This window comes from Streptomyces sp. NPDC090032 (genome assembly GCF_044748025.1).
GTDB lineage: Bacteria > Actinomycetota > Actinomycetes > Streptomycetales > Streptomycetaceae > Streptomyces.
The window spans coordinates 322,512-379,836 of record NZ_JBIVFF010000002.1; the positions used below are offsets into that span (position 1 = coordinate 322,512).

Here is a 57,325-nt window from a genome sequence, read left to right on the forward strand (position 1 = left end):
GCGGGGCCGGGGTGGGGGCCCCCCGCCCGCCACACCCCCCCTTGCCGGGGGGGGCCCCCCCCCCCCCGCGCGCCCGGGGGCCCCGCGGGGCCTGGCCCCCCACGACCTATGCACCCCGCAGCCCCGCGACCCGGGCGAGCCCGCGGTAGGAGTCCAGCAGGCCCTCGCGGTCGTACGAGCTGGTCGTGACCAGGACCTCCCGCGCGCCGCTCTCCTTGATCAGGGTCTCCAGCTCGTCCGCGACCTGGTCCTCCGTACCGGCGATGTGGCCGCGCAGCCCGGATTCGTAGAAGTCCTGCTCCTTCGCCGTCATCGTCAGGGCCACCACCCGATCGGCGGGCGCCAGTGGCGGGAACGTGCCGTGGGTGCGGGAGTACGCCATCGACCAGGCCTCCGGGATCAGCAGGCGGTGGGCCGCCTCCGGGGTTCCGGCGACCGCGACCGTCCCGGAGACGACGACGTACGGCTCGCTCGCCCACGCGGACGGGCGGAACGCCGCACGGTACTGGTCGATGCCGCGCAGCATCTTCTCGCGGTTCCTGAGGTCGCCGATCACCATCGGGAGTCCGGCCTCGGCGGCGATCGTGGCACCTTCCCCCATGGCCAGGACGAACGGCGGCACCGTCAGGCCGTCCGAGGGGCGGGCGCGCACCCCGGTCGCGGACGTGCCGCGGAAGAAGGCGAGCAGTTCGGCGAGCTGCCCCGCGAAGTCCTCGGCGTCGGCGGCGTCCTTGTCCCGGCCGAGCGCCTTGCGCACCCCTCCGGTGAAGCCCACCGAACGGCCGAGACCCATGTCGATCCGCCCGGGAAACAGCGACTCCAGGACCCCGAACTGCTCGGCCACCACGAGGGGTTGATGGTTGGGCAGCATCACGCCGCCCGTGCCGACCCGGATCGTGCGGGTGGCGGCCGCGACCGCAGCGGCGAGCACGGTCGGCGCGGAGCCCGCGACGCCCGGCACCCCGTGGTGCTCCGCCACCCAGACGCGGTGGTAGCCGAGCGCCTCGAGTTCGCGCGCGAAGCGTACGGTGTCGCGCAGCGCCTCGGGCCCGTCGTGCCCCTCACGGGTGCGCGAACGGTCCAGGACGGAGAACTTGGTCGATGCGATCACTGAGCTCACACACCGTTCAACGTCTGTGCCGCGCCAGGATTCCCTACCCTTGGCGTGTGATCGACAACAGCAGACCCCTCGCCGTGTTCGACCTCGACAACACCCTCGCCGACACGGCCCACCGGCAGCGTTTCCTGGAGCGCACCCCGCGTGACTGGCCGGCCTTCTTCGCGGCCGCCCCTGACGATCCGCCGCTCGCGCGCGGCGTCGAGCTCGCGCTGGAGAGCGCCCGCGAGTGCGAGGTCGTCTACCTCACGGGCAGGCCGGAGCGGTGCCGCGCCGACACCGTGGCCTGGCTCGCCGAACAGGGCCTGCCCGAAGGGCGCGTCTGGATGCGCCGCGACGACGACCGCAGGCCCGCGCGCCGCACCAAACTGGAGACGCTGCGCACGCTGTCCCGTGACCGGGAGGTGCGCATGCTGGTCGACGACGACGAGCTCGTGTGCGACGAGGCCGAACGGGCGGGCTTCACCGTCGTACGCGCCCGCTGGGCGAGCGGTTCCGAGGCGCTGAAGGACGCCCAGGAGCGCGAGGGGCGGACCTGAGCGGACCGGGCGAGCGGGTTCAGAGCCGGACCTGGGTGGCCCCGGCGCGCACGCTCAGGCTTCGTCCTCCAGCCGGAAGCCGACCTTCAGGCCGACCTGGTAGTGCTCGATCTGCCCGTTCTCGATGTGGCCGCGTACCTGGCACACCTCGAACCAGTCCAGGCCGCGCAGCGTCTGCGAGGCGCGGGTGATGCCGTTGCGGATGGCCTGGTCGACTCCCTCGTGGGAGGTGCCGACGATCTCTGTGACCCGGTACGTGTGATCGGACATGAAGGCCTCCTCGGCCCGTGCGGTGGACGTCCCTCCACGGTGCCTCAGGTCACCGCGGACCGCGAGCGAGAGGGCACCTGTTCGACTTACCGGCCGTCACCCCCTTGACCGTTCGATTGGTCCATACCAAAATCCAGCCACACCCGTGCGAGCGTCAGCTCATCCCCCACGTCGGGCCGCCCCTCCCTGTCCGCAGGCAGAAAGTGACCCCCGTGACGCACCGCCGCACCGCCGCGTCCCTCATCCCCCTCGCCCTCCTGTCCGCCTCGCTGCTCACGGGCTGCGGCTATCTGCCGGGCGCGGGCGAGGAGCAGCGCACGGTGACCGTCTGGCTGATGAAGGACAGCGCGTCGGACGCGTTCCTGAAGCGGTTCACGAAGAGCTTCGAGGACGAGAACCCCGGCCTGCGCCTGGACATCCGCATCCAGGAGTGGACCGGCATCGGCGAGAAGGTGAGTGCGGCCCTCACCCAGGACAAGGGCGCCACGGCCAGTGGCGACGCGGCGGACGGACCGGCCCCCGACGTCATCGAGGTCGGTAACACCCAGGTGCCCCAGTACGTCGACGAGGGCGGACTGCTCGACCTCAGCCTGGAGTCCGCGCGCGACTTCGGCATGGACGACTGGCTGCCCGGACTCGCCGAGCCCGGTATGTTCCACTCCCGCCAGTACGGCATCCCCTGGTACGCGGCCAACCGAGTGGTGATCTACAACAAGGACCTGTTCGCCAAGGCGGGCATCAAACGGCCACCCCGCACCCGCGGCGAGTGGCTCGACGACACGCGGCGCATCAACACGCATGGTGATCAGGGCATCTACCTCGCCGGCCAGGACTGGTACACGCTCGCCGGATTCATCTGGGACGAGGGCGGCGACCTCGCGACGGAGGACGGCGGCACCTGGGAGGGCAGCCTCCAGTCGCCGGCGGCGCTGCGCGGCATGGAGTTCTACCGGCAGCTCCAGGCGCTCGGCCAGGGGCCCAAGGACGCAGACGAGGAACACCCGCCGCAGTCGGGCGAGTTCGCGAAGGGCGACGTCGGCCAGATCGTCGCGGTGCCCGGCGTCGCCCAGGCCGTCGAGGAACAGAACCCCGAACTCGAGGGAAAGCTGGGCTACTTCCCGATCCCGGGCAAGACGGCCGCCAAGCCGGGCTCCGTCTTCACCGGCGGCTCCGACCTGGTCGTGCCCGAGAACACCGACGACCGCGACGGGGCCGTCGCGGTCGTCAAGGCCCTGGCCGGCGAGAAGTGGCAGAAGGACCTGGCCAGAACCATGAACTACGTGCCCAACAAGACGACGCTCAGCGATGCCGTCGCCGCGGAGCCGGGGGTGGCCGCGATGGCGGTGGGCGCCGCACGCGGCCGGGCCACGCCCGTGTCCCCGCTGTGGGCGAGGGTCGAGGCGGACAACCCGATCAAGGCGTACATGGCGCAGGTGCTCGCCGGGGCCGACCCGGCCGAGGAGGCCGGGAAGGCTTCCCGCCGGATCACCAAGGAGCTGGACGCCAGCGGGCCGTGACCCGACCGCCGCCGGCGCCGCCCGTCACTCCACCCGGCTGAGCGAGAGCGCGAAGCGGTTCTGCGCGTCCGTCCACCAGTGCGTCATGCGCAGCCCCGCGCCCGCCAGTTCGGCCCGCACGCCGTCCTCGCGGAACTTCGCCGAGATCTCCGTGCGGATCTCCTCCCCGTCCTCGAAGTCGACCGCGAGGCCGAGCGCCGGGATCTTGACGGTCTGCGCGGCCGTGGAGCGCAGCCGCATCTCGATCCACTCGTTCTCCGCGTCCCACAGGGCGACGTGCTCGAAGGAGCCGGGGTCGAAGTCGGCTCCCAGGTCCCGGTTGATGACGCTGAGCACGTTCTTGTTGAAGGCGGCCGTCACGCCCGCCGCGTCGTCGTACGCCGCGACGAGGACCGACTCGTCCTTCACCAGGTCCGTCCCGAGCAGCAGCATGTCGCCGGGCCGCAGCAGGGCGCGTACGGAGGCCAGGAACGCCGCGCGTTCGGCCGGCAGGAGGTTGCCGATGGTGCCGCCGAGGAACGCGGCCAGGCGCGGCCCCGGAGTGTCCGGCAGGGTGAGACCGAGCGTGAAGTCGGCGATCAGCCCATGGATGTTCAGGCCGGGCCGCTCGGCGCCGAGCGCATCGGCGGCGCCCCGCAGCGCGCTCTCGCTGACGTCCACGGGGACGTACGTCTCCAGGTCCGGCAGGTCGTCGAGCAGGTGGCGGGTCTTGTCCGACGAGCCGGAGCCCAGCTCGACCAGGGTGCGGGCGCCGGTGGCTTCGGCGATCTCCTGGGACCGGGCCAGCAGGATCTCCCGCTCGGCGCGTGTCGGGTAGTACTCGGGCAGGGTCGTGATCTCGTCGAACAGCTCGCTGCCGCGCGCGTCGTAGAACCACTTCGGCGGCAGCGTCTTCGGCGTGCCGGTCAGGCCGCTGAGGACGTCGGCGCGCAGGGCGGCGCCGGTGGCGTCCTCGGGCAGGGTGCGGGTCAGCTGGTACGGGCTCACGCGGTGGGCTCCTTGAGCGGGGTCAGCAGGACGTCGGTGCGGCTCGCGGCGAGCAGGGTGCGGTCGGGCACCTCGCGCCAGTGCGGGTCGTCGTCGTAGGGCTCGGAGGCGACGACGGTGCGGCGGCCGGGTTCGGTGAGATACCAGAGGCTGTCGCCCCAGGCGGTCGCGGTGATCGTCTCGCCGTCGGTGAGCAGGAGGTTGAGCCGGGATCCCGGGGCCGCCTCGGCGACCTCCAGGACGGTGTCGGCCAGGGCCTGCCCCTGGTCGTCGCCCGAGCGCAGCCGGTGCAGCAGCAGCGCCCATACGAACGCCGAGTCGCAGCGGGCCTCCATGGAGAGCAGGTCGACGGGCGGCAGGGACGTGGTGAGCGGTGCCAGGGAGCGCGGCCAGCCCTTCACCGCGCCGTTGTGGGAGAACAGCCACGGACCGGAGGCGAACGGCGCCGCCGCGGCCTCGCCGTCCGCGCCGCCGAGCGTGGCGTCGCGGACCGCGGCGAGCACGGCCCCCGAGCGCACGACCCGCGCGAGGTCGGCGAACGACTGGTCGCCCCAGATCGGCCCGGCCCTGCGGTAGCGGGCGGGCACCGGGTCCCCGTCCGCGTACCAGCCCACGCCGAACCCGTCGGCGTTCACGGTCCCGTGCCGCTGGCGGCGCGGTTCCCAGGACTGGCGCAGCAGGCTGTGCGGCGGCGCCACGAGCACGTCGCCGAGAGGCGCCGCGGGGCCCAGGAAGGCCAGGTGCCGGCACATCAGGCATCCTCCCCGTCGCGCGCCGTGCGGAAGCCGGCGAAGATCTGCCGGCGCACCGGATAGTCCCAGTTGCGGAACGTGCCGCGGCACGCCACCGTGCCCACGGCGAACGAGCCGCCGCGCAGCACCTTGTGGTCCGGTCCGAAGAACACCTCCGAGTACTCCCGGTACGGGAAGGCCACGAACCCCGGGTACGGCAGGAAGTCGCTCGACGTCCACTCCCACACGTCACCGATCAGCTGCCGTACGCCCAGCGGTGATTCACCCGCCGGATAGCTGCCCGCCGGGGCGGGGCGCAGATGGCGCTGGCCGAGATTGGCGCGCTCCGGCGTCGGGTCCGCGTCGCCCCACGGGAAGCGCATCGACCGCCCGGACGCCGGATCGAAGCGGGCCGCCTTCTCCCACTCGGCCTCGCTGGGCAGGCGCCGCCCCGCCCAGCGCGCGTACGCGTCGGCCTCGTACCAGCTGACGTGCACGACGGGCTCGTCCGGAGGGACCACCTCGGTCACCCCGAAGCGGCGCCGCAGCCACTGTCCGTCCTCACGCCGCCAGAACAGCGGTGACCGCAGGCCGTTCTCCCGCACCAGGGCCCAGCCCTCGGGTGTCCACCAGCGGGAGCTGTCGTAGCCGCCGTCCTCCATGAACGCCAGATACGCACCGTTCGTCACCGGCGCGGTGTCGATGTGGAACGGCGGGACGAGACGCGCGTGCGCGGGGCGCTCGTTGTCCAGCGCCCACGGCTCGGCCGTCGTCCCCATCGTGAACGGGCCGCCGGGCACCAGGACTTCGGACGGTCCGCGGAACGCCGGAGAGACGGGGTCGGGATCGGGGGCGGTGAGCGCCGGTGCGCCCGACCGGAGCTGATGGGTGATCAGCATCGTCTCGTCGTGCTGCTGTTCGTGCTGGGCGATCATCCCGAAGGCGAACCCCGCCTCGGTCAGCCGGGTGCCGTGGAAGGGCGTGATCTCCAGGACGTCGAGCGCGCGGCCCCGCACCTCGGCCGCGTAACCGCGCGCCTCCTTCGGGGCGAGCAGCGGCAGCTTGGGGCGCTCGGAGCGCGGGTGCTCGAAAGCGTCGTACAGCGGGTCGATCTCCGGGCGCATCGCCTCACGGCCCGCGACCGCGCGCAGGAGCCACTGCTCCTCCTGATTGCCGATGTGCGCCAGGTCCCACACCAGCGGCGACATCAACGGCGAGTGCTGCGCGGTCAGTTCGGGCCCCTCGACGCAGCTCGTGAGGAGCGTCGTGCGGTCCCGCGCGGTGAGCAGCGCGGTCCGCGCGCGCTCCCGCAGCGCCGCGGGGTCCGGGGCGGTGTCTTCGCTCTGTGCGGTCATGAGGTGACGGTCCTCCCGGGGGCGGGGGCATCGATGTGGTCGAGCACGTCGTCGGCGGGGCACCGGCCCCGCACGACATAGCGGTCCATGAAGGCGGAGACGGCGGCGAGCACCCTGGGTGACGCGCCGAGCCTCGGCAGCGCGTCGAGCGCCGCCGCGAAGCACGTGACGGCCGCCTCGGCGAGCTCGGGGTCCGAGGGCCCGTGCCGCGCCGCGTTCCGCCACAGCTGATTGTGCGGCGCGGGCAGCGGGCCCGCTCGTTCGGACAGTGGCTTCACGGTGCGGTACGCGGTCTCGGCAGCCTCCGGGTCGTCGAAGAGCGCGGTGGTCACGGCGAGCGGCACGATCCAGCCGTCGTCGCCCGGCTGCGCGTCGATCATGCGCAGTTCGAGGTGGCCGCGCGGGCGCACCGGAGGGAACAGGGTGGACAGGTGGTATTCGACGTCACCGCGCGTGGCGGGCCGCGGCCCACCGGTACGCAGCCACGTCCGCAGGGACATGCCGTCCGGCACGTCCCACGGCCCGCTGTCCTTGCGGACGCACATCACCGGCGCGTCCAGGACGTGCCGGACCCAGGCCTCGCGCGGCTCCACGTCGAGGGGCGGCGCCCCCGACCTGCCGGGGTCGATCTCCTCCCACACCGCCTGGCGGGTGGAGCGCCAGCCGGTGGGCCGCCCGCGCAGCATCGGTGAGTTGGCGAACGCGGAGACCAGGACGGCGCCGAGCAGATGCGAGAGCCGCCAGCGCCTGCCGTGGCCGAGCGGCCCCGGCTCCTCGTACCCGGCGTCGAGGCAGACCTGCACCGACGCCGACGAGCACATCATGGAACGGCCCGCGGGACCGGTCCGGTCGAGCCAGGTCTCCATGGCGTCGTAGCGCGGCGCGTGGAGCAGCCGCCGCGGTGGACGCCAGGGGTCCGTGCCGAGGCCGGTCAGCACGAAGCCACGGGCGGCGAGTGCGGTGCGGACCGCCGTCAGATCGGCCGAGACGGCCGAGACGCAGTCCATGAGCGATGAGGCGGGCAGGGAGCTGAGCTCCAGCTGGCCGCCGGGTTCCACGGTGAGCGCCGAGCTGAGGGGCAGGGCGCCCAGTGCGGCGTACGCCGCGTCGAGCCGTTCGGGTGGCAGGGGGAGCCGCGGTCTGTGTGGCTCGTGGACGAGCCATTCCACCTCGACACCCACGGTGCGAGGCGGCCCGGTCTTGAAGCAGATCCCGCGGACCAGCGCCTCGACCTCGGGCTCGGTGACGAGGACCGTCGTGCCGAGCTCCGTACAGTCTCCTTCGGGCATGTTCAGGACCCTCCTGATCTGTTCGCCTTCATCGTCCCCGGTAGGGGCCGTGCCGTCGACTCGACGGGGATGAGCCGGGCCGGGGCAGTGCTCGTACCACCCAAAACCCTCACGGCGAATCGCACAAGAGTGCCCCTCGGACGATGAAAATCTGTTGCTCGTGGTGTCGCCCGGCGCACATCATGCGTTCATGAGGACGACCACGGGGGAGCGGGCGTGAGCGCCCGGCTGCGGGGGATCGCGCAGCAGACGGAGGAGATCGTCGCGGCGGGGCGGTACACGGCGCCGGGCGGCGCGGTCGTGCCGATCGCGGATGCGGTGGCGGCGGCGCAGGCCGCCACACGGACGTACGGACCGGCTCCGGTCGACGTGCCCGAGCCGGGACTGCCCGCGGACACGGCCGTCGAAGTCACGGGGGAGTCCAGCCTGGAGGCCGCGCGCCGCCTGGTCACCGCCGGTCAGGACCCGGTCGCGGTCCTGAACTTCGCCTCGGCCCGCAACCCCGGCGGCGGCTTTCTCAACGGCGCCCAGGCCCAGGAGGAAGCCGTATGCAGGGCCTCGGCCCTGTACACGTGCCTGCTGCGGGCCCGCGACTTCTACGACCACCACCGCGAGAGCCGCGACCCGTTCTACACGGACCGCGTGATCCATTCACCCGGGGTCCCCGTCTTCCGCGACGACCGCGGACGGCTGCTCGACGAGCCGTATTCCGTCGGCTTCCTCACCTCACCCGCGCCGAACGCCGGCGTCATACGCCGCCGCACCCCGGAGCGGGCGGGCGAGATCGCGGGGGCCCTCGCGTCGCGGGCCGAGCGGGTCCTGGAGACGGCCGCGGCCCACGGCTACCGGCGCCTCGTGCTCGGCGCCTGGGGCTGCGGGGTGTTCCAGAACGATCCGGCACAGGTCGCCGACGCGTTCCGGGCGCCCCTCGACGGGGGCGGCCGGTTCGCTGGCCGCTTCGACCACATCGTCTTCGGCGTCCTGGACCGCACGCCGGACGCACGGACCAGGACGGCCTTCGAGCGGGCCTTCGCGGGCCCGCCGGCGGTCAGCGCCAGCCGTACCGCTCCCTGAGGCGCAGCACCACGAGGTTGAAGCGCATGCGGTCCAGGGCGCACGCCTCGCGCCGCATGCCCCGCTCGTGGACCCGTAGGACCCGGTCGATCGCCACCCACGAGTCGCGGCCCGCGGCGTCCCACGGCCCGCTGCCGATCGGCACCCAGTCCCTGTCGTGAGCATGCTGCTTGCTGGACAGCTGTACGGCGAGCAGCGTGCCGGCGGTCTCCCTGGCGACGACGAGCACGGGGCGGTCCTTGCCGCGGCCGTCGTTCTCCTCGAACGGCACCCACGTCCAGACGATCTCGCCGGGATCGGGGTCGCCGTCGTGGGCGGGCGCGTACTCGGTGCGCACCCGGCCCACCTCGCGCGGCGCGGCCTCGACCGTGGCGGTGGCGCCGGAACGGCCGGGGTGTTCGTGGGCATGCGGGTCATCGATGAAAGCAGTCACGCGGGTCACGGTAGGCCCTGACCTGCCCAACCCGCAGAGCGGGCCCGGCCGGTGGGACACAGGCCCGGCGCATGAAGACACCCATTTCCGCCCGAGCCGTACGACGTGTACGCCGCATACGTCCGCCCCGTGTCGGTCCTCGCGCTCAAGGGTGCCGCAGTCCTCGCGCCGGCGCGCGCCCTACGGATTCGGCCCAGCCCCCTGTAGGTCGTCGGGCCACTTCTCGAACCACCGCTGATCCGCCTCCAGTCGGGCAGCGAGCGAGATGAGCCGCGGCTCGCTGTGCGCAGGGCCGAGCAGCTGCGCGCCGACGGGCAGCCCGTCGCCGGTGAAGCCCGCGGGTACGTTCACGCCGGGCCAGCCCAGGACGTTCCACGGCCACGCGTACGGGCACGCCGCGATCATCGCCCGGTCGGTGCGCCAGCCGTTGAGCGACGCCATCGCGCCGATGCGGGGCGGGGCAGTGGCCGTGGTCGGCGCGAGGACCACGTCGTACCGGTCGAAGACCGCTCCGACCCGGCGCTGGAGGGAGGCCTCGGCGCGCCGGGCGAGTCGCAGCGGAGCACCGCCGAGGACCCGCCCCATCCGGGCGGACTCGCGCGTCCGCGGGTCGAGCAGCGCGGGGTCGGGAACGTCACGCAGCCGGTCCGCGACGCCCGCGGTGGCGCGCGGCACGAACGCGAGGCCGATCTGCCCGTAGCGCGGGTCGGCCTCCTCCACCTCGTGCCCGAGCGCGGCGAGCCGGTCCGCGAGCGCGACCACCCGGGTCCGCACAACGGGCTCCAGGCGCTTGGGCGTTGCGGTGAACGGCATGCGCAGGGAGAGCGCGATACGCAGCTTTCCCGGCTCGTCGCGCGCCGCCTGCGCCGCCCCGATCCGCGGCGGACGGTGCAGGTCGCCGTCGTGCGAACCGCTCGCCGCGTCCAGGAGCAGCGCGGCGTCCTCCACGGTCCTGCCGAGCGTGCCGTTCACGGTGATGCCGTGGAACGCCTCCGCCCAGGGCCACGTGGAGATCCGGCCGCGCTGCGGCTTGATGCCGACGAGGTGCGTCCACGCGGCGGGGATACGGATGCTGCCCGCCCCGTCCGAGCCGAGCGCGGCCGGGACGATGCCCGCGGCGACGGCTGCCGCCGAGCCGCCGGACGAACCGCCGGGCGTGTGCCCGTGATTCCACGGGTTGCGGGTGTCGCCGAACGCGGGCCCCTCGGTGAAGGGCCACTGCCCCAGCTCGCACGTGTTCGTCTTGCCGATCACGATGGCGCCCGCCGCGCGCAGCCGGCGTACGGCCTCCGCGTCCTTCGTTTTCGGCGGGAAGTCGCCGGGGCAGCCGAACGCGGTCGGCTCGCCCGCCACGTCCATGTCGTCCTTCACGGCCAGCGGCACGCCGAGCAGCGGCCGGCTGCCTCCTGACGTGCCTTCGCCCGCCGCGCGTTCGCGGTCCGCGGCGTCCGCCTCGGCGAGAGCCGCCTCCCCGCGGACGGTGCGGAACGCGTTCAGGGCGGGCTGTGTCGCCTCGATGCGCGCCAGGGCCTCCTCGACTAGGACGCGTGACGACACGTCCCCGTCGGCGAGCGCGCGGGCGGTCGCGGCGAGCCCGGCGGCACGGTCGGACACCATGCGGCCACCTCCTCGTACGGAACTTCGGGACTTCGGAAACTTCGGAAACCTCCGGGCTTCCGGAGTTCGGAACTACGGGACATCGAAAGGCTTGAGTGCACGCACGCTAGCGGTCGCTGGCCGGAACCGGTATGCCCGGCCCGGAGCCCGGCCGCACCCGTCTGGAAAGATGCGGGGCGTCATGGTGCAGATACCGAAGCCGCAGTCCGCCCGCACATCACGGGAGTCCGCCGCGCCGAGCCCGGCGCCGACGAGCGCCGACGTCGCCCGCCACGCCGGGGTCTCGCGCGCCACCGTCAGCTACGTCCTGAACAACACCAGTGCCGTCAGAATCAGCGAACCCACCCGGCGCCGTGTCCACGAGGCCGCGAAGGAACTCGGCTACGTGCCGCACGCGGCGGCCCGCAGCCTGCGCGCCGGACACACCCGCATCGTCCTGATGCCCGCACCGAGCGTCCCCGTCGGACCGCTCTACAACGCGTTCTTCAACGACCTCCAGTGGGCGCTGGGCGGCCTCGACTACACGGTCGTTCAGTACGGCAGCGTGAGTCTGCGCGGCGACGACGCGGCGCGCGCCTGGGCGGAGCTGCGCCCGGTCGCCGTGCTCACACCCCCCGACCTGGGTGTTCAGGGCGTCGAGGTGCTCCGGCGCTCCGGCGCCAGGGCCGTCATCACGCTCGGCCCGGAGCGCGCGGAGGGTGCGCACGCGCTGCTCATGGACCATCGGGAGGTCGGCCGCAGCGCGGGCGCCCACCTCGTCGAACGCGGCCGGCGCCGCATCGGCGTCGTGCTGCCGACGGAGCCGGGCCTCGACCACTTCGCGCGGCCGCGCCTCGAAGGCGTACGGAACGCGGTCCTCGGCACCGGCGCCGAGGTCTTCGCGCTGCCCCTCACCTACGACGAGGAGTCGGCGTCCCAACTGGTGCCGAAAATCCGGGAGTCGGAGCTCGACGCCGTCTTCGCGTACAACGACGAGTACGCGATGCTCCTGATGCGGGCGCTCCAGGACGCGGGCGTCGGCATCCCGGAGGAGACTGCTGTCATGGGCGCGGACGACCTGATGCTCGGGAGGCTGCTGCGGCCCCGGCTGAGCACGGTCCGTATCGAGCTGCCGTCCGGGCAGGAGCTCGCCGCGCTCGTCGACCGTCTGGTACGCGACCCTGGCGCCGTGACCGAGTCGCACGACATGCTCCGGGCCCGCGTCGTGGCCCGGCAGTCGACCTGACGGCCGGGGCCCGCATGTCCCACGCAACTAGGATGTTGCGTGCTCAACAACATGGGTCGGTGCGCCGCCCAGCGCGCCGCCCCGGAGATCAGTGACCGATCGGAGATCCGGCATGTCCCTGCTCGACCCGAAGACCTGGCAGGCCCGCCCGCTGTCGGGCGAGGAGCACGCGGTCACGGAGCCCGCCACGGGCGAGCGCCTCGCCACCGTCACGCTCGCCTCCCCGGACGACGTCCGCACCGCCGCGAAGGCCGCCGCCGCGGCCCAGGGCGACTGGGCCCGGCAGCCCCACTTCGCGCGCGCCGCCGTCCTGCGCCGCGCAGGCGACCTGTTCACCGAGCACGCGGACGAGCTGCGCGCCTGGCTCGTGCGCGAGTCGGGATCCATCCCTGGCAAGGCCGACTTCGAGCTGCACGTCGCCGCCCAGGAGTGCTACGAGGCCGCCGCCCTCGCGTCCCGCCCCATCGGCCAGGTCCTGCCCACCGAGGCGCCCCGCCTCTCGTACACGCGCCGCGTCCCGGCCGGTGTCGTCGGCGTCATCGCCCCGTTCAACGCCCCGCTCATCCTCTCCATCCGCTCCGTCGCCCCGGCCCTCGCCCTCGGCAACGCCGTCGTCCTCAAGCCGGACCCGCGCACGGCGGTCTGCGGCGGGCTCGCCCTGGCCGCCGTTCTCACCGCCGCGGGGCTGCCCCAGGACGTCCTCCACGTGCTGCCCGGCGGGGCGGACGCGGGCCAGGCGCTCGTCGCCGACCCGGACGTCCCCGTCATCTCCTTCACCGGCTCCACCGGCGCGGGCCGGGCCGTCGGCGAGGCCGCGGGGCGCCACCTCAAGCGCGCGCACCTGGAACTCGGCGGCAACTCCGCCCTGATCGTCCTGGCGGACGCCGACCTCGACGCCGCCATTTCCACCGCGGCCTGGGGCTCCTTCTTCCACCAGGGCCAGATCTGCATGACGACCGGCCGCCACCTCGTCCACGCCTCGCTCTACGAGGAGTACGTCGAACGTCTCGCCGCGAAGGCCGACTCCCTCGCCGTCGGCGACCCGCACCGCGAACCGGTCCACCTCGGCCCCGTCATCGACGCGGCCCAACTCGCCAAGATCCACGGCCTGGTTCAGGCCAGCGCCGCCGCGGGGGCGAAGCTCGCCGCGGGCGGCACGCACCGCGACCTCTTCTACCGGCCGACGGTCCTCGCGGGCGTGGACGACGGCACCCCCGCGTACGCCGAGGAGGTCTTCGGCCCCGTCGCACCCGTCCGGTCCTTCGCCGACGCCGACGAGGCGGCAGCGCTGGCCGCCGCGAGCCCGTACGGCCTCTCCCTCGGCATCCTCACCCGCGACCCGGCGCGCGGCCTCGACCTCGCCGAACGCATCCCGACCGGCATCGTCCACATCAACGACCAGACGGTGAACGACGAGGCGGTCGCCCCGTTCGGCGGGGTCGCGGCGTCCGGCACGGGCGCCCGCTTCGGCGGCGAGGCGAACATCGAGGCGTTCACCGAGACCCGGTGGACGACGGTGCGCGGCGACGTGGCGGGCTATCCGTTCTGATCCGGCGCACGCGAGTGTCTGCCCCCCGGCGCACGTGCGTGTGAAACGGCCGCCGGGCCCGTACGGAAGTACGGGCCCGGCGGCCGTCGGTATGGGGGTGTCGGTAGGGGTCGGTAATGGGGGGTGTCGTCAGGCCGGCGTGCCGTCCGCGCCGCCCGCGCCGTCCTCGCCCGCCTTGGCCTGCTGCTCGGCGATCGACTTGCGCACCTCGTCCATGTCCAGCTTCCTGGCCTGGCCGATCACGTCGTCCAGGGCCTCCTGCGGAAGCGCCCCGGGCTGGGCGAACACGGCGACCTGGTCGCGGACGATCATCAGCGTCGGGATCGACTGGATACCGAACGCCGACGCGAGCTCCGGCTGCGCCTCCGTGTCGATCTTGCCGAAGACCAGGTCCGGGTTGGCCTCCGCCGTCTTCTCGTAGACGGGCGCGAACTGCTTGCACGGCCCGCACCACGATGCCCAGAAGTCGATCAGCACGAACCCGTTGTCCGTGACCGTCTGGTCGAAGTTCTCCTTGGTGAGCTCCACGGTGGTGCTGCTCATGATGTGCCCTCTTCCTGCTTCCTGGTTGCGGTGCTGAAGCCGTTGTTCACAACGGTCCCGGTATCGGACGTATTCCGCGCACGTACCCGTGTGGCCACGGCGCACACCTACGACCAGACTGGGGCCCATGACGGATGAGAACACGTACGACGTGGTGGTTCTGGGCGCCGGGCCGGTCGGGGAGAACGTCGCGGACCGGGCACGCGCGGCGGGCCTCAGTGCCGCGGTGGTGGAGAGCGAACTGGTCGGCGGCGAGTGCTCCTACTGGGCGTGCATGCCGAGCAAGGCCCTGCTGCGCCCGGTCATCGCCCAGGCCGACGCGAGGCGCCTGCCCGGCCTGCGGGAATCCGTGCAGGGTCCGCTGGACGTGCCCCCGGTCCTCGCCCGACGTGACGAGTACACCTCACACTGGAAGGACGACGGCCAGGTGGGCTGGCTGGAGTCCATCGGCGCCGACCTCTACCGGGGCAAGGGCCGCCTTGCGGGACCCCGCCGGGTCACCGTCACCGGGCCCGACGGCACCGGGCACGTCCTCACGGCCCGGCACGCCGTCGCGGTCTGCACGGGCACGAGCGCCGCGCTCCCCGACCTCCCCGGTCTGGCCGACGTCGAGCCGTGGACGAGCCGCGAGGCCACCAGCGCCCAGAAGGTGCCCGGCCGCCTCGTCGTGGTCGGCGGCGGAGTCGTCGCCGCGGAGATGGCCACAGCCTGGCGGGCGCTCGGCTCGCAGGTCACGATGCTCGTACGGGGCACGGGGCTGCTGCCCCGGATGGAACCCTTCGCCGGCGAGCTGGTCACCCAGGCCCTCGTCGAGGTCGGCGCGGAGGTGCGCACCGGAGTCTCCGTGAAGGGGGTCACCCGGGAGGACGGCACCGTCGTCACCACCCTGGACGACGGCTCGACCCTGGAGTCCGACGAGATCCTCTTCGCCACGGGCCGCGCGCCCCGTACGGAGGACATCGGCCTGGAGACCGTCGGCCTCGAACCCGGCTCGTGGCTCCCCGTCGACGACAGCCTCCGCGTCGAGGGCAGCACCTGGCTGTACGCGGTCGGGGACGTGAACCATCGCGCGCTCCTCACCCACCAGGGCAAGTACCAGGCCCGTATCGCGGGCGCGGCCATCGCGGCCCGCGCCCAGGGCGTCCCGCTCCTGGAGACGGACCCGTGGGGCGCCCACGCGGCGACCGCCGACCACTCGGCCGTCCCGCAGGTCGTCTTCACCGACCCCGAGGCAGGCTCGGCGGGCCTCACCCTCGCGGAGGCCGAGGCGGCGGGCCACCGCGTGCGCGCCGTCGACTACGACATCGCCTCGGTGGCGGGCGCCGGCCTGTACGGCGACGGCTACCGCGGCCGGGCCCGCATGATCGTCGACCTCGACCGCGAGATCCTCCTGGGCGTGACCTTCGTCGGCCCGGGTGTCGGCGAACTCGTCCACTCGGCGACGGTCGCGGTCGCGGGCGAGGTCCCCATCGACCGCCTGTGGCACGCGGTCCCGTCCTATCCGACGGTGAGCGAGGTGTGGCTGCGGCTGCTGGAGACGTACCGCGGCTGAGGGATGACCCTCTGTGCGTGGCTGTCCGGGCGGGACACGATGCCCACCGCCCGGACAGTCTCACCCCGGGATCAGGACGCGGAGAGTTCCCCGCGGACCGTACGGGCCGCCGCGACCAGGTTCTCCAGGGAGGCACGGGTCTCGGGCCAGCCGCGCGTCTTCAGCCCGCAGTCGGGGTTGACCCACAGCCGCTCGGCGGGGATCGCCTCAAGTCCCTTGCGCAGCAGGGCCGCCGCCTCGTCGACGCCGGGTACGCGCGGCGAGTGGATGTCGTACACGCCGGGCCCGGCCTCGCGCGGGTAGCCATGGGCGGCCAGCTCGCGCGCGACCTGCATGTGCGACCGGGCCGCCTCCAGGCTGATGACGTCGGCGTCGAGGTCGTCGATCGCCTGCACGATGTCCCCGAACTCGGCGTAGCACATGTGGGTGTGCACCTGGGTGTCCGGCCGGACCCCGCTCGTGGTGAGCCGGAACGCCTCGGTCGCCCACGCGAGGTAGGCCGGGCGGTCGGCCGCCCGGAGCGGCAGGGTCTCGCGCAGGGCCGGCTCATCGACCTGGATCACCGAAGTCCCGGCCGCCTCGAGGTCGTTCACCTCGTCCCGCAGGGCCAGGGCCACCTGGCGCGCGGTGTCGGCGAGCGGCTGGTCGTCGCGTACGAAGGACCACGCGAGCATGGTGACGGGACCGGTGAGCATGCCCTTGACCGGGCGGCCCGTGAGCGACTGGGCGTACGTCGTCCAGCGCACCGTCATCGGTTCGGGGCGCGAGATGTCACCGGCGAGGATCGGCGGACGGACGTAGCGCGTGCCGTACGACTGCACCCAGCCGTGCTGCGTGGCCAGATAGCCGGTGAGCTGCTCGGCGAAGTGCTGCACCATGTCGTTGCGTTCGGGTTCGCCGTGCACCAGGACGTCGATGCCGGCCTTCTCCTGGAAGGAGATCACCTCCTGGATCTCGGCCCTGACCCGCTCCTCGTACGCGGCGGCGTCGATCCGTCCGGCGCGCAGCCCGGCCCGTGCGGTGCGCAGCGCCGCCGTCTGCGGGAACGAGCCGATGGTCGTCGTCGGCAGCAGCGGGAGGCCGAGGCTGCCGCGCTGGGCCGCCGCCCGTTCCGCGTACGGCTGCGCGCGTCGGGCGTCGGCCTCCTTGACCGCCGCGGCGCGAGCCCGCACGTGCGGGTCGTGGGTGAGGGCGGAGGTGGTCCGGGAGGCCAGGTCGGCGCGGTTGGCGGCGAGTTGGGCCGAGATCGTGTCGGTGCCCTGCGTCAGAGCGCGTGCGAGGGTGGCGATCTCGGCGGTCTTCTGGCGCGCGAAGGCGAGCCAGCGCAGGATCTGCGGATCGATGTCGCGTTCGAGAGCCGCGTCGACGGGGACGTGCAGGAGGGAGCAGGAGGCGGCCACGTCGACCCGGTCGGCCAGGCCGAGCAGGGTCCCGAGTGTGGCCAGCGACTTCTCCAGGTCGTCGACCCAGATGTTGCGGCCGTTGACGACGCCTGCGACCAGGCGCTTGCCGGGCAGTCCGCCGATGGCGGCCAGGGCGTCGAGGTTGGCGGCGGCCGCTTCGGTGAAGTCGAGGGCGAGCCCCTCGACCGGCGCCCCGGCCAGGACGGGCAGCGCGTCGCCGAGCCGGTCGAAGTACGAGGCGAGCAGCATCTTGGGCCGGTCGGTGAGCGCGCCGAGGTCGCGGTAGGCGCGCCTGGCGGCGTTCAGTTCGGCCGGCGTGCGGTCCTGGACGAGCGCGGGCTCGTCGAGCTGTACCCATTCGGCGCCCGCCTCGCGCAGATCGGCGAGGACTTCGGCGTAGACCGGCAGCAGACGGTCGAGCAGGGTCAGCGGCTCGAAGCCGGCGGCCACCCCGGGCGCGGGCTTGGCGAGCAGCAGATAGGTGACCGGGCCGACGAGGACGGGCCGGGCGGGCAGACCCAGGGCGAGGGCTTCCTCGAGTTCGGCGACCTGCTTGGTGGAGTCGGCCGTGAACACCGTCCCGGGGCCCAACTCCGGTACGAGATAGTGGTAGTTGGTGTCGAACCACTTCGTCATCTCCAGCGGCGCCACGTCCTGCGTGCCGCGCGCCATGGCGAAGTAGCCGTCCAGCGCGTCGGCCTCGACGGCCGGGCGGTGCCGCTCGGGGATGGCGCCGACCATGACGGTGGCGTCCAGGACGTGGTCGTAGAACGAGAAGTCGCCGGTGGGGACTTCGCCGATGCCCGCGTCGGCGAGTTCGTGCCAGTTCGCACGGCGCAGGCCGGCGGCGGTGGCGCGGAGGGTGTCGGCGTCGACGTGGCCCTTCCAGTAGCCCTCGATCGCCTTCTTGAGTTCGCGGGCGGGGCCCTGGCGGGGGTAGCCGTACACGGTGGCCCGTGCTGCCGCGGCTGCGGACTTGGTGGTCACGGAGATCTCCTTCGCGAGATGAATCCCTGAGATCCCGGCGACGGGACGCGAGCGCGAAGAGTGACACGGACCGGACGGCGCGGTCGCGTACGGCAGGGCACGCGCGCCCGTTCGATGTGTACGCCGACCCGCCCACGAGGTCACCGGGATATCCGCGCGCGAATGGTTCACGCGCGGGCAACGGGCAGGTCTTCGGACTCGCGGGCACGTCCCCCCGATGTCGGGCGGACACCTACTGGCCGTCGCTTCCCAGCCCGATCCATCGGGCCAGTGCGTGTGACGGCGGTCGTTCCAGCTCACCGCTGCGGGGCAGTCCCGGATTCCCACCGGGTTCCCTCTTACGACGCTCCCGCCTGGCGGACGGGGCGAACCAGCTGCACCGGTCACCCTACGCACGCGGGACGGTCCCGCGCGAACCCGTCCCGTACCGCGGCGCCCCTCGGAGAAGGGGCCGCGGTCTGTTTTGGGACGCCGTGGTAGCTTTCCAAGGCCAGTCGAACTCATGCCCGTCTGCCCCGCATTGCGGGAGCTCGGACAGGTATGTGTCAGGGAATCCGGTGCGAATCCGGAGCTGACGCGCAGCGGTGAGGGTGACGGGCGGGGCATCGGCCACTGGACGGCACACGGTCCGGGAAGGCGCCTCGTCCGCGTGATCCCGAGTCCGAAGACCTGCTGGCAGCCTTCGCGGGCTCCGGTCGGGGCGGCGGGGGAGACCGTGCGACCGGGCTCCGCGCATGAGCCCTCGACATCGAGGAAGTCCCCGTGTTCTTCGCGAACTCCGCCCCACCCCATGGCTCGCGTCGCCTCATATCCCGTGCCGCGCTCTGTCTCGCCGGGATGCTCGCTCTGGCCGCCTGCGGCAGCGGCGGATCCGCCGGCACACCGGCAGCGCGAGGCGGCGCCGACGGATATCCCGTCGTACTCGACAACTGTGGTGCGCGGGTCGAGGTGAAGACGGCGCCCGAGCGTGCCGTCTCTCTTGACCAGGGCTCGACCGAGATCATGCTCGCCCTCGGCCTCGGTGACCGCATGGCCGGCACCGGAACCTGGACCGACCCTGTGATGAAGGGACTCGAGAAGGAGAACGCGAAGGTCCAGCGGCTCGCCGACCGCTACCCGTCGTTCGAGAAGGTCCTGGACGCCGAGCCGGACTTCGTCGCCGCGTCGTTCGGCGCCACGCTGAGCAAGGGCGGAGTGGCGCCACGCGACCAGTTCGCGAAACTGGGTGTACCGGCGTACCTCTCACCCTCCGACTGCGCCGGCAAGGACAACAGCGGCGGCGGAGACGGCGCGCGCACCAAGACCCTCGGCATGGAAACGGTGTACGGCGAAGTCCGCGATCTCGCCGCTGTCTTCGATGTGCGCGAACGGGGCGAACGGCTCGTCTCCGCACTCAAAGCCCGCGTGAAGAAGGCCACCGGCGGCATCGACGCCTCCCGGACGACACTCCTGTACTGGTTCGCCAACTCCGACTCCCCTTATATGGCGGGCTGTTGCGGAGCCCCCGGCGTCATCACCCGCGAGGTCGGAGCGAAGAACGTCTTCGACGACACCCGCGACGAGTGGCCCCAGATCAACTGGGAGACGGTCGCCGACCGGGACCCGGACGTCCTCGTCATCGGTGACCTGACGCGCCGTTCACAGACCGCCGAATCCGCCGCCAAGAAGATCGAGTTCCTCGAGTCCAACGCGGTGACCAGGAACATGACCGCGGTGAAGAAGAAGCGGTACGTGCTGCTCAGCGGGCAGGCCATGAACCCGACCATCCGTACGGTGGAAGGCGTGGAGCAGGTCGCCGCGAAGCTGCGGGCGTTCGGCCTCGCCGGATGAGCGTGGAGGCGGCGCCGTCCTCCGCTGCCGGGAGGCGACTTCATGTGGTGCGCGGCGTGCTCGCCTGGCCGGCGGGCTTCGCGGTACTCATCGCCTCCGTGGCCGTGGCCATCACCATCGGCCCCGCCGACATCGGCATGACCGATGTCTGGTCGGCGGTGATCTCCCATCTCGGCCTGGGCGAACCGGGGTTGACCCCCATCCGCGACGGCATCGTGTGGAACCTGCGGCTGCCGCGCACCCTGCTGGCCGCCGTGTGCGGCGCGGGACTCGCGGTGTGCGGCGCCGTGATGCAGTCACTGCTGCGCAACCCGCTCGCCGACCCCTTCGTCCTCGGCGTCTCCTCCGGCGCCTCGACCGGCGCGGTCCTCGTCGTCGTACTAGGCGTCGGCGGCGGTGCCCTGTCGGTCTCGGGCGGCGCCTTCCTCGGTGCGGTCCTCTCCTTCGCGCTGGTCCTGGCGCTCAGCCAGGCCCTCGGCGGCTCCACCGACCGCGTGGTGCTGTCCGGCGTGGCCGCCATGCAGCTGTTCTCCGCACTCACTTCCGTCGTCGTACTGACGGCGGCGGACGCCGAGACGACGCGCGGCGTCCTGTTCTGGCTGCTCGGCTCGCTCAGCGGGGCGGGCTGGAGCGACGTCAACCTGTGCCTGGCGCTGCTCCTGGCGGCGCTCGTGATCTGCGTCGGACACGCCCGTACGCTCGACGCCTTCGCGTTCGGTCAGGACGCGGCCGCGTCCCTCGGCGTGCACGTGGCCCGCACGCGCCTGGTCCTGCTGTGCACGACCGCCCTGCTCACGGCGGCACTGGTCAGTTCGGCCGGTGCGATCGGCTTCGTCGGCCTGGTCCTGCCGCACGCGGCGCGGGCCCTGGCCGGCCCGGGCCACGCACGGCTGCTGCCGGTGAGCGCACTGGCCGGTGCGGTCTTCCTCGTGTGGGTGGACACCCTCGCCCGCACGGTCCTCGACCCGCAGGAGGTGCCGGTCGGCGTGGTGACCTCGCTGATCGGCGTACCGGCCTTCGTCCTCGTCCTGTACCGCACCCGGAGCCTGCGCAGATGACCCAGCCCGCTACCGGCATATCCGCAACCGGCACACCCGCTCCTGGCCCAGCCACCATCGGCCCAGCCACCGCCGACGGGCTGCGGGCCGAGCGCGTCCGCCGCGAAGCCGGCGGGCACCTCATCCTGGACGGCGTGAGCGTGCACCCCGCCCCCGAAGGCATCACGGGCCTCATCGGACCCAACGGCTCGGGCAAGACGACACTCCTGCGGCTCCTCGCGGGCACCCTCACCCCCCAGGCCGGAGTGGTGACCCTGGACGGCTCACCGCTGAGCACCGTCGGCCGCAGGGAGTTCGCGCGACGTGTCGCCGTGGTCGAGCAACAGGCCGACACTCAGGTCGAGTTGACCGTCGAGGATGTCGTACGTCTGGGCCGCATCCCGCACCGAAGGGCATGGATGCCGCCGTCGGCGCAGGACGAGGAGGCCGTACGTTCCGCGCTCGCCCGCACCGATCTCACCGACCGCGCGCACCGGCTCTGGCACACCCTCTCCGGCGGCGAGCGCCAGCGCGTCCAGATCGCCCGGGCCCTCGCGCAGCGGCCGCGTGAACTCCTCCTGGACGAACCGACCAACCATCTGGACATCCAGCACCAGCTGGACCTCCTCGACCTGCTCGCCGAACTCCGGCTCACCAGCGTCATAGCACTGCACGACCTCAATCTGGCCGCCATGTACTGCGACCAGCTCATCGTGCTCCGGGAGGGGCGGGTGACCGCGGCCGGCGCCCCCGCGGACGTACTCACCGAAGAGCTCATCGCGAGGGTCTACGGAGTGCGCGCGACCGTCCTCCCGGCCGCGGAGCCGGGCGAGCGCCCGTACATCCGCTTCCTGAGAACGTCCGCTCCTTGAGACGGCGCAGCTTTACCGCACGCCAGGGCTTCCTGGCAGCGGCCATGACCAAGATCACTGCACCTGGGCCGGTCTTGGCCGTGCGCCCCTTACGCGGTACGGTCTGACCGATATTGACGATGGCAGCGCGGAAGCCGGTGGGAATCCGGCACGGTCGCGCCACTGTGAGACGAGCTACTCGCCCGGACGGGCAAGGACCTCGCGAGTCAGACCCGCAGCTGTCGTACTTGTGCACCACCGAGATGGGACGCGAACTCCCAGAGGAGGCCCTGCCATGGCGCAGACCGTCGCTCAGCCGACAGCCACCACACCCGTTCTTCCCGCAGCGCTGCCCCTGAAGGTGATTGCCCCCTGGGCGGCCTTCTTCGGCATCCTGATGCTGGTCCTGCTCTACTTCGTCGGCGCCGAACAGGGCGCCACGGCCGTCGTCTCCGGCGAGGGCGTTCATGAATGGGTGCACGACGCCCGCCACCTGCTCGGCTTCCCCTGCCACTGACGAGGGACGCCGCAAAGCTCATGAACTCCGCAACAGTGAGAAACCTCCTCGTACGCGGCATGCTCGCCGGCCTCGGTGCCGGTCTGCTCGCCCTGGTCGTCGCCTATCTCCTCGGCGAACCCAGCGTCGACAGCGCCATCGGCTACGAGGAGGCCCACGCTCCCGCGCACCACCACGAGGTCGAACTCGTCAGCCGCAGCATGCAGTCCACCGGCGGCCTCGCCACCGGCATCCTGCTCTACGGGATCGCCTTCGGCGGCATAGCCGCCCTCGCGTACTGCTTCGCGCTCGGCCGCATCGGCCGCTTCGCACCCCGGGCCACGGCACTCCTGCTCTCCGGCACGGCCCTGCTCGCCGTGTACGTCGTGCCGTTCCTGAAGTACCCCGCCAACCCGCCGTCCGTCGGCGATCCCGGCACCATCAGCAAGCGCACGACGCTGTACTTCCTGATGATGCTGCTCAGCGTGCTCCTCGCCGTCGCGGCGGTGATCATCGGGAAACGGCTCGCTCCCCGCCTGGGCACCTGGTACGCCACCGTGGCCGCGGTCGCGTTCTTCATCCTCACGATCGGGCTCGCGTACGCGTTCCTGCCGGTCATCAACGAGGTGCCGAAGGACTTCCCCGCCACGCTGCTGTGGCGGTTCCGCACCTCGGCCCTCGCCATCCAGCTCACCCTGTGGACCGGATTCGGCCTGATCTTCGGTGAGTTGGCACAGCGTCAGCTCGCCCCGCGCGCCGAGGCCGTCCCGTCCGGCAAGGCAACTCCCGTACCCCACTGAGAGAACCGCGCCACAAGCCCGGACCCAGACAGGCGATCAAGCGCAGAGGGCCGCCGGAACCATCCGGCCGGCCCTCTCGCTTTCTTCCGAGGGCGGAGACCCGCGTGGCCAGACACCCCCAACCGCGGCACATCACACTCGGCGGTCGCGAGGCGGTCGCGCTGACCCTGGAGGAGTACGAGCAACTGATCGCCAGCAGACGGCAGATCGGCGGTCAGAGCGCGCGTGTACGAGTCCTCGCGCAGCGGGTGAAGGAGAGCGAGGAGCTGCTGAGGGAGGTCGAGTCACTGGTCGGCTGCCCGTCGCACGGGTGTCACGGTCCGCGGGACCGGCGGGGGAGTGAGGGTTCGGACGGTGAGGCGGACGAACCCGCGGGAGCGACGGACAGCGACTGCCTGCGGTGTGCGCTCGCGGCGCTGATGCTGCGGCATCGGGAATCAACGGGCGGTCCGCCGGGGGCAGTTGGCGAGGAGTGCTGCTCACCGTCGAGCCAGTAGGCGGCAGCGGTGAGCAGGTGGTCCGCTCCGGGTCAGGTCCCGGCGCCGTCCTGCGGCGAGCCGAGCGCCCGTCCGAGCCGGATGTTCCAGCGCCCGGAGCGCCCGCTGGCATCGGTGGCGGTCAGGGGCGGTACGTCGAGCCGCCAGAACGCCGATCCGGGCGCGTCGAGGATCGTGACGGCCACCGCCCTCACCACCTCCGGTTCCACGACGGCGAGCGTCCGGCCTTCGACCTCCGCCGAAGCGTCCAGCCAGCGTGCGACCCGTTCGCACAGGGCACGTACGGACTCCCCGCCGTGTGGCGCGGCGCCCGGGTCACTGAGCCAGCGGGCGATGCCGGCCGGGTCCTCGGCGCTCACCTCGTCGAGCGTCAGGCCCCGCCAGCGGCCCACGTCGAGCCCGGCCAGCTCCGGGGCTTCGACGGCGACGAGTCCGAGGGCCGTCGCCGTCTCCCCGCAGCGCACCGTGGGGGAGACCAGGAGCCGCTCGGCCGCGGGCAGGGAACCGGCCGCAGCCCGGGCCCGTGCCGCGGCGCTCGCGTCCAGCGAACACCCGTCGTCGAACCGGGCCTCCCGCAGAGACCGGCTCGTCGCGGCTGAGATCAAGGTGACGCGGCTGGTCACGGGTTCGGTCCTGTCCTCGCTGTGTGGGGCGACAGGGCGACGCGCGATCCCATGCCCGCGCGTCCCCCTCGTGGCGCTCGGCGCGCCTATGAACGCGGCTCGCGCTCCTTCTTGACGGCGCGCAGGACCACGAACTTCGGGTCGCTGGCGACGAGTTGGCTGTTGCCGAACAGGCGCCGCAGCTTCACGTGGTAGCCGAGGTGGCGATTGCCGATGACCCACAGCTCGCCGCCCGGACGCAGTGCGTCCCGCGCGTCGGCGAACATCCGCATGGCCGTGGCGGCGGTCGTCGCCTGGTGCGAGTGGAACGGCGGATTGTTCAGAACCAGGTCCGCGCTGCCCGCGGGCAGCGCCGCGAGACCGTCGCCCACGAGGAACTGCGCCCTCGCCTCGGGGTGTTCGGAGGGGTCGATGTTCGCCCGGTAGGTCGCCTCGGCCGACGCCACCGCCTGGAACGACTCGTCCGTGAAGACGATCTCGGCGCGCGGGTTCTCCAGCGCCATCGCCGTACCGACGACGCCGTTGCCGCAGCCCAGGTCCACGACGCGCTCGGCGCCCTCGCTCCGGGGCAGGTGCTGGAGCAGGAACCGGGTGCCGATGTCGAGGCGCTCGGCGCAGAACACACCGGCGTGATTGGTGACGGTGCGGCCCGACACGGGGCCGACACCGTCGGGCAGGGCGTACGTGTGCGGCCATGGGTTCCGCGGTCGCGCGAGTGCCGGGAGCGGGGTGGTGAAGATGAGCCGCGCCTTCTTCTCGGCGAGCGACGTGCGGGTCGGGCCGATGATCCGCTCGAACAGCTTCAGCGTCGAGGTGTGGATCTCCTTGACCATGCCCGTCCCGATCACCACGGTGTCGTCGTGGACGGCGGGCGCGATGCGGTGCAGCTGGTCCTCGAGCAGCGCCAGGCTCTTGGGTACGCGTACGAGCAGGACGTCCACGCGCTCCGGCGGGGTGTCCTGGGTGGTCAGCAGGCGTACCGCGGTGTCGCCGAAGCCGGCCCGGTCGAGATTGGCGCGGGTCGCGCGCTGCCCGAGGTACGAGTCGGAGATCACGGTCGGCCGGTCGCAGTGCCCGGCCAGGGCGGTGGCGAGGGCGCCCCACCGGTCGCCGATCACGACCACCGGCCCCGACAGATCGGTGGCGCTGTCGGCGAGATGCCGCAGCAGGTACTCGTCCGCGGCATCCCACGCGCGCAGCTGGTCGTGGGGATCCTCAGGGAAGCGGGCGAGGTCGAACTCGCCCCATGACGTCTCGAAACGGTTACTCATCGTCCCGCCAGGCTAGCGGAGCCGCAGATCAGCGGCGGCAGGGGCGGCGCCGACCGGGCCCGACCGGCTCCTGTCGTACGGCCGGGGCGCCGTGCCCTCCCCGGCCGTACCGCTGAAACGCCGCGCCCGGCCGAGCCGCTGAAACACCGTGCCCGGCTGCCCTATCGCTGAGGTGCCGCCCCCGGCCCTCCGGTCCGGGCGTCACCCAAGTCCCTCGGCTCAGACGTCGCCGAAGTCGCCCGCGAACGCGGCCGCCACCCGCAGATGCGTTTGGGCCTCCTCTTGACGGCCCTGGCGCTCCAGGGTGCGGCCCAGCATGAGCCGGGCGTAGTGCTCGACCGGATCACGCTCCACGACCGTGCGCAGCTCGGCCTCGGCGCGGCCCAGCTGGGCCGAGTGGTAGTACGCGCGGGCGAGCAGCAGCCGCGCCGCCACCTGCTCGGGGATCTCGGCGAGCAGGTCGTCGAGGATCTGCGCCGCGAGCGTGTACTCCTTGGCGTCGAAGAACTGGCGGGCGCGCTCCCAGCGCTCCGCGGGGGTGCCCTGCGTGTAGTAGCTGGTCGTGTTCGTCACTGGTGCCTCCTCGACCGCTGTCAACGGCACGGACCCGGCGCATATTCCGTCCTGGTGAGCGTGTGGATCCACCCGTACGCGTGCCTGACGGGACGGCTTGCGCGGGGCTAGGTTGTGAGCCATGAGCAATCTTGATCGCGAGGCCGTGCCGACCGTGTGCGGCGGCCGGGGCTTCGTCGTGGCGGAGCCGGTACGTGAACTCCTCTCCCCCCGGCGCGTGAGGCTCGGCGAGTCCACCGAGGTCCGCAGGCTGCTTCCGAATCTCGGCCGCCGCATGGTCGGCGCCTGGGCCTTCGTCGATCACTACGGGCCCGACGACATCGCGGACGAACCCGGCATGCAGGTGCCGCCCCACCCTCACATGGGCCTGCAGACGGTGAGCTGGCTGCACGAGGGGGAGGTCCTGCACCGTGACTCCACGGGCAGCCTCCAGACGATCCGGCCCCGCGAACTGGGACTCATGACGTCCGGCAGGGCCATCAGTCACTCCGAGGAGAGCCCGCGCCCGCACGCCCGCTTTCTGCACGGCGCGCAGCTGTGGGTCGCCCTGCCGGACAGCCACCGCCACACCGACCCCCACTTCGAGCATCACGCCGCCCTGCCCACGGTCACGGCCCCCGGCCTCAGCGCGACCCTGATCCTCGGCGAACTCGACGGGGCACGGTCACCCGGCACGACGTACACGCCGATCGTCGGGGCGGACCTCACGCTCACGCGCGGCGCGGATCTGAGCATCCCCCTCGAACCGGACTTCGAGTACGCGGTCCTGTCCATGTCGGGCGATGCCCACGTCGACGGCGTCCCTGTCCTGCCCGGTTCCATGCTCTACCTGGGCTGCGGCCGCACCGAACTCCCGCTGCGCGCCGGGTCGGACGCGTCCCTGATGCTCCTCGGCGGCGAGCCGTTCGACGAGGAACTGGTCATGTGGTGGAACTTCATCGGGCGCTCCGACGACGACATCGCTCAGGCGCGTTCGGACTGGATGGACGGCGATCGCTTCGGAGAGGTGAAGGGCTACGACGGCGAGGCCCTGCCCGCCCCGGAACTCCCGCCTGTGCCGCTGAAACCGCGGGGCCGGGTGCGCTGAACCGGCCCTGGCGCAGGGGGCGTTGGGGGCAGGGTGGGCTCACTGCCCGCCGAGCCGGAGGACGACGCACACGTACAGACTCACGGACACCGTCATGAGAAGGAAGGCGAGGACCGTGTGGCCGACGAGGCCTGGCCCCGGGGCAGGGGCCAGGTAGGCGCGGGCCGCGCGGCTCACCCGGGGGGCGGGGACGCCGCGCGCGGCGTTCGCGTCCGCCTTCTCGATCGCTCGGCGCAGCTTCCTGCGGCTTCTCTCGGTCGTGATGCCCAGGCGCACGCCATGGGTGTCGCGCACCACCACCGTGTGCGACGCGCCGCCGTACGAAAAGGTCGTCAGCAGCCGGACGGTGGCGATCCGGTTCAGGTCCACGGAACGTTGGCCGGTCAGGGTGTGCGCTGTCAGATGCGACGACGAGTGCCGGAACGGGGCCCGTTCCTCGCGCAGGGCAGGCAGGAGGACGAAGCCGATGATCACGGACAGCAGGGCGAGCACGACCGGCGTCCCTTCGGGCACCGCCCCGGTCCGGGCCAGTCCGCAAGCGCCGAAGGGCAGCAGAAGGACCGTCACCGCCAGGGCCGATCCCATGTGGGCTCGCGCCAGGCGGGGAATTGCGGTGGCTTCCACGCACACCCCTCTCTTCTGTTGACAGCCACCAGCATGCCTGCGCGGTGGGCCCGGCCGCACTGCCGGAGTCCGGCAGTCTTCAGTCCGGCAGTCTTCGTTCAGCCGACGTGGATCCGCGGACGGCGGTCCCTGTCGGGTTCGACCTCGCGCAGGACCTCACGGGTGACGGGCGCGACCTCGCCCTGGCCGAAGAGGAAGAAGCGCAGGAAGTTGGCCAAGGGGTTGCCCTCGGTCCACTCGAAGTAGATGTGCGGAATGCAGCCGGTGGTGTCGCGCACGTGCAGGAGCAGGGCGGCGAGGGCGTTGGGGATGGACGAGCTCTCGAGAGTCAGGACCCGGTACCGGCCGTGCAGGACCTCCCCGCGTACGGTCAGGCCGGACTCGAACTCCGAGGGGTCGAGGACGGTGACCTCGACGAAGACGAAGTCCTCCTGCGACGGGACGTCGTTGTCCTGGCGGATCTGCTCGATCTTCTCGCGGTACTCGGCCTTGTCGCGGTTGTCGGGCTCGTTGGCGATGAACCGGATACGGCGGCTGGCGATGTCCCGTACGAACCGCTCCGCCATGTCGTCCAGGGTCACGCTGGTGACGCGCAGTTCGAAGGCGCGGGCGAGCCGGGAGAGGAGCGAGACGAGGATGATGCCGGCGATGAAGCAGGCGCCGATCTTCACACCGTCGGGACGCTCGATGACGTTCACCACGGTCGTGTAGAGGAAGACCGCCGAGATCACGGCGAACCCGATGGTCCAATTGCGCTGGCCGGCCTTGCGCGCGGCGATCGTCACGGCGATCGCGGCGGAGCTGATGAGCACCAGCACGCCGGTGGCGTACGCGCCGCCCTGGGCGTCGACGTCGGCGTCGAAGATCCAGGTGACCAGGAACCCGACGAGAGTGAAGACGATGACCATGGGGCGCACGGCGCGGGCCCAGTGCGGGGCCATGCCGTACCGCGGCAGGTAGCGGGGCATCAGGTTGAGCAGCCCGGCCATGGCGGAGGCGCCGGCGAACCACAGGATGGCGATCGTCGAGACGTCGTAGACCGTGCCGAAGGCGTTGCCGAGGTACTCGTGCGCCAGATAGGCGAGTGCGCGGCCGTTGGCCTGGCCGCCCGACTCGAACTCCTTCTCCGGGATCAGCACGGTCGTGATGAAGCTGGTCGCGACCAGGAACACACTCATGATCACGGCCGCCGTGGTCAGCAGCTTCTTCGTGCCGCGGATACGGCCCGTCGGCTTCTCCTCGGTGTCGGCGGCGTCGCCCTCGACATGTGGCATGACGGCCACGCCTGTTTCGAAGCCGGAGAGGCCGAGAGCGAGCTTCGGGAAGACCAGCAGCGCGACGCCGATCATGGCCAAGGCGTTTCCGTGCTCGGTCGTCAGAGCACTGGCCCAGTCGGTGATCACGTGTTCCGCGGTGAAGACGTGCCAGACACCGGCGATCACGACCACCACGTTCAGCCCCAGGTAGATCCCCACCAGGACGACCGCGACGCCGATCGCCTCCAGGAAGCCCTTGAGGAACACCGCGCCCAGCAGCGCGATCAGCACCAGCGTGATCAGCATCTGCTTGTCGTGGAGCGCGTCGGTCAGGTGGGGGTTCTCGACCAGGTGCGTGGAGGCGTCGGCGGCCGAAAGAGTGATGGTGATCAGGAAGTCGGTGGCGGCGAAGCCCAGCAGGGTGAGGACGAACAACTTGCCCTTCCAGAAGGACAGCAACCGCTCCAGCATCGCGATCGAGCCCTCGCCGCGTGGGCTCTCCTCGGCCACCCGCCGGTACACGGGCAGTGCACCCGCCAGGGTGACGACGACCAGCACGATGGTGGCGACCGGAGACAGCAGCCCGGCGGCCAGGGCGGCGATGCCGGGCTGGTAGCCGAGAGTCGAGAAGTAGTCGACACCGGTCAGGCACATCACCCGCCACCACCGCTGCCCCTTGTGCTCGGGCTCCGGCTTGACGGGGTGCCGGGCCGGGCGGCCCTTGCCCATGTCGGAGAGCCCCTCCAGCATCCACGCGCGCAAGCGACTTGCGCGGGCGTGTTCTGTGGTGGCCATCTGCGTGCTCTCCTGACGTGACGCGCGGCGCGCGGATCCAGGCTCATTGTCACCAGGGGTGGCGTCATCGGCAGGGCGAGAGAGCAGGAGCGACTGCGCAACGACGTGTCGTACGTACGGCGACAGGTGCGCCGCCGTATCTCTTGCGGCGAGGCGGCCGCGCTGTGCCGGGCCGACCATGGTCCTGTCCCCGCCCTTCGCCGAGCGGGCGGAGCAACCCAGTGGTACGCAGAGCGTATGAGGGGGCGCATGAGCCCTGAAATCGGCGTGCGAGGGCCCCGGCCCGGACCCGCCGCAACGAACGCAAGAGGTGACGGCATGATGACCGGCTACCGGCTCCGTGACCGGCTCGCCCTGCTGGCGGGCCTCGTGGGACCGTTCCTGGTGGCGCTCGCGCTCGTGCCCTTCCGTACCGACCTTTCACAGACGAACGACGCGCTGATCCTTGTCGTGGTGGTGGTCGCGATCGCCGCCATCGGGAGCCGTGCGGCGGGCGCGCTCGCGGCGCTGTCGGCGGCCGCCTGGTTCGACTTCTTCCTCACCAGGCCGTACCAGACCTTCGACATCAACGCTTCGGACGACATCGAGACGGCGGTCCTGCTCCTGGTCGTGGGCCTGATCGTGTCCCAGCTCGCGGCACGCGCCCGCCGCCTCGAAGTGATCACGGTGACGGACGCGGCCTACCTCGCCCGTATCCACGAGACGGCCGATCTGGCTCAGTCCGCGAAGTCCTCGGACACGGTGGTCGACCACGTCCGCCACGAGCTCACCGAACTGCTCGGCCTGCGCGCCTGCCGCTTCGAATACGGCACCCTCATGGGACAGCCGCCCCGTCTGCAGCCGGACGGCAGTGTCGCGGTCGGCCGCAAGCGCTGGGACGTCGACAGCAGGGGCTGGCCGGAAGGCGAGACGGAACTGCGCACCTACGGCAACGGCCACTACCTCGGCCGCTTCATGCTCACCCCTGGTCAGGGACCCGTCCCGCCGCTCCAGGCCCGCCTCGTCGCGGTGACCCTCGCCGACCAGACCGGCGCGGCCCTCGGCACGGCAGGACCGGTGCAGGACGGCTGACACGCGGCAGGGGGCGGCCGGCCCGCGGCACTCGCCGCACCGTCCCCAGAACGATCCCGCGCGCAGTCGCGTGACGCACCCTGGCCATCAAGGCGACGTCAAGGCGACGTCAAGGTCCTGGACTCAGGCGCGAAGAAGCCGCAAGGAATCGTCGGAGCGAGCGGTGAGAGGACAGAACGTGGTGGCACCCGCGTAGCGCCCCTGTGTGCGTGGGCCGTTCACCTCTTAAGGAGCACGTGCCCCATGTCTGTCCTGACCGCCGAGTCCGGCGCCGCCTCTGCCGTTGAGGAACCCCCGGATACCGGCGAGCGCCACCGGCTCACCGCCGTGACCGGTCTGGCCGCCCTGTCCCTCGACGCGATGGCGTCGGTGGCCTACGGACCCGAGGCGATCGTTCTGGTGCTGGCCGCCGCGGGGGCACACGGGCTCGGTTTCACCCTGCCCGTCACGCTCGCGATAGCCGGACTGCTCGCGGTGCTCGTGGCCTCGTACCGGCAGGTGATCGCCGCGTTCCCGGACGGCGGCGGCTCGTACGCCGTCGCCAGGACGCACCTGGGCGCCCGTACGAGCCTGGTGGCCGCGGCATCGCTGGTCCTGGACTACGTGCTCAATGTGGCGGTGGCCGTCACGGCCGGTGTGGCCGCTTTGACCTCGGCCTTTCCGGAGTTGTACGACGACCGACTGTGGATGTGTCTCGTCGTGCTCGTCCTGATCACGGGCGTGAACCTGCGCGGCATCGTCGAGTCGGCGCGCGCCTTCATCGTGCCGACGGCGGTGTTCGTCCTCTCAATCCTGGCGCTCATCGCCGTCGGTCTCTTCCGGTCCGCTCCCGTCAGCACGGCGGCCGCCGAGGGCCACGCCTCCGCGCTCGCGGACAACGCCACCACGGTCGGCGCCCTGCTTCTGATGAAGGCCTTCGCGTCCGGGTGCAGTGCCCTGACCGGCGTCGAGGCCCTCGCCAACGCCGTGCCGTCCTTCCGCGTCCCGCGCGTGCGCCGGGCCCAGCGCGCGGAGGTCGCCCTCGGCGCCGTACTCGGCGTGATGCTGATCGGCCTGTCGGTCCTGATCTCGCGCTTCCACCTCCAGCCGGTCGAGGGTGTCACCGTCCTCGCACAACTCGCGGACGCCTCACTGGGCCACAACTGGGCTTTCTACGTCATCCAGTTCGCGACGATGATCCTGCTGGCGCTGTCCGCGAACACCTCCTTCGGCGGACTTCCGGTCCTGCTGAAGCTGCTGGCCCGCGACAACTACCTCCCGCACGTCTTCGCGCTGAAGGCCGACCGCCAGGTCCACCGGCACGGAGTCCTGACCCTGGCCGCCGTCTCGGCCGCCCTCCTGGTCTTCTCCGGCGGTGACACCAACACCCTCGTGCCGCTCTTCGCGATCGGCGTCTTCATCGGGTTCACGATCGCCCAGGTCGGCATGGTCCGGCACTGGCGTCAGCGGCGGGGGAGGAACTGGCAGGGCAAGGCGGTCCTGAACGGCTTCGGAGCGGTGCTCACCGGTGTCTCCGCGGTCGTCGTGACCGCCACCAAGTTCGAGGACGGCGCCTGGCTGATCGTGATCGCGCTGCCGCTGCTGGTCGCGGCCTTCGAGACGGTGCACCGGGCGTACGGGCGGATCGGCGAACGGCTGGGTCTCGGGCGCATCCCCGAGCCGCCGCACCGCGACCGCTCCGTCGTCGTCGTGCCGGTGTCGAACCTGTCGCGCCTGACCTGCGAGGCGCTCAACACGGCCGCCTCACTCGGCGACGAGGTGCGCGCGGTGACCGTCTGCCACCCGGACGCCGAGGACCGCGCGCAGACCGAGGCCCTGGCGCGCGACTGGGCCCTGTGGAACCCCGGGGTGCCACTGATCCAGCTCACCTCGCGGCGTCGCGCCCTGGGCCGCCCGATCGCCGCGTACGTGGGTGAGACGGCTGCCGCCGAGACCGGCACCCGGGTGACCGTGCTGATCGCCGAGGTCGAGCCCGACCGGCTGTGGCAGCGGCTGCTGCAGAACCAGCGGGGCGCGGTCGTCGCCCACGCCGTGCGGAAGGACACGGACGCGGTGATCTGCAGACTTCGGTTCCGCATCTCCTGACGCCCCACTCCGATGGCCCGCACCTCACCGGTGTGGCCATCGGAGTATTCACGCGGATGGAGGGCTGGTTCTGCAGACAGATGTGCTGACCGTAAGAGTTCCGTCAAAGGCGTACGTGCTCCCGTAAGGGAGGCGTCAACGGCGCTCGAATTCGGCCAGAGAGGCGGTTTCCTCTAGTCGTCCGTTCAAATCCGAACCTCATCTAGGAGCTCACGATGGCCGACCTGGCCTTCGTTGTCACCACGATCGCGGTGTTCGCGCTGGTGGCGCTGGTCGCCAAGGGGGTGACGAAGCTGTGACTGCCGAAAACATCGTCGGCCTGATCGTGGCCGTCGCCCTGCTGGGCTATCTCGTCCTCGCCCTGATCTTTCCGGAGAGGTTCTGAGAAGCGATATGAGTCCCGTCCTTGCCGGCGTGCTCCAGCTGCTGGCCCTGATAGCGGCACTGGCACTCGCCTACCGTCCCCTCGGCGACTACATGGCCAAGGTCTACTCCTCCGACAAGCACCTGCGCGTCGAGAAGTGGATCTACAAGGGCATCGGCGCCAACCCGAACACCGAGATGCGCTGGATGGCGTACCTCCGCGGTGTGCTGGCCTTCTCGGCCGTGAGCGTGCTGTTCCTCTATCTGCTCCAGCGTCTTCAGGGCTCGCTGCCCGGCTCGCTCGGCTTTTCGTCCATCGATCCGGACCAGGCGTTCAACACGGCCGCGTCGTTCGTGTCGAACACCAACTGGCAGTCGTACTACGGCGAGCAGGCCATGGGCCATGTCGTCCAGACGGCCGGTCTCGCGGTCCAGAACTTCGTCTCCGCGGCCGTCGGTATCGCGGTGGCCGTCGCCCTCGTGCGCGGCTTCGCCCGCTCCCGTACCGGTGAGCTGGGCAACTTCTGGTCCGACCTGGTGCGCGGCACGGTCCGCATCCTGATCCCGATCTCGGTGATCGGCGCGATCGTCCTCGTGGCGTGCGGCGCGATCCAGAACTTCGCCGGGATCCACGAGGTCGGCCAGTTCATGGGCGGCTCGCAGCAGTGGAACGGCGGCGCGGTCGCCTCGCAGGAGGCGATCAAGGAGCTGGGTACGAACGGTGGCGGTTACTTCAACGCCAACAGTGCCCACCCCTTCGAGAACCCCAACGGGTTCACGAACCTCTTCGAGATCTTCCTGATCCTGATCATCCCGTTCGCTCTGACGCGCACCTTCGGTCGCATGGTCGGCTCGATCAAGCAGGGCTACGCGATCCTCGCGACCATGGTGACGATCTGGATCGGGTTCACGGCCCTGATGATGTGGACCGAGTTCCACCACGGCGCCCCGGCGTTCGATGTCGCGGGCGGGGCGATGGAGGGCAAGGAGAACCGCTTCGGGGTCGGCGGCTCGTCGATCTTCGCGGTGGCGACCACCCTGACGTCGACCGGTGCGGTGGACTCCTTCCACTCCTCGTTCACCGGGTTCGGCGGCGGCATCACGATGCTCGGCATGCAGCTCGGCGAGATCGCACCTGGTGGTACCGGTTCCGGGCTCTACGGCATGCTGATCATGGCGATCATCGCGGTGTTCATCGCCGGTCTGATGGTCGGCCGTACGCCGGAGTACCTGGGCAAGAAGATCGGCACCCGCGAGATCAAGTTCGCGGCCTGCTACATCCTCATCACCCCCGCGCTCGTCCTGGTGTTCACGGCGGTCTCGATGGCCCTGCCGACTCCGCCGAACTCGATGCTCAACTCGGGCGCGCACGGCTTCTCGGAGATCCTTTACGCGTTCACGTCGGGCGCCAACAACAACGGCTCGGCGTTCGCCGGTCTGAGCGCGGACACGCAGTGGTTCAACACCACGATCGGGCTCGCGATGCTGCTCGGCCGCTTCCTGCCGATGGTGTTCGTCCTCGCGCTGGCCGGGTCGCTCGCCGAACAGAAGCCCGTCCCCGCCACGGCCGGCACCCTGCGCACCGAGAAGCCCCTGTTCACCGGGCTGCTCGTCGGCACGATCCTGATCATCACCGGTCTGACGTACTTCCCCGCCCTGGCCCTCGGCCCGCTCGCGGAAGGACTGGCGTCATGACCGCTCGTACAGCGAAGACCCGTAAAGAAAACGACGAGGACGCGATGTCCACTGCCACTCCGACCCGGGCGCCGCACAGCGACGTGCCTTCAGGTCACAAGGACGACGGACGTGTCGGCGCGGGTCTTTTCGACCCGAAGCAACTGCTGAAGTCGCTGCCGGACGCCTGCCGCAAGCTCGACCCGCGCGTCATGGTCAAGTCGCCCGTGATGTTCGTGGTGCTCGTCGGTTCGGTCCTGACGACCGTGTTCTCCTTCAAGGACCCGTCCGACTGGTTCGGCTGGGCGATCAGCGCCTGGCTCTGGCTCACCGTGATCTTCGCGAACCTCGCGGAGGCGGTGGCCGAGGGCCGCGGCAAGGCACAGGCGGACACCCTGCGCAAGGCCAAGACCGACACCGTCGCGCGCCGGCTGTCGAAGGACGGCACCGGCGAGGAGCAGGTGCCGGGCACGGCCCTGACCATCGGTGACCTCGTGGTGTGCGAGGCGGGCGACATCATCCCCGGCGACGGTGACGTCGTCGAGGGTGTCGCGAGCGTCGACGAGTCGGCGATCACGGGTGAGTCTGCGCCCGTCATCCGGGAGTCGGGCGGTGACCGCAGTGCGGTCACCGGCGGCACGAAGGTCCTCTCCGACCGCATCGTCATCAAGATCACGACGAAGCCCGGTGAGACGTTCATCGACCGGATGATCGCCCTGGTCGAGGGCGCGGCCCGCCAGAAGACCCCCAACGAGATCGCTCTCAACATCCTTCTCGCGTCCCTCACCATCGTCTTCCTGCTCGCCTGCGCCACCCTGCCGCCGTTCGCGGACTACGCCGGCAAGCACCTCAGCATGGTCGTGCTGGTGGCCCTCCTCGTCTGCCTCATCCCGACGACGATCGGCGCACTGCTCTCCGCGATCGGCATCGCGGGCATGGACCGCCTCGTCCAGCGCAACGTCCTCGCCATGTCCGGCAGGGCAGTCGAGGCCGCAGGCGACGTGTCGACCCTGCTCCTCGACAAGACGGGCACCATCACACTCGGCAACCGCCAGGCTTCCGAGTTCGTACCTGTCAGCGGCACCAGAGAGGCCGAGGTCGCGGACGCGGCGCAGCTGTCCTCGCTGGCCGACGAGACCCCCGAGGGCCGCTCCATCGTGGTCCTCGCCAAGGAGAAGTACGGGCTGCGCGAACGCCACCAGGGCGAGCTGGCCGGTGCCGAGTGGATCGCCTTCACCGCCCAGACCCGCATGTCGGGTGTCGACGTCGACGGCCGCAAGATCCGCAAGGGCGCGGCCGGTTCGGTCATCACCTGGGTCCAGGAACAGGGCGGCACCGTCTCGGATGACGCCGACACGCTGGCCGGCCGGATCTCCGAAGCGGGTGGCACACCGCTGCTCGTGGCGGTGGACGACGCCGACGGCGCGCGCGTCCTGGGCGTCATTCACCTGAAGGACGTCGTCAAGGAGGGCATGCGGGAGCGGTTCGACGAGCTGCGCCGCATGGGCATCAAGACCGTCATGATCACGGGCGACAACCCGCTGACGGCGAAGGCCATCGCGGACGAGGCGGGCGTGGACGACTTCCTCGCGGAGGCGACTCCCGAGGACAAGATGGCGCTGATCAAGCGGGAGCAGGCGGGCGGCAAGCTCGTCGCGATGACCGGTGACGGCACCAACGACGCCCCCGCGCTCGCGCAGGCGGACGTCGGCGTGGCGATGAACACGGGCACGTCGGCCGCGAAGGAGGCCGGCAACATGGTCGACCTCGACTCCAACCCGACCAAGCTCATCGAGATCGTCGAGATCGGCAAGCAACTCCTCATCACCCGGGGCGCGTTGACGACGTTCTCGATCGCCAACGACGTCGCGAAATATTTCGCGATCATCCCGGCGCTGTTCGCGGCGGTCTACCCGGGCCTGGACAAGCTCAACATCATGCAGCTGTCCTCGCCCGACTCCGCGATCCTGTCCGCGGTCATCTTCAACGCACTCATCATCATCGGGCTCGTACCGCTCGCCCTGCGCGGCGTCCAGTACCGGCCGGTGAGCGCCGACAAGCTGCTCCGCCGCAACCTCGGGATCTACGGTCTCGGCGGTCTCGTGGCCCCGTTCATCGGCATCAAGATCATCGACCTCATCATCTCCCTCATCCCCGGAATCGGCTGATCACCATGAACAACTCGGTTACGAACACCGGCCGGTTGCTGTGGGCCGGCCTGCGGGCCCTGATCGTCCTGACCATCGTCTGCGGCGTGATCTACCCCCTCGCCGTCACCGGCGTCGCCCAGGCCCTCTTCCACGGCAAGGCCAACGGCTCGGAGATCAAGTCCGAGGGCAAGGTGGTGGGCTCCTCGCTCATCGGGCAGCGTTACGACCTGCCGCTCAAGAAGGGCCAGGAGACCGCGGAACCGGACCTGAAGTGGTTCCAGCCGCGGCCGTCCAACGGCCTGGGCGAGAACAGCGTCAACACCCAGTACAAGCTGATCCTGTCGGGCGCCACCAACCTGTCCGGCGACAACGGTGCGATCAACGGGAAGTGCACGGCGAAGTCGGAGGAGGGCACCCTCTGCGCCCAGGTGGTGGCCGCCAAGGCAGCCGTCATCAAGGACAACTCGGTCGGCGGCTACACGGTCAAGCTCTCCGACGTCCCCGCCGACGCGGTGACCTCCTCCGGCTCCGGCCTCGACCCCGACATCTCCCCGGACTACGCCGGCCTCCAGGTCCACCGCGTCGCGGAGAAGAACCACCTCCCCGTCGCCCAGGTGCAGAAGCTGGTCGACGAGCACACCGACAGCCGGATCCTCGGCTTCATTGGTGAGCCCCGCGTGAACGTCCTCGAACTCAACATCGCGCTCAAGGGACTCGTGGCGAAGAGCTGATGGCCTTATGCACACCGAGCGGGAGTTGGCGGGCGGGGCACGCCCCCGATCCGTCAACTCCCGTAACCATGAAGCCGGTTCCGAGGGCTCCAGCAGCCCGTACAACAGGAGAGGCACACACCGATGACCCGGGTGCTGGTGGTGGAGGACGATCCTCAGCTCGTCCGGGCCCTCGTGATCAACCTCCAGGCCCGCCGGTACGTAGTGGACCCGGCGCCCGACGGAGCCACCGCCCTGCGCCTCGCCGCCGCGCGCCGGCCCGACGCGGTCGTACTCGACCTGGGCCTGCCCGACATGGACGGCACGGACGTCATCAAGGCCCTGCGCGGCTGGACCCGGGTACCGATCCTGGTGCTCTCCGCCCGCCGCGCATCCGACGAGAAGGTCGCCGCGCTCGATGCGGGCGCTGACGACTACATCACCAAACCGTTCAGCATGGACGAACTGCTCGCCCGCCTGCGCGCGGCCGTCCGCCGCACCGAAGCCGCTCCGCTCGCCCCCGACACCGTCCTCGTCACGACCGACGAGTTCTCCATCGACCTGCTCGCCAAGAAGGCCAGCCGGGGCGGACGCGACGTACGCCTCACCCCGACCGAATGGCACCTCCTGGAGATCCTGGTCACCAACCCAGGGCGGCTCATCACCCAGAAGCACCTGCTCCAGGAGGTCTGGGGCGCGTCCCAGAGCAACAAGACCAACTATCTGCGCGTCTACATGGCCCAGCTGCGGCGAAAGCTGGAGACGGACCCGGCCCACCCGCGCTACCTCATCACCGAGCCCGGCATGGGATACCGCTTCGAGAGCTGAAGCGAGCTTTCGTCACCCGGCCCCAGCACTCCCACAGCCTCCGCCCGCAGAGACGTAGAGACGTAGAGACGAGAAGATGGCACGCGGCAAGCTTCGGATTTACCTCGGTGCGGCACCCGGCGTCGGCAAGACGTACGCGATGCTCTCCGAGGCGCATCGTCGCGTCGAGCGGGGGACCGACTGCGTGGTCGGCTTCGTGGAGCACCACGACCGTCCGCGCACCGAGGTGATGCTGCACGGCCTGGAACAGGTCGTGCGCAAGGAACTCCCGTACCGCGGCAGCGTCTTCACCGAGATGGACGTCGACGCGGTACTCGCCAGGCATCCCCGGGTGGCCCTGGTCGACGAACTCGCGCACACGAACATCCCGGGCTCGCGCAACGCCAAGCGCTGGCAGGACGTCGAGGAACTGCTCGCGGCCGGCATCGACGTCATCTCGACGGTCAACATCCAGCACCTGGAGTCGCTCGGCGACGTCGTCGAGTCGATCACCGGCATCCGGCAGCGCGAGACCGTCCCTGACGAGGTCGTGCGGCGGGCCGACCAGATCGAACTGGTCGACATGTCGCCGCCCGCGCTCCGCCGCCGGATGGCCCACGGCAACATCTACAAGTCCGACAAGGTCGACGCGGCGCTGTCGAACTACTTCCGGCCCGGCAACCTGACCGCGCTGCGCGAGCTGGCCCTGTTGTGGGTGGCGGACCGGGTCGACGCCTATCTGACCGAGTACCGCAGCGAGCACCAGGTCTCGAAGATCTGGGGCTCGCGCGAGCGGATCGTCGTGGGACTGACGGGTGGTCCCGAGGGCCGCACGCTGATCCGCCGTGCCGCGCGGCTCGCGGAGAAGGGTGCGGGCGGTGAGGTACTGGCCGTCTACATCGCCCGCAGTGACGGGCTGACCTCCGCGTCACCGAAGGAACTCGTGGTCCAGCGGACCCTCGTGGAGGACCTGGGCGGAACCTTCCACCACGTCATCGGGGACGACATCCCGACCGCGCTCCTGGACTTCGCGCGCGGCGTCAACGCCACCCAGATCGTCCTGGGGGTGTCCCGTCGCAAGGGCTGGCAGTACGTCTTCGGGCCGGGTGTCGGCGCCACCGTCGCCCGGGAATCGGGCCCCGACCTGGACGTCCACCTGATCACGCACGACGAGGCGGGAAAGGGGCGCGGACTGCCGGTCGCCCGGACCGCACGCCTCGGCCGGTCCCGGGTCGTCCTGGGCTGGCTGGCCGGTGTGGCCGGTCCCGCCCTCCTCACGCTGCTGCTCACCGGTCTCGCCCCCGAAGTCGGCCTGGCCAACGACATGTTGCTGTTCCTCGCGCTGACGGTGGCCGCGGCCCTGCTGGGCGGGCTCTACCCGGCGCTGGCGTCGGCGCTCGTGGGTTCCCTGCTGCTGAACTGGTTCTTCACTCCGCCCGTCCACACCCTGACGATCGCCGACCCCAAGAACATCGTCGCGATCGTGATCTTCGTCGGCGTCGCGGTGTCGGTGGCCTCCGTGGTGGACCTCGCGGCCCGGCGCACTCATCAGGCGGCGCGGCTGCGCGCCGAGTCGGAGATCCTCTCCTTCCTCGCGGGCAGTGTGCTGCGCGGCGAAACCAGCCTTGAAGCCCTGCTCGAACGGGTCCGGGAGACCTTCGGGATGGAGTCGGTGGCGCTGCTGGAGCGGGCCGGCGACGTGGAGCCGTGGACCTGCGCGGGCAGCGTGGGTACGGGAACGGTGGTCGGACGTCCGGAGGACGCGGATGTCGACATGCCGGTCGGCGACCGCATGGCGCTGGCGCTGTCCGGGCGAGTGCTGCCGGCGGAGGACCGGCGGGTCCTGGCCGCGTTCGCCGCCCAGGCCGCGGTGGTCCTTGACCGTCGGCGACTGCGGTCCGAGGCCGACCGGTCCCGCACGCTGGCCGAGGGCAACCGCATCCGCACCGCGCTGCTGGCGGCCGTCAGCCACGACCTGCGGACGCCACTGGCCGGCATCAAGGCAGCGGTCTCCTCACTGAGGTCCGACGACGTGGCCTGGTCCGAGGAGGACCATGCGGAACTGCTCGAAGGCATCGAGGACGGTGCCGACCGGCTCGACCACCTGGTGGGCAACCTCCTGGACATGTCCCGGCTGCAGACCGGCACGGTCACGCCGCTGATCCGCGAGATCGACCTCGACGAGGTGGTGCCGATGGCGCTCGGCGGGGTTCCCGAGGGCAGCGTGGAGCTGGAGATCCCGGAGAGCCTGCCGATGGTCACCGTCGACCCGGGCCTGCTCGAGCGCTCCGTCGCCAACCTGGTGGAGAACGCGGTCAAGTACAGCCCTTCCGGCGAGCGGATCCTGGTGTCCGCGAGCGCCATCGCCGACCGGGTGGAGGTACGGGTGGTGGACCGCGGCCCCGGCGTCCCCGACGAGGCCAAGGACCGTATGTTCGAGCCCTTCCAGCGCTACGGCGACGCTCCCGGCGGGGCGGGCGTCGGCCTCGGCCTCGCGGTCGCCCGCGGCTTCGCCGAGGCGATGGGCGGCACGCTGAGCGCCGAGGACACCCCGGGCGGCGGCCTCACCATGGTTCTCACCCTGCCGACCGCGACCGGCCTCGAGCCGGCCCGCCCCGACCTTCCGGCGACCGCCACCTCGTAGCCGCTCAGGGCCCGGGCATATCGGCTGCATCGGCCGAATGGCCCCGACGGCGCGACCTGGCACGCGACTCACCGCCGCGGCGTGCGGCCTTGACGCGCCCCGCCGTGGGGGCCCGGTCACACTGACCTCGAACGGGATTCATCCCGCTGCACCCTGCACCCTGCACCGCGAGGTCCCCCATGGCGTTCGGCTTGGCCCGCCGCGAACTGCGGCCGAGAGTTCCGTTGCGACCGGGGGAAGGCGAGCGCCACCACCTCACCAGTCTCGAAGGGCTCGCAGCCCTGTCCCTGGACGCGCTGAGTTCGGTCGCGTACGGGCCCGAGGCCATCGTGCTCGTCCTGATCGCCGCCGGTACCGGCGCGCTGACCGCCACGCTGCCGGTCACGCTGGTCATCGCCGCACTGCTGGCGGTGCTCGTCGTCTCCTACGGACAGGTGATCGCCGTTCACCCGGACGGCGGTGGCGCGTACGCGGTGGCGAAGAAGGATCTCGGCCCCAAGACGAGCTACCTCGCGGCGGCCAGTCTCGTCGTGGACTACGTGCTGACCGTGACCGTCAGCCTGGCGGCGGGCGCGGCCAGCCTCGCCTCAGCGTTTCCCTCACTCGGTTCGTATCTGCTCGAAATCTGTCTCGCCGGGCTCGCGCTCCTCACCCTCGTGAATCTGCGGGGCGTGGCGGAGAGCGCCCGGGTGCTGATGCTGCCCACCGCGCTGTTCATCGTGAGCATCCTCGGCATCGTCGTCTTCGGTCTGCTGCGCAGCCATCCCGTCGAGATCGTGGGGACCGCCCAACCCGTCCACGCCACCGAGGCGTTGGGGGTCCTGCTGCTCCTGAAGGCCTTCTCCTCGGGCTGCTCGGCGCTGACCGGTGTGGAGGCCATCGCCAACGGCGTCCCCGCCTTCCGCACGCCGCGCGTGAAGCGGGCGCAGCGTACCGAGCTGATGCTGGGCGCGCTGCTCGGGCTGATGCTGATCGGGCTGGCCGTGCTGATCCGCCGTGACCACGTGGCTCCGCGCGGCGGCGTGACCGTTCTCGCGCAGCTCACGGCCGGCTCGTACGGGACGGGCTGGCCGTACTACGCGACCAACCTCATCGTCACCCTCGCGCTCGCGTTCGCCGCGAACACGAGTTTCGGTGGACTGCCCGTCCTGATGAGCCTGCTCGCCAAGGACCACCGGCTGCCGCATCTCTTCGGACTGCGTACGGAACGCCCCGTCTACCGGTGGGGAGTTCTGGCCCTCGCCGTGCTCGCGGCGCTGCTGCTGATCGCGGTGAACGCCGACACACACCGCATGATCCCGCTGTTCGCGATCGGGGTGTTCATCGGCTTCACCATCAGTCAGGTCGGGCTCGTACGGCACTGGGCGGGGGAGCGGCCGCCCGGCTGGCGACGGCGTGCGGTGCTCAACGGGGTCGGCGCGGTGCTGACCGCGGTGGCGCTCGTCGTCCTGCTGGCCAGTAAGTTCCTGGAGGGGGCCTGGGTGGTGGTGGTCGCGGTGCCGCTGCTGATGCTGTTGTTCGCCCGCGTCCAGCGCTACTACACGTTGGTCGGGCGGGAGCTGGGGCTCGGGGAGGTGCCGCCTCCGGTGCCTGTCACCGACTCGCTCGTGATCGTGCCGGTCGGCGAGGTCAGCAAGCTCACCCAGCACGCGCTGACGGCCGCCCGCGCACTCGGCCACGATGTCGTCGCGGTCGCCGTGATGGGCGACCCTGGCAAGGCCCTCGCGCTGAAGGAGAGTTGGGCCCGCTGGCAGCCCGGCGTCCGGCTGGAGGTCATCGACAGTCCGCATCGTTCGCTCGTGCAGCCCGTCGTCGACTACGTCCTGCGCGCGGCGGAGGGAGGACGGCAGATCGCCGTCCTCATTCCCGAGGTGGAGCCCCGCCACCGCCGCTACCAGATCCTCCAGAACCAGCGCGGCCTCCTGCTCGCGGCCGCGCTGAGGGCGCGTACCGACGTCGTCGTGTGCGTGGTGCCGTACCGGCTGAGCATCTGAAGGCTGAAGCCGCTGGGGCGGGTGCGCTGATCACCGAGGGTGGACAGGCCGGTGCGTGGCTTGGACACTTAACGAATGATCAGCAGAGATCTGGAGCAGGCGCGGCCTGTCGGCCCTCTGGGCAAGGGCGAGCGCCTCGCCCTGGAGGACGTCGGGTCCGGCGTCTTCGAGGGGCACTGCCATGCCGGCCGTGTGCCGCAGCGCGCCTACGGCGGAGCGGTCGTGGGCCAGGCCCTGGCCGCGGCGTACCGCACCGTCGAGGACGACCGCGCCGCGCACTCCCTGCACGCCTACTTCCTGCGGCCCGTCACGCCCGAGCGTCCCGCGCGCTACGAATCCGACGTGGTGCGGGACGGGCAGAGCTACTCCGTGCGCGAGGTGACCGCCACGCAGGGCGGGAAGGACGCGCTCACGATGAGCGTGTCCTTCAAACGTCCTGAGCCGGAAGGGAGTTGGCGGCAGCCCGGCATGCCGGACGTCCCGGACCCAGAAGGCCTGGACGACGGCTTCGCGTCCCGTCCGGCGACGCATCCGCTGCGTACGGCGGTGGAGTACCGGCAGGTGCCGGACGTTCCCGGCCCGGACGAGGGGGCGGCCGGCGAGGGTCAGATCGAACGGTTCGGCTGGTTCCGCACGGTCGGAGCGCTCCCCGACGACCCTGCGCTGCACGCCTGCGCCCTCGCCTACATCTCCGACGCACCGCTCGCCCCCACGGCCCTCGTGCCCTACGGGGAACCGCGCCCGGCCGGCATCGTCCTCGCGTCGCTCGACCACGCGATGTGGTTCCACCGCCCGTTCCGTGCCGACACCTGGCTCCTGTACGCCTGCCGGAGCCGCCTGGCGGGTGACGGGCGCACCCTGGCGTACGGGGAGTTCTGGGACCGGGACGGGCAGCTCGTCGCCTCGGTGGTCCAGGAGGCACTGCTGCGGATACCGGAGCCTCACGGCATCACTTGACGTTCGTTCGAGGCTGGTCTGAATTGTCCGGTCGACGCATTGACGACGTGCCGCCGGGCCGGGATGCTCACGGTCCGCCCCGCTCTCTCGCCCCCTCGCCGACGCCGATGGAGGACTCCCGCATGGGCCCGTTCCTGCCCGAGGCCGTACGACAGCACGCCGCACTGAACCCCGGCTCCCCCGCCGTCACCGAAGGCTCACGGACGCTGACCTACGCCGAACTCGACCGGCGCGGCAATCGCGTCGCGCAGGCCCTCCTCGCCGCGGGACTGCCCCAGGGCACCCACGTCGGCTACCTCGTACGTCCCGGAGTCCTCTCCGCCGAACTCCTCATGGGGTGCGCCAAGGCGGGGCTCGTCGCCACCCCGCTGAACTGGCGCCTGGCCGAACCCGAACTCGTCGCGGTCGCCCAGGACGCCGAACTCGGCATCGTCATCACCCAGACCGAGTTCCTGCCGGGCGCCCGAGCCGTGCGCGCCGCGCTGCCCGGGATCACCCTCGTCGCCGAGAGCGAGGCGGACGCGGGTGAGCACACGTACGAGACGTGGCTGGACGCGGCGGGCGACGTGGACCCCGGGGCCGGGAGCGAGGACGCGGTCTTCCTCCAGCTGTACACCTCCGGCACCACCGGGCAGCCCAAGGGGGTCCAGCTCACGCTGAACAACCTCACCGCGGGCGAGGCCCAGCTGCGCGAGATGAACTGGACGACGGAGTCCGTCTCCCTGAACGTCATGCCCGTCTTCCACATCGCCGGGACGGGCTGGCTCGTGAACGCGCTCGCCGCGGGCGCCCACACGGTACTGCTCCCCGAGCTCGCGCCGGCCGCCGTGGTCGAGCTCATGGAGCGCCGACGGGTCACGCACGCGTTCTTCGTGCCCGCCATGCTCCATCTCCTCACGTCGCTGCCGGACATCCACGAACGCGACTTCTCCGCGCTCCGGTTGATCGTCTACGGCGCCTCGCCCATCACGCCCGCCCTGCTGCGCCGGTCCATGGAAGCCTTCGGCTGCGGCTTCTACCAGAGGTACGGCCTGACCGAGACGACCGGCTCCGCCGCGCGGCTGCTGCCCGAGGACCACGTCGTGGACGGACCGCGCTCCGCGCTGCTGCGTTCGGCGGGCAACACGTGGCCCGAGGTCGAGGTCGCCATCGCCGACCCGGTCACCGGCGATCACGTTCAGCCGGGAGCCGTGGGCGAGATCCTCACCCGCTCCCACCACGTCACCCCGGGTTACTGGAAGCGGCCCGAGGAGAACGAGGCGCTGTTCACCGCGGACGGCTGGCTCAGGACCGGCGACGCGGGCTATCTCGACAAGGACGGCTACCTGTTCATCACCGACCGGATGAAGGACATGGTGATCACGGGCGGCGAGAACGTGTACCCGATCGAGGTCGAGTCCGTGCTCGCCGAGCACCCCGCGGTCCTGGACGTCGCTGTCTTCGGCACCCCCGACGAGCTGTGGGGCGAGGCCGTCACCGCCGCTGTCGTGCTGCGGCCGGGGGCGGGCCCCGTCACCGGGCAGGACCTCGTCGAGTTCACGCGCGAGCGCATCGCCTCGTACAAGAAGCCGCGGATCGTCCACTTCGTGGCGGAGCTGCCCCGCAACCCCAGTGGGAAGATCCTCAAGCGCGTCCTGCGTCAGGACCTCGCCCCGCGCGAGGCCTGAGCGCAGGAGCCGTAGAAATGCGTGACAAAGGCCCCAAAGCTATGCTCGGAGGGTTCCCGGCGTTGACGGCGCGGGGCTGGACGGAGCGCGCGAGGCTACAGGCCCGGCCCCGGCCGGCCCGGGGTTTTCCGGCTCACCCCTCCGGAGCGAACGCATGGCAGGACGGCGCAGGACGGAGACAGGCCTCGGGGAGCGCCTCGCCCTGAACCGCGTGGGCACCTTCGAGTGGGACCTGGCGGAGGAGACCCTGGACCTGGACGCGGCTGCCCTCGCCGTGTTCGACATCGCGCCCGACGCATACGACGGCCGGCCCGAGTTCCTGCTGTCGCGGGTCGCTCCCGAGGACGGCGCCCGGCTCGGCGCCGCCGCGATGACGGCGATCCACACGGGACGCTCCTCCTACGGCGCGTACTTCCGCGTACGGCGCCGCGACGGCGAACAGCGATGGACGCAACTGCGCGGCCGGGTCCTCAGGGACGAGAGCGGCACCCCGCTGCGTGTGGTCGGCATCGTGCGCGACGCCGACGGGGACCGCGCCCAGCTCGCCATGACCAGCCCCGTACAGCTCGCTGGGTGGCAGCGGATGACCACCGTCCTCCAGGGGACCGCCGACGCCCTGTCCCGGGCCATGACGGTGGCCGACGTGACCGCCGTCCTCACCGGTCCGGGCGGGCTCGAACGCTTCGGCGCGGACGGACTCGTCCTCGGCCTCGTCGAGGGCGACGTGCTCCAACTCGTCGCCCTGGCAGGCGAATCGGCGTCCATGCTCGACGAACTCAAGCTGCGCCGCCTCGACGAGTCAATGCCCCTCGCCGAGGCGGTGATCACCCAGCGACCCCGCTTCGTCACCTCCCTGCGCGCACTCGCGGACACCTTCCCGCGCCTCGGCCCATACGCGAAACGCCTTGAGCTGGACGCGGCCGCCTTCCTGCCGCTGGTCGCCCAGGCCCGCTCCGTGGGAGGCCTCGTGCTGCTCTTCCGGGGGCGCGACGAGTTCACGGCGGAGGACCGCGACCTGTGCCTCGGCCTCGCGGGCATCGTCGCCCAGTCCCTTCAGCGGGCCATCCTCTTCGACGGCGAACGCGGCATCGCCACGGGCCTGCAGTCGGCCATGCTGCCCCGGCACATCCCCAAGTTCCCGGGCATCGAGATCGCCGCCCGCTACCACGCGGCGGGCCGCGGCCGGGAAGTGGGCGGCGACTGGTACGACGTGATCCCGCTGCCCCGACGCAGGGTCGGGATCGTCGTCGGTGACGTCGAGGGGCACGACACCCAAGCCGCGGCCGTCATGGGCCAGTTGCGTATCGCCCTGCGTGCCTTCGCGGGGGAGGGCCACGCGCCGTCCACGGTCATCGCGCGTGCCTCGCGCTTCCTCGCGGAACTCGACACCGACCGCTTCGCCACGTGCACGTACGCCCAGGTCGACCCCGACACCGGAGACGTACGGGCCATCAGGGCCGGGCACATGGAACCGGTGCTCCGGCACGCGGACGGCCGCGTCAGCACCCCGCCGCTGCGAGGCGGGCTCCCGCTGGGCCTGGCCACGGAGTTCGAGCAGGAGGAATACCCCGAGACGCGGCTCGACCTGCTGCCCGGCGAGACGTTCGTCCTGTTCACCGACGGCCTGGTCGAGCATCCGGGGCGCGACATCACGGCCGGTGTGAAGGTGCTGACCGAAGCGGTGCGCAACGGGCCCGTCCAGGCGCGCGCGATCGCCGAGTATCTGTCGGAGCAGGTGCCGAAAGTCAGGCCGACCGCCGACGACGTGGCGCTGCTCGTCCTGCGCCGGGACCTCGACCCGGGCACCCCGCTCGCGCCGCGCATCCACCAGTACCTCCACCCGGCGGACCCCCAAGGACTCGCCGAGACCCGCACGGCCCTGCGGGAGGCTCTGGGGGACTGGGGATTCGCCGCGGTGGAGGACAACGTGGAGGTCGCCGCCGGTGAGCTGATGGTGAACGCGCTCCTGCACACGGACGGGGGCGCCGTCATCACCCTCGAAGTGCTGCCGGGTCCGGTGCGGCGCATCCCGCTCTGGGTCAAGGACCGGTCGAGCGAGTTCCCGCGCCGCCGCACACCGGGCGAGGCCGCGACGTCGGGGCGCGGGCTGCTCCTGGTCGACGCGGTCGCCGACTGCTGGGGCGTCGAACCACGAGGAGAAGGCAAGGCGGTGTGGTGCGAGTTCGCGGAGTCGGAATTGCAGTCCGAGCCGGAGTCCAAGCCGTAGTCGGATCCGCCTGGCGGTCGTGCCTACGGCACGGCGAGATCCTCGCCGGTCTCGTCGAGGTGAGCCGCCATCGCGGCGACCGCCGCCTGCGGTGTTCCCGACGCGATGGCGTTCAGGATCCGCCGGTGGGCCGTGATCGTCGCCCGCTGGCTGTCGCCCCGGCGGGACCGCCCCTCGTAGCTGGCGAGCCGGTGCGCGGTGAGGATGTCCGAGAGCGACTCCAGGACGAGTTCCAGCATGCCGTTCCCGGCCATGCGGGCGATCTCGTGGTGGAAGGCGAGGTCGAGGGCCACGAAGCGGTCGCGGTCCTCGACGGCGCCCTCCATCTCGTCCAGCAGCGCGCCCGCCGCGTCGGGTGACGCCTGGCCGGACGCGACCCGCGCCGCTGCGCGGGATGCCAGCGCGCCCTCGATCGCGCCGCGCGCGTCCAGGACGTCGGCGAAGTCCAACGACTGCTGACGCAGCCGGAATTGGAGGATCTGGCCGAACACCCGCGCCGACGGGACGTTGACCCTGGCCGGCCGGCCCTGGCTCGACACCAGGATCTCGCGGGCGGACAGTACCCGGATCGCCTCACGCACCGCGAGCCGGTTGACCCCAAACCTGGCCGCGAGTTCGCCCTCCGGCGGCACGTCGTCGCCGGGTTCGAGCCCGGACTCCTCGATCAGTGCGACGATCTCGCCGGCGACCTGATCGAACAGCGTGGTGCGGCGCACTGCCACGTGGGAACTCCTTCGGGGGACGTGCCGGGCGGGCCCCAGCGTACCGTCGGCGGCACGGCGGGAATCAGGCATGTGCGCTGCTCAGCACCACGTACTCCCACTGCCCGAGCGGGCGCGACAGCAGCGGGCGGCCGTCGCGCCAGGCGGCGGAGAGGCGTTCGCCGCGGGCCGTCACCTGGACCACCGAGCGTGGTACCGGCATGCCGTGCGGCAGCCGGAGCCGGAAGTCGTCGGCCTCGTCCGGCGAGGCGTTCCACACCACGACTCGCCAGTCCGCGCCGTCCGTCAACGCCTGCGTGACGAGCCACGGATGACCCGTGGCCCGCGCGTGCGCACCCCGGGACAGCCAGTCGAGTACGGCGCCCAACTGGGCCTCGCGCTGCGCGTTCATCAGGGTCATGCCGGGGGTGTGCGCCGGCCAGGGGGTGACCGCGACCCGGCCGCCGAGCGCGTTCTCGTAGAGGACGAGTCCACTGCCCCTCTCGGCGTCGAGCTGATCGCGGACCACGCTCGCCACGCGCGCGTCCGGCGCGGGGTCGAACGCGACCACGGCGGAGCGGTCGTAGCTCTCGGTGTCCAGGGAGATCGCGCAGCCGGGGCGCAGGGAGAAATCGGGGTCGGTGCAGATCTCGCGGGCGTGGCCCTCGGGAGACGGCCTCGCCCCGGTCACGCCGATCAGCGGCCCGTAGCCGCGCTCGAAGAGGATCCGGGCCGCCACCGAGTCGAGCAGCAGCCCCTGGCTCAGCCACTCGCGCAGCTCGGTGTCCTCGAAGGCCCAAGTGGCCTCTCCGGAAAGGGCGTTGACGCTCGCACCGCCTCGGGCGGTCACCGCGTGGCCCGCGGCGCCGAGCAGTCCGGCCCAGGATCCGTGCGGGACGACGAGCGACTGCCAGCCCGCGCGCTGGGTGCGGGTGCGCCGTCCGGTGTGCGCGGACCAGGGCAGCCCGACGCCGACGGTCCGCAGGGTCTTGGGGAAGGACTCCGACAGCCAGTCGAAGGTGTCCCGCCACTGTGCGAGGAAGGAGGCGCGGCGGGGCTCGTCGTCCGGGTGGTTGCCGAGGAAGTCGTAGAGGCTGACCGCGAGGCCGTCGCAGCCCAGGACGTGGGCCAGGGACATCTGGGCGCCCGTCTGACGGAAGGACTTGTTCCACTGTCCGTAGGGCCAGCACTCGATCTCGGGGTAGCTGCGCAGCCTACCGGGCTGCACCGCGCGCTGCATGTCCAACTGCTGTATCGCGCGGGGGAGTTCGGGACCGGCGCCGTCGGAGTAGCCCCAGAAGTGCGGGCGGTGCAGGGCGGGGAGGTCGAGCCAGGCCGACCAGTCGCGGCCCTCGGCGGCGTGGGAGTCCGTTCGCGAGGACATCAGGCCGAGCCGGTCGCCGAGTATCTCCCGCCAGGACGCGAGGAGTTCGCGCTGGGTGGCATCCCAGAAGTCCAGCCACCGCTCCCGCCAGGGATGCGGGTCGCCCGGTGCGGTGCAGGCCGCGACCAGCTCCTCCCGCGTCGTTTCGATCCCGGTGCGGCGGGCGAACTCGGCCAGGTGCAGGGGGCAGAAGCAGCCGCCCCAGTCCAGCGGGCGGTGATTGTGCAGCCGGATGTCGTCCTCGATCCACACCGCGTCGACGTCCTCGGCGGCGTAGAGACGCAGGGTCTGGGCGTAGTACGCGCGCCAGTCCGGGTCCAGCGGGCACGCCTGCACGGCGGCTGCCCGACCGTGCTGGTCGGTCATCGTCTGCCAGGTCTGGCCGGGCTTGAGTGAGCGGGCCCAGTCGCTGTGGCCCACCGTGTGGCCGGGGTTGAGGCTCACGGCGATGCCTTCGGCGCGGAGCCGGGTGCGCCACGGGCGCGTGGCCGCCAGCCAGTGCGCGACACGGTCGAGGCTGTCATGGCCGTCGTTGAACTCCATGCCGAAGAGGAACACGCAGATCTCCTCGGCCCGCGCCGCCCGCGCCAGGGCCAGCAGCCTGTCGCCGGCCTGCGTCGGATCGTCGGCCGGATCCACCTGGAGGCGGAGCACATAGCGTGAGGTCACTCGTTCGCACCTTCGGTCTCGGGGCCCGGCGGGGGAGCGGGGCGACAGTCAGAGTCGCCACTTAGCAGCTAAGCTGTCAAGGGCCGGAAAGGGCCGCAGAGAGTCGTAACGGGTCGGCAAGAGGAGTGAGCGAGGAGTGGCGATGGGGCGGTTGGCGGACCGGGTGGTCCTGGTGACGGGCGGGGCGCGCGGCATCGGCCGGGCGGTCGTCGAGACGGCCGTGCGCGAGGGCGCGGCCGTGGCGTTCTTCGACCTGGACGAGGAGGCCGGAGCGGCGCTGCACGACGAACTCACCACGAGGGGCGCCCGCGTGGCCTTCCGCCGGGTCGACGTCACGGACGAGCCGGCGGTCGCCCAGGCCCTGGACGACGTGAGCGCCACGCTCGGACCGGTCGGCGTCCTGGTCAACAACGCCGGGCGCAACGTCTACGCCGACCCGGTCGCGATGACCGAGGCCGAGTGGGACCAGGTCTTCGACGTCGACCTGAAGGCGGCGTTCCTGTGCGCGAAGCACGCGCTGCCGGCGATGATCGAGCGCGGCAGCGGGGCGATCGTGAACATCGCGTCCCTGCACGCGAAGCTGACCTGCGCCGGCATGTACCCGTACGCGGCGGCCAAGTCCGGTCTCGTCGGGCTGACCCGCTCGATGGCCCTGGAGGTCGCGCCGCACGGCGTACGGGTCAACGCGGTCAGCCCCGGCTACATCAGGACGGCCCTGGTCGACGAGTTCTTCGACCGGCACCCGGACCGGGACGCCGAGCGCAAGGCGCTCGACGTCCATCCGCTGGGCCGGATCGGCACCCCCGAAGAGGTCGCCGAAGTGGTCTGCTTCCTCGCCTCCGACGCGGCGTCCTTCGTCACTGGCGCGGAGTGGGCCGTGGACGGCGGGCTCGGAGTGCGGTTCGCCTGATCACCCTCACCAGAAGTCCTCGTGTCAGCCGGCCCCGCTCGCGGCAGCGATGCGCTCCCGCGTGTGCCGCAGCTCGGTGACCACCGGCCGGCCCGTCACCAGTTCGCCGCCGTCCACGAAGCCCTCCTCGCGGTCCCGCAGTGAGTCGATCAGCCGTCCGCGCCAGCGATCGAGCAGCCCGGCGTGCTCGGGCAGCCGCGCCAGGTTCACCAACTCCCGTGGATCCTCGGCCAGATCGAAGAGCTGCTCGTGTCCGTCGCCCGACATCCACAGATACTTGTGCCGCCCGTCGGTCACCCACTGCAGCGACTGCCCCAGATACGTGTGCTCGCCGTGCAGATACTCCCGCCAGTCGTCCGGGCGTTCACCGCGCAGGAACGGCAGCAGGCTGCGCCCGTCGACACTGTCCGGCACCAAAAGCCCCGCCGCCTCGAGCAGCGTCGGCATCACGTCGCGCAGCTCCACGACCTCCTCGGCCACCGAACCTGCCGCGTCGCCGCGCATCGAAGGCGCGAGGTTCATCAGGATCGGCACCCGCGCCGAGCCCTCGAAGCCGAGTCCCTTACGGAACATGTGGTGATCGCCCATCATCTCGCCGTGGTCCGACACGAAGCAGAACATCGTGTCGTCACCCAGGCCCGCCTCGACCAGCGCCTCGCGGAACCGCTTGATCTGCAGATCGATGTGCGCCATGTGCCCGTAGTAGCCCGCCCGCGCCCGGTGGACCAGCCGCGGATCGAGCACGCCGACGGCCGCCTCGTGGTAGCCGTCCTTGCGGTACGGCGCGTAGTCGTCGACCCAGTCACCGACAACGGGTTCGTACGGGTCGAGCGCCATGTACTGGTCGAAGGCCCACTCGGGCGGGTCGTACGGATGGTGCGGCCGGTGGAAGGACAGGTAGAGGAAGAACGGCTTGGTGGGGTCGCGGCGCGGCAGCCACTCGATCGCCTCGGTCACAGCCCACGTCGTCGGATGGAGTGCCTCGGGCTTGTCCCAGGGGCGGGCGACGATGGAGTTGCAGCTGACCCCGTGGTCCGCGTAGTCGGCGGCGGGCGTCATCCCGGGCTGGCGGCGCAGCCAGGGCACGTAGTCGTCGAAGAACTCGAAGTTTCGGCTGTGACGCCGGCGCGCGTGGTGCAGATAGCCGTCATGCAACCGTACGTCGTCGAAGCCCAGGCGTGCGCGCTCCGGGAAGACGTGCATCTTGCCGACGGCCTGGGTCTGGTAGCCGCCGCGGCGGAACTCGCCGGGCAGCGTCACCGGGTGGACCTGCTCGAAGGGCACACCCTCGCGGTATCCGACCCGGCCGTGCCGCTCCTGCGACTGGCCCGTGAAGAGGGCCACGCGGGCGGGAACGCAGGTCGGAGTCGCGGAGTAGGCGCGGTCGAACCGCACGCCCTCGCCCGCGAGTTCGTCCAGGTGAGGGGTGTGCACATCGGGATGGCCCGCGGCGGAGAGGCAGTCGCCCCTCCACTGGTCCACACAGATCAGTACGACATTGGGCTGGCGCAAGACGGGCTCCGGGTCCGGGAATCCAGTCGGCCCAGGGCGGCGCCGACGGTGGGCGACGGTGACGATCATGCCTGGAGCGGGGCGGCCCGAACAGGGTGCGCGGGCGATTACGTCGAGCGCGCACGGTCGACCCGGCGACAAGGAGTGAGGAGGACTCGCTCAGCAGCGCCGTAACTTGTCCGCTGCGGCGGCCCGGCTGCGGCACTCGTTCGGCTTGATGTCGTACGCCCTGCGGAACGCGCGGCTGAAGGCGGCCGCGCGGGGACCCCCCCCAGCGGGCCGCGACGGCGTGGACGGGGGAGGACGGACAGGTCCGGGTGTCACCTGAGGCGAGGCGGATGTGCGTGCCGGGCCCCGCGAGCCCGGCCTGATCCGAACGAGAGGCCCTAGGCTTCGCGAGGCACAGGCCACGACCTCAGGAGCGCGCACCGTGTACGACCCCGCAACAGCCCTTCCGTATCCCGACAGCACCCTCCCGGACGAGGCCCCCGCCCCGCACCCACTGCTGGCGCCCGTGCTGGGCCTCCTGGGCACCTGGCGCGGCCTCGGCGACGGCGGGTATCCCACGCTCGCCGGGGACTTCAGGTACGGGCAGGAGGTCACCTTCAGCCACGACGGGCGGCCGTTCCTCCGCTTCGAGGCGCGGGCCTGGCTGCTCGACGCCGACGGTGCGCCGCTGCGGCCGTCGGCGCGGGAGGGCGGCTGGTGGCGGCTGCAGCCCGAGGGCCGGGTGGAGTCACTGATCACGCAGCCGACCGGCATCGCGGAGATCGCCGTCGGCACCGCGGACGGCAACACGGTCGACCTCACCACCGACCAGGTGGCGCTCACCCCCACCGCCAAGGAGGTCAAGGCCACGCGCCGCCGCTACGCGCTGACCGACGACGGCACGCTCACGTTCACCCATGACCTCGCGGCCGTCGGCATGCCACTCCAGCACCACCTGTCGGCACGGCTGCGGCGCGTCGGCTAGCCCGCGGAGGTAAAGGGATCGGCGGAAAGCAGAAAATAGCCACCCGGTGGTTACCCGGAAGTAACTGTGGCTGCTTTGATGTGGCGTGCTCATGTCCGCACAACTCCCCCACAAGAAACGGGAGACCACGTGTCCCGCGTTGTCCGCCGCACGACCGGTTCCGCCCTCGCCGTCACCCTGGCCGCCGCCTCCGCGGTCCTGACCGCCCCGCAGGCGTCGGCGGCGACGTCCGCCGATACGCCGAGGCTCAAGGTCCTGACGTACAACACGTTCCTGATGAGCACGAACCTCTATCCCAACTGGGGCCAGGCGCACCGGGCGGCGGCCATCCCGGCCGCGCCGTTCTTCCAGGGCAACGACGTCGTCGTGCTTCAGGAGGCCTTCGACAACACGACGTCGGACGCGCTGAAGAGCAACGCGGCGGCCCAGTACCCGTACCAGACCCCGGTCGTGGGGCGGTCGAAGGACGGCTGGGACGCCACCGGCGGCTCGTATTCGGCCACGACGCCCGAGGACGGCGGTGTGACGCTGCTCAGCAAGTGGCCGATCGTGCACAAGGAGCAGTACGTCTACAAGGACGCGTGCGGCTCCGACTGGTGGTCCAACAAGGGCTTCGTCTACGCCGTCCTCGACGTCAACGGCGCGAAGGTGCACGTGGTCGGGACGCACACCCAGTCCACCGACTCCGGGTGCGGGGCCGGCGAGGCGGTCAAGGACCGCAGCCTCCAGTTCAAGGCCATCAGGTCCTTCCTCGACGCCAAGCACATCCCGGCCGACGAGCAGGTCATGGTCGCGGGCGACCTCAACGTCGACTCGCACGGCACGGAGTACGCCTCCATGCTCACCGACGGCGGGCTCGTCGGCGCCGACTCACGGACCGGGCACCCGTACTCGTTCGACACCGAGACGAACTCGATCGCTAGCTACCGCTACCCGGGTGAGCCCAAGGAGGACCTGGACTACGTCCTGCACGTCCAGGGCCACGCGCGGCCGACGGGGTGGGTCAACAACGTCGTCAAGGAGACCACCGCGCCCTGGACCGTGAGCAGTTGGGGCACGAGCTACACCTACGACAACCTGTCGGACCACTACCCGCTCCAGGCCGGACGCTGAGCGAACCGCGCCCGGCGCCGGGCCATGGACGCCCGGCGCCGGGAAGCGGTTTCGCGGGTCCGAGGGGGGTGGGCCGCTCCCAGCCCTCGGGCGGCTCCGGCCCTCCGCGCGGACCCTCTCCTGTGGCGCCCCGCGACCCCCTCCGCAAGGCTGGACCAGGGGGCCGCCGCACGCAGGATCAGGAAGGGCCCCCATGCCGGACGCGCAGGACCCCGCCCCGCACACCGCCTCGGCGCGCGGCGTACGCGTCTCGGAGAACGGGCCGTACCTCGTCACCGGAGGCGTCCCCCTCATCCAGCTGGTGATCGTCACCGACGCTCGGGGCCAGTCCGTCGAGTGGTGGCGGCAGCGCACGTACGACACCGAGGAGACGTACGAGCTGTGCCGGTGCGGGCAGTCCGCGAACAAGCCGTTCTGTGACCGGAGCCATGAGCGGGCCGGGTTCGACGGCACCGAGACCGCGCGCCGCCTGCCCTATCTGGAGCAGGCCGACGAGCAGGTCGGCCCCGAACTCACCCTCACGGACGCCCAGCCACTGTGCGCCTTCGCCCGGTTCTGCGACGCGGACGGGCAGGTGTGGAACCTCGTCGAGGAGAAGGGCACCGCCGACGTGGTGGAACGGGAGACGGGTGACTGTCCCTCAGGGCGCCTCGTTGCCTGGAACCGCGCCGAGCGCCGCCCCGTCGAGCCCGACCTCCCGCCCTCGATCGGCATCATCGAGGACCCCCAGGAAGGCGTCAGCGGAGGGATCTGGGTGCGCGGTGGCATCCCGGTGACCGCCGCCGACGGCACGCCGTACGAGGTCCGCAACCGCGTGACCCTGTGCCGCTGCGGCGCCTCGCGCAACAAGCCGTTCTGCGACGGCACCCACGCCTCGATCGGCTTCAAGGACACCTGACCGGGGCGCACTCCGGTGCGACAACGCCCGACCCAGCAGGCTTCGGCACACCCGCGGCCGTACGCCGTACGGGTCACCCCAGCGCGCCGTCGTCCGCGCCTGCCACTGGAATGGACGAGTGCCCCCATGGAGCGGACCCCTGACCCCGAGCCCCGGCAGCGCGCCGCCCGACGACTGTCTGGCGAACAACGACTGGATCTGCGGCGAGTACCTGAGCACCCGCCGTCACATCCTGCTCGACGCGGTCGTCCAGCACCTCCAGCTCACCGCGCTCGCCGTCCTGATCGCGCTGGTGATCGCCGTGCCGCTCGCCGTCCTCGCGCGCCGCTGGTCCCTCGCGGCAGGCCCCGTCCTCGCGCTGACGACGATCCTCTACACGATCCCGTCGCTCGCGATGTTCTCCCTGCTGCTGCCCGCGTACGGCCTGTCGGCGTCCCTCGTCGTCGCGGGCCTCGTCCTGTACTCGCTCACCCTCCTCGTACGGAACATCCTCACGGGCCTGCGCGCGGTCCCCGAAGACACCCGGCAGGCCGCGCGAGGCATGGGATACGGCCCGGTCAGGCTGCTGCTCACCGTGGAGCTGCCCCTCGCCCTGCCGGCCGCGATGGCGGGCCTGCGCATCGCCACGGTCTCCGCCGTCTCCCTCGTCACGGTGGGCGCCATCGTCGGATACGGGGGCCTCGGCAACCTCATCTACGCGGGCATGAACACGTTCTTCAAGGCCCAGGTCCTCACCGCGTCCGTGCTGTGCGTCGTCATCGCGGTCGCCGCCGACCTGCTGCTGCTCGGGGTGCAGCGGATCCTCACTCCCTGGACGAGAGCGAGCCGCACGTGAAGACCCTCACCGACGCCTGGAACTGGCTCGCCGACTCCTCGCACTGGTCCGGC

49 protein-coding genes and 3 riboswitches (1 of these 52 running past the window's edge) are annotated in these 57,325 nt (G+C 71.5%); of the genes, 31 read left to right on the plus strand and 18 right to left on the minus strand.

All coding sequences use genetic code 11. From position 1 onward, the window contains the following. Positions 1-106 precede the first annotated feature (106 nt). Positions 107-1,120, minus strand: coding sequence for an LLM class flavin-dependent oxidoreductase (locus tag ACIPWY_RS05200; RefSeq protein ID WP_362900773.1), 1,014 nt, complete (start codon positions 1,118-1,120; stop codon positions 107-109). A gap of 47 nt (positions 1,121-1,167) precedes the next feature. On the opposite strand from ACIPWY_RS05200, the gene ACIPWY_RS05205 reads away from it, so the two are divergent. Then, positions 1,168-1,656, plus strand: a complete 489-nt coding sequence (locus ACIPWY_RS05205) for a hypothetical protein (RefSeq protein WP_362900771.1) — start codon at positions 1,168-1,170, stop codon at positions 1,654-1,656. A 54-nt stretch (positions 1,657-1,710) separates the two neighbouring features. On the opposite strand, the gene ACIPWY_RS05210 is transcribed toward ACIPWY_RS05205, so the two are convergent. Beyond that, positions 1,711-1,926 (minus strand): dodecin, encoded by a 216-nt coding sequence (locus ACIPWY_RS05210; protein ID WP_266556220.1) that lies wholly within the window; start codon positions 1,924-1,926, stop codon positions 1,711-1,713. A 212-nt stretch (positions 1,927-2,138) separates the two neighbouring features. Here ACIPWY_RS05210 and ACIPWY_RS05215 point away from each other — a divergent pair, with 212 nt between their 5' ends. Further along, complete coding sequence (locus tag ACIPWY_RS05215) at positions 2,139-3,443, plus strand: extracellular solute-binding protein (protein ID WP_401532278.1); 1,305 nt, start codon at positions 2,139-2,141, stop codon at positions 3,441-3,443. A gap of 24 nt (positions 3,444-3,467) precedes the next feature. Here ACIPWY_RS05215 and egtD read toward each other — a convergent pair whose 3' ends face one another. The 4 genes from egtD to egtA are packed head-to-tail and all read right to left on the minus strand — an operon-like array spanning position 3,468 to position 7,805. Beyond that, complete coding sequence (egtD, locus tag ACIPWY_RS05220; protein ID WP_393698522.1) at positions 3,468-4,430, minus strand: L-histidine N(alpha)-methyltransferase; 963 nt, start codon at positions 4,428-4,430, stop codon at positions 3,468-3,470. Further along, positions 4,427-5,182, minus strand: a complete 756-nt coding sequence (egtC, locus tag ACIPWY_RS05225) for an ergothioneine biosynthesis protein EgtC (RefSeq protein WP_362900765.1) — start codon at positions 5,180-5,182, stop codon at positions 4,427-4,429. Before egtC ends, egtD begins: the two co-directional genes overlap by 4 nt. Continuing rightward, entirely contained in the window at positions 5,182-6,516 is a 1,335-nt protein-coding gene (gene egtB / locus ACIPWY_RS05230; RefSeq protein ID WP_362900763.1) for an ergothioneine biosynthesis protein EgtB, read from the minus strand. The genes egtC and egtB overlap by 1 nt, the downstream gene beginning before the upstream one ends. Further along, positions 6,513-7,805: an ergothioneine biosynthesis glutamate--cysteine ligase EgtA gene (gene egtA, locus ACIPWY_RS05235; protein WP_393698525.1), complete on the minus strand. Its 1,293-nt coding sequence runs from the start codon at positions 7,803-7,805 to the stop codon at positions 6,513-6,515. The genes egtB and egtA overlap by 4 nt, the downstream gene beginning before the upstream one ends. A 216-nt stretch (positions 7,806-8,021) precedes the next feature. Here egtA and ACIPWY_RS05240 point away from each other — a divergent pair, with 216 nt between their 5' ends. Further along, entirely contained in the window at positions 8,022-8,879 is an 858-nt protein-coding gene (locus ACIPWY_RS05240) for a TIGR02452 family protein (RefSeq protein ID WP_393698527.1), read from the plus strand. Here the strand turns inward: ACIPWY_RS05240 and ACIPWY_RS05245 are convergent. Both ACIPWY_RS05245 and ACIPWY_RS05250 read right to left on the minus strand, forming a co-directional pair. Continuing rightward, complete coding sequence (locus ACIPWY_RS05245; RefSeq protein WP_362900757.1) at positions 8,854-9,312, minus strand: type II toxin-antitoxin system PemK/MazF family toxin; 459 nt, start codon at positions 9,310-9,312, stop codon at positions 8,854-8,856. The genes ACIPWY_RS05240 and ACIPWY_RS05245 overlap by 26 nt on opposite strands. A 180-nt stretch (positions 9,313-9,492) precedes the next feature. Further along, positions 9,493-10,929 carry an amidase gene (locus ACIPWY_RS05250; RefSeq protein ID WP_393698529.1) on the minus strand — a complete coding sequence of 479 codons (1,437 nt, stop codon included), beginning with the start codon at positions 10,927-10,929 and terminating at the stop codon, positions 9,493-9,495. Positions 10,930-11,110: 181 nt separating this feature from the next. Between ACIPWY_RS05250 and ACIPWY_RS05255 the strand changes: the two genes are divergently transcribed. Continuing rightward, the gene (locus ACIPWY_RS05255; protein ID WP_393698531.1) at positions 11,111-12,154 is read left to right on the plus strand and encodes a LacI family DNA-binding transcriptional regulator; all 1,044 of its coding nucleotides are present in this window, start codon (positions 11,111-11,113) and stop codon (positions 12,152-12,154) included. Between the two features lie 112 nt (positions 12,155-12,266). Further along, positions 12,267-13,703, plus strand: coding sequence for an aldehyde dehydrogenase family protein (locus tag ACIPWY_RS05260; RefSeq protein ID WP_393698533.1), 1,437 nt, complete (start codon positions 12,267-12,269; stop codon positions 13,701-13,703). Between the two features lie 129 nt (positions 13,704-13,832). Here ACIPWY_RS05260 and trxA read toward each other — a convergent pair whose 3' ends face one another. Continuing rightward, positions 13,833-14,246 (minus strand): thioredoxin, encoded by a 414-nt coding sequence (gene trxA, locus ACIPWY_RS05265; RefSeq protein WP_401532283.1) that lies wholly within the window; start codon positions 14,244-14,246, stop codon positions 13,833-13,835. Between the two features lie 127 nt (positions 14,247-14,373). Between trxA and ACIPWY_RS05270 the strand changes: the two genes are divergently transcribed. Continuing rightward, positions 14,374-15,798 (plus strand): dihydrolipoyl dehydrogenase family protein, encoded by a 1,425-nt coding sequence (locus ACIPWY_RS05270; RefSeq protein ID WP_401532285.1) that lies wholly within the window; start codon positions 14,374-14,376, stop codon positions 15,796-15,798. Positions 15,799-15,869: 71 nt separating this feature from the next. Here ACIPWY_RS05270 and metE read toward each other — a convergent pair whose 3' ends face one another. Beyond that, a complete protein-coding gene (gene metE / locus ACIPWY_RS05275; RefSeq protein WP_393698539.1) occupies positions 15,870-18,188 on the minus strand; it encodes a 5-methyltetrahydropteroyltriglutamate--homocysteine S-methyltransferase in 2,319 nt (772 codons plus the stop codon). A 186-nt stretch (positions 18,189-18,374) separates the two neighbouring features. Further along, positions 18,375-18,529, minus strand: a riboswitch (cobalamin riboswitch). Positions 18,530-18,677: 148 nt separating this feature from the next. Then, positions 18,678-18,880: riboswitch (cobalamin riboswitch) on the plus strand. 145 nt (positions 18,881-19,025) lie between these two features. On the opposite strand from metE, the gene ACIPWY_RS05280 reads away from it, so the two are divergent. The 6 genes from ACIPWY_RS05280 to ACIPWY_RS05305 all read left to right on the plus strand — a co-directional run bounded on the left by ACIPWY_RS05280 (position 19,026) and on the right by ACIPWY_RS05305 (position 23,699). Next, a complete protein-coding gene (locus ACIPWY_RS05280; RefSeq protein ID WP_393698999.1) occupies positions 19,026-20,018 on the plus strand; it encodes an ABC transporter substrate-binding protein in 993 nt (330 codons plus the stop codon). Further along, entirely contained in the window at positions 20,015-21,076 is a 1,062-nt protein-coding gene (locus ACIPWY_RS05285) for an iron chelate uptake ABC transporter family permease subunit (RefSeq protein ID WP_362900745.1), read from the plus strand. Before ACIPWY_RS05280 ends, ACIPWY_RS05285 begins: the two co-directional genes overlap by 4 nt. After that, the gene (locus ACIPWY_RS05290; RefSeq protein ID WP_393698542.1) at positions 21,073-21,927 is read left to right on the plus strand and encodes an ABC transporter ATP-binding protein; all 855 of its coding nucleotides are present in this window, start codon (positions 21,073-21,075) and stop codon (positions 21,925-21,927) included. Before ACIPWY_RS05285 ends, ACIPWY_RS05290 begins: the two co-directional genes overlap by 4 nt. A 129-nt stretch (positions 21,928-22,056) precedes the next feature. Further along, a riboswitch (cobalamin riboswitch) is annotated at positions 22,057-22,139 on the plus strand. A 62-nt stretch (positions 22,140-22,201) separates the two neighbouring features. Further along, positions 22,202-22,423: a CbtB-domain containing protein gene (locus ACIPWY_RS05295; RefSeq protein WP_362900741.1), complete on the plus strand. Its 222-nt coding sequence runs from the start codon at positions 22,202-22,204 to the stop codon at positions 22,421-22,423. Between the two features lie 20 nt (positions 22,424-22,443). Continuing rightward, positions 22,444-23,202 carry a CbtA family protein gene (locus ACIPWY_RS05300; RefSeq protein ID WP_362900739.1) on the plus strand — a complete coding sequence of 253 codons (759 nt, stop codon included), beginning with the start codon at positions 22,444-22,446 and terminating at the stop codon, positions 23,200-23,202. A 104-nt stretch (positions 23,203-23,306) separates the two neighbouring features. Further along, positions 23,307-23,699, plus strand: a complete 393-nt coding sequence (locus ACIPWY_RS05305) for a hypothetical protein (RefSeq protein WP_393698545.1) — start codon at positions 23,307-23,309, stop codon at positions 23,697-23,699. A gap of 32 nt (positions 23,700-23,731) precedes the next feature. On the opposite strand, the gene ACIPWY_RS05310 is transcribed toward ACIPWY_RS05305, so the two are convergent. From ACIPWY_RS05310 to ACIPWY_RS05320, 3 genes are all read right to left on the minus strand, one after another. After that, complete coding sequence (locus ACIPWY_RS05310) at positions 23,732-24,322, minus strand: histidine phosphatase family protein (RefSeq protein WP_362900735.1); 591 nt, start codon at positions 24,320-24,322, stop codon at positions 23,732-23,734. Positions 24,323-24,408: 86 nt separating this feature from the next. Continuing rightward, positions 24,409-25,593 (minus strand): methyltransferase, encoded by a 1,185-nt coding sequence (locus ACIPWY_RS05315; protein ID WP_362900733.1) that lies wholly within the window; start codon positions 25,591-25,593, stop codon positions 24,409-24,411. A gap of 219 nt (positions 25,594-25,812) precedes the next feature. Then, the gene (locus ACIPWY_RS05320) at positions 25,813-26,166 is read right to left on the minus strand and encodes a tetratricopeptide repeat protein (protein WP_362900731.1); all 354 of its coding nucleotides are present in this window, start codon (positions 26,164-26,166) and stop codon (positions 25,813-25,815) included. A gap of 121 nt (positions 26,167-26,287) precedes the next feature. Between ACIPWY_RS05320 and ACIPWY_RS05325 the strand changes: the two genes are divergently transcribed. After that, positions 26,288-27,253 (plus strand): pirin family protein, encoded by a 966-nt coding sequence (locus tag ACIPWY_RS05325; protein ID WP_362900729.1) that lies wholly within the window; start codon positions 26,288-26,290, stop codon positions 27,251-27,253. 39 nt (positions 27,254-27,292) lie between these two features. Here the strand turns inward: ACIPWY_RS05325 and ACIPWY_RS05330 are convergent, their stop codons facing one another. Both ACIPWY_RS05330 and ACIPWY_RS05335 read right to left on the minus strand, forming a co-directional pair. Next, the gene (locus ACIPWY_RS05330; RefSeq protein ID WP_362900727.1) at positions 27,293-27,877 is read right to left on the minus strand and encodes a hypothetical protein; all 585 of its coding nucleotides are present in this window, start codon (positions 27,875-27,877) and stop codon (positions 27,293-27,295) included. 98 nt (positions 27,878-27,975) lie between these two features. After that, entirely contained in the window at positions 27,976-29,928 is a 1,953-nt protein-coding gene (locus ACIPWY_RS05335; protein ID WP_393698549.1) for an amino acid transporter, read from the minus strand. Between the two features lie 318 nt (positions 29,929-30,246). Between ACIPWY_RS05335 and ACIPWY_RS05340 the strand changes: the two genes are divergently transcribed. The 12 genes from ACIPWY_RS05340 (at position 30,247) to ACIPWY_RS05395 (ending at position 48,277) form a co-directional block, all read left to right on the plus strand. Further along, positions 30,247-30,999: a DUF4118 domain-containing protein gene (locus ACIPWY_RS05340; RefSeq protein ID WP_393698551.1), complete on the plus strand. Its 753-nt coding sequence runs from the start codon at positions 30,247-30,249 to the stop codon at positions 30,997-30,999. A gap of 243 nt (positions 31,000-31,242) precedes the next feature. After that, positions 31,243-33,084, plus strand: a complete 1,842-nt coding sequence (locus ACIPWY_RS05345) for an APC family permease (RefSeq protein ID WP_393698553.1) — start codon at positions 31,243-31,245, stop codon at positions 33,082-33,084. A 295-nt stretch (positions 33,085-33,379) separates the two neighbouring features. Beyond that, positions 33,380-33,469 (plus strand): K(+)-transporting ATPase subunit F, encoded by a 90-nt coding sequence (gene kdpF / locus ACIPWY_RS05350; RefSeq protein ID WP_037659531.1) that lies wholly within the window; start codon positions 33,380-33,382, stop codon positions 33,467-33,469. An 8-nt stretch (positions 33,470-33,477) separates the two neighbouring features. After that, positions 33,478-35,142 carry a potassium-transporting ATPase subunit KdpA gene (gene kdpA / locus ACIPWY_RS05355; protein ID WP_362900719.1) on the plus strand — a complete coding sequence of 555 codons (1,665 nt, stop codon included), beginning with the start codon at positions 33,478-33,480 and terminating at the stop codon, positions 35,140-35,142. Next, positions 35,139-37,289, plus strand: coding sequence for a potassium-transporting ATPase subunit KdpB (gene kdpB, locus ACIPWY_RS05360; protein ID WP_362900717.1), 2,151 nt, complete (start codon positions 35,139-35,141; stop codon positions 37,287-37,289). Before kdpA ends, kdpB begins: the two co-directional genes overlap by 4 nt. 5 nt (positions 37,290-37,294) lie before the next feature. Beyond that, the gene (locus tag ACIPWY_RS05365) at positions 37,295-38,002 is read left to right on the plus strand and encodes a potassium-transporting ATPase subunit C (RefSeq protein ID WP_393698557.1); all 708 of its coding nucleotides are present in this window, start codon (positions 37,295-37,297) and stop codon (positions 38,000-38,002) included. 123 nt (positions 38,003-38,125) lie between these two features. Next, positions 38,126-38,809, plus strand: a complete 684-nt coding sequence (locus tag ACIPWY_RS05370; RefSeq protein ID WP_362900713.1) for a response regulator — start codon at positions 38,126-38,128, stop codon at positions 38,807-38,809. Between the two features lie 76 nt (positions 38,810-38,885). Next, complete coding sequence (locus ACIPWY_RS05375) at positions 38,886-41,432, plus strand: ATP-binding protein (RefSeq protein ID WP_393698559.1); 2,547 nt, start codon at positions 38,886-38,888, stop codon at positions 41,430-41,432. Positions 41,433-41,611: 179 nt separating this feature from the next. Continuing rightward, on the plus strand, positions 41,612-43,426 hold the full coding sequence (locus tag ACIPWY_RS05380; RefSeq protein WP_393698561.1) for an APC family permease: 1,815 nt from the start codon (positions 41,612-41,614) through the stop codon (positions 43,424-43,426). A gap of 75 nt (positions 43,427-43,501) precedes the next feature. Continuing rightward, a complete protein-coding gene (locus ACIPWY_RS05385; RefSeq protein ID WP_393698563.1) occupies positions 43,502-44,383 on the plus strand; it encodes an acyl-CoA thioesterase in 882 nt (293 codons plus the stop codon). A gap of 122 nt (positions 44,384-44,505) precedes the next feature. After that, positions 44,506-46,050 (plus strand): long-chain-fatty-acid--CoA ligase, encoded by a 1,545-nt coding sequence (locus tag ACIPWY_RS05390; RefSeq protein ID WP_401532295.1) that lies wholly within the window; start codon positions 44,506-44,508, stop codon positions 46,048-46,050. A 154-nt stretch (positions 46,051-46,204) separates the two neighbouring features. Then, complete coding sequence (locus tag ACIPWY_RS05395; RefSeq protein WP_393698567.1) at positions 46,205-48,277, plus strand: SpoIIE family protein phosphatase; 2,073 nt, start codon at positions 46,205-46,207, stop codon at positions 48,275-48,277. Positions 48,278-48,300: 23 nt separating this feature from the next. Here ACIPWY_RS05395 and ACIPWY_RS05400 read toward each other — a convergent pair whose 3' ends face one another. After that, a complete protein-coding gene (locus ACIPWY_RS05400) occupies positions 48,301-48,999 on the minus strand; it encodes an FCD domain-containing protein (protein ID WP_362900704.1) in 699 nt (232 codons plus the stop codon). 64 nt (positions 49,000-49,063) lie between these two features. Next, entirely contained in the window at positions 49,064-51,031 is a 1,968-nt protein-coding gene (locus ACIPWY_RS05405; RefSeq protein ID WP_393698569.1) for a hypothetical protein, read from the minus strand. Positions 51,032-51,173: 142 nt separating this feature from the next. On the opposite strand from ACIPWY_RS05405, the gene ACIPWY_RS05410 reads away from it, so the two are divergent. Continuing rightward, positions 51,174-51,941 carry a glucose 1-dehydrogenase gene (locus tag ACIPWY_RS05410; protein ID WP_362900700.1) on the plus strand — a complete coding sequence of 256 codons (768 nt, stop codon included), beginning with the start codon at positions 51,174-51,176 and terminating at the stop codon, positions 51,939-51,941. Positions 51,942-51,965: 24 nt separating this feature from the next. Here the strand turns inward: ACIPWY_RS05410 and ACIPWY_RS05415 are convergent, their stop codons facing one another. Continuing rightward, positions 51,966-53,453: an arylsulfatase gene (locus ACIPWY_RS05415; protein WP_393698572.1), complete on the minus strand. Its 1,488-nt coding sequence runs from the start codon at positions 53,451-53,453 to the stop codon at positions 51,966-51,968. Between the two features lie 430 nt (positions 53,454-53,883). Between ACIPWY_RS05415 and ACIPWY_RS05420 the strand changes: the two genes are divergently transcribed. The 5 genes from ACIPWY_RS05420 to ACIPWY_RS05440 all read left to right on the plus strand — a co-directional run. Next, positions 53,884-54,426, plus strand: a complete 543-nt coding sequence (locus ACIPWY_RS05420; RefSeq protein WP_393698574.1) for an FABP family protein — start codon at positions 53,884-53,886, stop codon at positions 54,424-54,426. A gap of 129 nt (positions 54,427-54,555) precedes the next feature. Beyond that, positions 54,556-55,539 carry a sphingomyelin phosphodiesterase gene (sph, locus tag ACIPWY_RS05425; protein ID WP_393698576.1) on the plus strand — a complete coding sequence of 328 codons (984 nt, stop codon included), beginning with the start codon at positions 54,556-54,558 and terminating at the stop codon, positions 55,537-55,539. A 193-nt stretch (positions 55,540-55,732) separates the two neighbouring features. Beyond that, positions 55,733-56,437 (plus strand): CDGSH iron-sulfur domain-containing protein, encoded by a 705-nt coding sequence (locus ACIPWY_RS05430; protein ID WP_393698578.1) that lies wholly within the window; start codon positions 55,733-55,735, stop codon positions 56,435-56,437. Positions 56,438-56,555: 118 nt separating this feature from the next. After that, positions 56,556-57,272 (plus strand): ABC transporter permease, encoded by a 717-nt coding sequence (locus tag ACIPWY_RS05435; RefSeq protein ID WP_393698580.1) that lies wholly within the window; start codon positions 56,556-56,558, stop codon positions 57,270-57,272. Next, positions 57,269-57,325, plus strand: the beginning of a protein-coding gene (locus tag ACIPWY_RS05440; protein ID WP_362900690.1) for an ABC transporter permease. It continues 615 nt past the right edge of the window; 57 of the gene's 672 nt are visible here — the first part of the coding sequence; it begins with the start codon at positions 57,269-57,271; its stop codon lies beyond the right edge, outside the window. Before ACIPWY_RS05435 ends, ACIPWY_RS05440 begins: the two co-directional genes overlap by 4 nt.

Excerpts from the sequence above, each read along its gene's own strand:
- ACIPWY_RS05375 (WP_393698559.1), top strand. The coding sequence starts at position 38,886 with ATGGCACGCGGCAAGCTTCGGATTTACCTCGGTGCGGCACCCGGCGTC.
- ACIPWY_RS05280 (WP_393698999.1), top strand. The coding sequence starts at position 19,026 with ATGCTCGCTCTGGCCGCCTGCGGCAGCGGCGGATCCGCCGGCACACCG.
- ACIPWY_RS05315 (WP_362900733.1), bottom strand. The coding sequence starts at position 25,593 with ATGAGTAACCGTTTCGAGACGTCATGGGGCGAGTTCGACCTCGCCCGC.
- ACIPWY_RS05250 (WP_393698529.1), bottom strand. The coding sequence starts at position 10,929 with ATGGTGTCCGACCGTGCCGCCGGGCTCGCCGCGACCGCCCGCGCGCTC.
- ACIPWY_RS05290 (WP_393698542.1), top strand. The coding sequence starts at position 21,073 with ATGACCCAGCCCGCTACCGGCATATCCGCAACCGGCACACCCGCTCCT.
- kdpA (WP_362900719.1), top strand. The coding sequence starts at position 33,478 with ATGAGTCCCGTCCTTGCCGGCGTGCTCCAGCTGCTGGCCCTGATAGCG.
- kdpB (WP_362900717.1), top strand. The coding sequence starts at position 35,139 with ATGACCGCTCGTACAGCGAAGACCCGTAAAGAAAACGACGAGGACGCG.
- egtA (WP_393698525.1), bottom strand. The coding sequence starts at position 7,805 with ATGCCCGAAGGAGACTGTACGGAGCTCGGCACGACGGTCCTCGTCACC.
- egtB (WP_362900763.1), bottom strand. The coding sequence starts at position 6,516 with ATGACCGCACAGAGCGAAGACACCGCCCCGGACCCCGCGGCGCTGCGG.
- ACIPWY_RS05395 (WP_393698567.1), top strand. The coding sequence starts at position 46,205 with ATGGCAGGACGGCGCAGGACGGAGACAGGCCTCGGGGAGCGCCTCGCC.
- trxA (WP_401532283.1), bottom strand. The coding sequence starts at position 14,246 with ATGAGCAGCACCACCGTGGAGCTCACCAAGGAGAACTTCGACCAGACG.
- ACIPWY_RS05300 (WP_362900739.1), top strand. The coding sequence starts at position 22,444 with ATGAACTCCGCAACAGTGAGAAACCTCCTCGTACGCGGCATGCTCGCC.
- ACIPWY_RS05340 (WP_393698551.1), top strand. The coding sequence starts at position 30,247 with ATGATGACCGGCTACCGGCTCCGTGACCGGCTCGCCCTGCTGGCGGGC.
- ACIPWY_RS05270 (WP_401532285.1), top strand. The coding sequence starts at position 14,374 with ATGACGGATGAGAACACGTACGACGTGGTGGTTCTGGGCGCCGGGCCG.
- ACIPWY_RS05335 (WP_393698549.1), bottom strand. The coding sequence starts at position 29,928 with ATGGCCACCACAGAACACGCCCGCGCAAGTCGCTTGCGCGCGTGGATG.
- ACIPWY_RS05255 (WP_393698531.1), top strand. The coding sequence starts at position 11,111 with ATGGTGCAGATACCGAAGCCGCAGTCCGCCCGCACATCACGGGAGTCC.
- ACIPWY_RS05325 (WP_362900729.1), top strand. The coding sequence starts at position 26,288 with ATGAGCAATCTTGATCGCGAGGCCGTGCCGACCGTGTGCGGCGGCCGG.
- egtC (WP_362900765.1), bottom strand. The coding sequence starts at position 5,182 with ATGTGCCGGCACCTGGCCTTCCTGGGCCCCGCGGCGCCTCTCGGCGAC.
- ACIPWY_RS05260 (WP_393698533.1), top strand. The coding sequence starts at position 12,267 with ATGTCCCTGCTCGACCCGAAGACCTGGCAGGCCCGCCCGCTGTCGGGC.
- ACIPWY_RS05210 (WP_266556220.1), bottom strand. The coding sequence starts at position 1,926 with ATGTCCGATCACACGTACCGGGTCACAGAGATCGTCGGCACCTCCCAC.
- ACIPWY_RS05345 (WP_393698553.1), top strand. The coding sequence starts at position 31,243 with ATGTCTGTCCTGACCGCCGAGTCCGGCGCCGCCTCTGCCGTTGAGGAA.
- ACIPWY_RS05390 (WP_401532295.1), top strand. The coding sequence starts at position 44,506 with ATGGGCCCGTTCCTGCCCGAGGCCGTACGACAGCACGCCGCACTGAAC.
- ACIPWY_RS05410 (WP_362900700.1), top strand. The coding sequence starts at position 51,174 with ATGGGGCGGTTGGCGGACCGGGTGGTCCTGGTGACGGGCGGGGCGCGC.
- ACIPWY_RS05285 (WP_362900745.1), top strand. The coding sequence starts at position 20,015 with ATGAGCGTGGAGGCGGCGCCGTCCTCCGCTGCCGGGAGGCGACTTCAT.
- ACIPWY_RS05365 (WP_393698557.1), top strand. The coding sequence starts at position 37,295 with ATGAACAACTCGGTTACGAACACCGGCCGGTTGCTGTGGGCCGGCCTG.
- ACIPWY_RS05385 (WP_393698563.1), top strand. The coding sequence starts at position 43,502 with ATGATCAGCAGAGATCTGGAGCAGGCGCGGCCTGTCGGCCCTCTGGGC.
- ACIPWY_RS05370 (WP_362900713.1), top strand. The coding sequence starts at position 38,126 with ATGACCCGGGTGCTGGTGGTGGAGGACGATCCTCAGCTCGTCCGGGCC.
- ACIPWY_RS05430 (WP_393698578.1), top strand. The coding sequence starts at position 55,733 with ATGCCGGACGCGCAGGACCCCGCCCCGCACACCGCCTCGGCGCGCGGC.
- ACIPWY_RS05380 (WP_393698561.1), top strand. The coding sequence starts at position 41,612 with ATGGCGTTCGGCTTGGCCCGCCGCGAACTGCGGCCGAGAGTTCCGTTG.
- ACIPWY_RS05295 (WP_362900741.1), top strand. The coding sequence starts at position 22,202 with ATGGCGCAGACCGTCGCTCAGCCGACAGCCACCACACCCGTTCTTCCC.